39 protein-coding genes (2 of these 39 only partly in view) are annotated in these 57,671 nt (G+C 63.4%); 15 read left to right on the plus strand and 24 right to left on the minus strand.

Annotation, left to right across the window (positions count from 1 at the left end):
* The 5 genes in view from ACPQ6D_RS05965 to ACPQ6D_RS05985 are tightly spaced (at most 27 nt apart) and all read right to left on the minus strand, a layout consistent with a single transcriptional unit that may run on beyond the window.
* A protein-coding gene (locus ACPQ6D_RS05965) for a hypothetical protein (RefSeq protein ID WP_423223385.1) crosses the window boundary here: on the minus strand, positions 1-85 show its start. The gene continues 248 nt to the left of window position 1, outside the view; the window shows 85 of its 333 coding nt (coding positions 1-85); the start codon lies at positions 83-85; its stop codon lies off the left edge, out of view.
* 8 nt (positions 86-93) lie between these two features.
* Positions 94-3,573 carry a class I SAM-dependent DNA methyltransferase gene (locus tag ACPQ6D_RS05970; protein WP_423223386.1) on the minus strand — a complete coding sequence of 1,160 codons (3,480 nt, stop codon included), beginning with the start codon at positions 3,571-3,573 and terminating at the stop codon, positions 94-96.
* A 27-nt stretch (positions 3,574-3,600) separates the two neighbouring features.
* Entirely contained in the window at positions 3,601-3,960 is a 360-nt protein-coding gene (locus tag ACPQ6D_RS05975) for a hypothetical protein (protein ID WP_423223508.1), read from the minus strand.
* On the minus strand, positions 3,926-4,318 hold the full coding sequence (locus tag ACPQ6D_RS05980; protein WP_423223387.1) for a type II toxin-antitoxin system VapC family toxin: 393 nt from the start codon (positions 4,316-4,318) through the stop codon (positions 3,926-3,928). The genes ACPQ6D_RS05975 and ACPQ6D_RS05980 overlap by 35 nt, the downstream gene beginning before the upstream one ends.
* Positions 4,315-4,608, minus strand: coding sequence for a hypothetical protein (locus ACPQ6D_RS05985; protein ID WP_423223388.1), 294 nt, complete (start codon positions 4,606-4,608; stop codon positions 4,315-4,317). The genes ACPQ6D_RS05980 and ACPQ6D_RS05985 overlap by 4 nt, the downstream gene beginning before the upstream one ends.
* Positions 4,609-4,850: 242 nt before the next feature.
* On the opposite strand from ACPQ6D_RS05985, the gene ACPQ6D_RS05990 reads away from it, so the two are divergent.
* The 3 genes from ACPQ6D_RS05990 (at position 4,851) to fbaA (ending at position 9,596) form a co-directional block, all read left to right on the plus strand.
* Positions 4,851-5,846: a type I glyceraldehyde-3-phosphate dehydrogenase gene (locus ACPQ6D_RS05990; RefSeq protein WP_423223389.1), complete on the plus strand. Its 996-nt coding sequence runs from the start codon at positions 4,851-4,853 to the stop codon at positions 5,844-5,846.
* A 302-nt stretch (positions 5,847-6,148) separates the two neighbouring features.
* Positions 6,149-8,392 (plus strand): 6-phosphofructokinase, encoded by a 2,244-nt coding sequence (locus ACPQ6D_RS05995; protein ID WP_423223390.1) that lies wholly within the window; start codon positions 6,149-6,151, stop codon positions 8,390-8,392.
* Between the two features lie 133 nt (positions 8,393-8,525).
* Positions 8,526-9,596, plus strand: a complete 1,071-nt coding sequence (gene fbaA, locus ACPQ6D_RS06000; protein WP_423223391.1) for a class II fructose-bisphosphate aldolase — start codon at positions 8,526-8,528, stop codon at positions 9,594-9,596.
* Positions 9,597-9,712: 116 nt separating this feature from the next.
* Here fbaA and ACPQ6D_RS06005 read toward each other — a convergent pair whose 3' ends face one another.
* Both ACPQ6D_RS06005 and ACPQ6D_RS06010 read right to left on the minus strand, forming a co-directional pair.
* Positions 9,713-10,066: a DUF5615 family PIN-like protein gene (locus tag ACPQ6D_RS06005; RefSeq protein ID WP_423223392.1), complete on the minus strand. Its 354-nt coding sequence runs from the start codon at positions 10,064-10,066 to the stop codon at positions 9,713-9,715.
* Positions 10,059-10,460, minus strand: coding sequence for a DUF433 domain-containing protein (locus ACPQ6D_RS06010; RefSeq protein WP_423223393.1), 402 nt, complete (start codon positions 10,458-10,460; stop codon positions 10,059-10,061). The genes ACPQ6D_RS06005 and ACPQ6D_RS06010 overlap by 8 nt, the downstream gene beginning before the upstream one ends.
* A gap of 209 nt (positions 10,461-10,669) precedes the next feature.
* On the opposite strand from ACPQ6D_RS06010, the gene ACPQ6D_RS06015 reads away from it, so the two are divergent.
* The 5 genes from ACPQ6D_RS06015 to arfB all read left to right on the plus strand — a co-directional run bounded on the left by ACPQ6D_RS06015 (position 10,670) and on the right by arfB (position 14,887).
* Positions 10,670-11,443 (plus strand): hypothetical protein, encoded by a 774-nt coding sequence (locus ACPQ6D_RS06015; RefSeq protein ID WP_423223394.1) that lies wholly within the window; start codon positions 10,670-10,672, stop codon positions 11,441-11,443.
* A gap of 141 nt (positions 11,444-11,584) precedes the next feature.
* Positions 11,585-12,949 (plus strand): MATE family efflux transporter, encoded by a 1,365-nt coding sequence (locus ACPQ6D_RS06020; RefSeq protein ID WP_423223395.1) that lies wholly within the window; start codon positions 11,585-11,587, stop codon positions 12,947-12,949.
* Between the two features lie 3 nt (positions 12,950-12,952).
* The gene (locus ACPQ6D_RS06025) at positions 12,953-13,615 is read left to right on the plus strand and encodes a hypothetical protein (protein WP_423223396.1); all 663 of its coding nucleotides are present in this window, start codon (positions 12,953-12,955) and stop codon (positions 13,613-13,615) included.
* Between the two features lie 16 nt (positions 13,616-13,631).
* A complete protein-coding gene (locus tag ACPQ6D_RS06030; RefSeq protein WP_423223397.1) occupies positions 13,632-14,429 on the plus strand; it encodes an alpha/beta fold hydrolase in 798 nt (265 codons plus the stop codon).
* A gap of 2 nt (positions 14,430-14,431) precedes the next feature.
* Entirely contained in the window at positions 14,432-14,887 is a 456-nt protein-coding gene (gene arfB, locus ACPQ6D_RS06035) for an alternative ribosome rescue aminoacyl-tRNA hydrolase ArfB (RefSeq protein WP_423223398.1), read from the plus strand.
* 1,014 nt (positions 14,888-15,901) lie between these two features.
* Here arfB and ACPQ6D_RS06040 read toward each other — a convergent pair.
* Positions 15,902-18,175, minus strand: a complete 2,274-nt coding sequence (locus ACPQ6D_RS06040; RefSeq protein WP_423223399.1) for a transglutaminase-like domain-containing protein — start codon at positions 18,173-18,175, stop codon at positions 15,902-15,904.
* 2 nt (positions 18,176-18,177) lie between these two features.
* Complete coding sequence (locus ACPQ6D_RS06045; protein ID WP_423223400.1) at positions 18,178-19,482, minus strand: DUF58 domain-containing protein; 1,305 nt, start codon at positions 19,480-19,482, stop codon at positions 18,178-18,180.
* A 208-nt stretch (positions 19,483-19,690) separates the two neighbouring features.
* Between ACPQ6D_RS06045 and ACPQ6D_RS06050 the strand changes: the two genes are divergently transcribed.
* From ACPQ6D_RS06050 to ACPQ6D_RS06060, 3 genes are read left to right on the plus strand one after another with little or no spacing between them, the layout of a single operon-like run.
* On the plus strand, positions 19,691-20,629 hold the full coding sequence (locus ACPQ6D_RS06050; protein WP_423223401.1) for an AAA family ATPase: 939 nt from the start codon (positions 19,691-19,693) through the stop codon (positions 20,627-20,629).
* A gap of 23 nt (positions 20,630-20,652) precedes the next feature.
* Positions 20,653-20,907, plus strand: a complete 255-nt coding sequence (locus ACPQ6D_RS06055; protein ID WP_423223402.1) for a hypothetical protein — start codon at positions 20,653-20,655, stop codon at positions 20,905-20,907.
* Positions 20,904-21,722 (plus strand): HAD-IIA family hydrolase, encoded by an 819-nt coding sequence (locus ACPQ6D_RS06060; protein WP_423223403.1) that lies wholly within the window; start codon positions 20,904-20,906, stop codon positions 21,720-21,722. The genes ACPQ6D_RS06055 and ACPQ6D_RS06060 overlap by 4 nt, the downstream gene beginning before the upstream one ends.
* Before the next feature lie 103 nt (positions 21,723-21,825).
* Here ACPQ6D_RS06060 and ACPQ6D_RS06065 read toward each other — a convergent pair whose 3' ends face one another.
* A complete protein-coding gene (locus ACPQ6D_RS06065) occupies positions 21,826-24,840 on the minus strand; it encodes a hypothetical protein (RefSeq protein WP_423223404.1) in 3,015 nt (1,004 codons plus the stop codon).
* Here ACPQ6D_RS06065 and ACPQ6D_RS06070 point away from each other — a divergent pair.
* Positions 24,834-25,106, plus strand: coding sequence for a hypothetical protein (locus ACPQ6D_RS06070; protein WP_423223405.1), 273 nt, complete (start codon positions 24,834-24,836; stop codon positions 25,104-25,106). The two genes, ACPQ6D_RS06065 and ACPQ6D_RS06070, sit on opposite strands and share 7 nt — an antisense overlap.
* A 271-nt stretch (positions 25,107-25,377) precedes the next feature.
* Here ACPQ6D_RS06070 and ACPQ6D_RS06075 read toward each other — a convergent pair whose 3' ends face one another.
* Positions 25,378-25,851 (minus strand): DUF4760 domain-containing protein, encoded by a 474-nt coding sequence (locus ACPQ6D_RS06075; protein ID WP_423223406.1) that lies wholly within the window; start codon positions 25,849-25,851, stop codon positions 25,378-25,380.
* Positions 25,838-26,329 (minus strand): (2Fe-2S) ferredoxin domain-containing protein, encoded by a 492-nt coding sequence (locus ACPQ6D_RS06080; RefSeq protein ID WP_423223407.1) that lies wholly within the window; start codon positions 26,327-26,329, stop codon positions 25,838-25,840. The genes ACPQ6D_RS06075 and ACPQ6D_RS06080 overlap by 14 nt, the downstream gene beginning before the upstream one ends.
* A 512-nt stretch (positions 26,330-26,841) precedes the next feature.
* On the opposite strand from ACPQ6D_RS06080, the gene ACPQ6D_RS06085 reads away from it, so the two are divergent.
* On the plus strand, positions 26,842-38,928 hold the full coding sequence (locus ACPQ6D_RS06085; protein WP_423223408.1) for an SdrD B-like domain-containing protein: 12,087 nt from the start codon (positions 26,842-26,844) through the stop codon (positions 38,926-38,928).
* Positions 38,929-39,140: 212 nt separating this feature from the next.
* Here ACPQ6D_RS06085 and ACPQ6D_RS06090 read toward each other — a convergent pair whose 3' ends face one another.
* The 4 genes from ACPQ6D_RS06090 to ACPQ6D_RS06105 form a co-directional block, all read right to left on the minus strand.
* Positions 39,141-41,495, minus strand: coding sequence for a glycosyltransferase family 39 protein (locus ACPQ6D_RS06090; RefSeq protein WP_423223409.1), 2,355 nt, complete (start codon positions 41,493-41,495; stop codon positions 39,141-39,143).
* Positions 41,479-42,297 carry a glycosyltransferase family 2 protein gene (locus ACPQ6D_RS06095; RefSeq protein ID WP_423223410.1) on the minus strand — a complete coding sequence of 273 codons (819 nt, stop codon included), beginning with the start codon at positions 42,295-42,297 and terminating at the stop codon, positions 41,479-41,481. Before ACPQ6D_RS06095 ends, ACPQ6D_RS06090 begins: the two co-directional genes overlap by 17 nt.
* Positions 42,298-42,324: 27 nt before the next feature.
* Positions 42,325-43,230 carry an MBL fold metallo-hydrolase gene (locus tag ACPQ6D_RS06100; RefSeq protein ID WP_423223411.1) on the minus strand — a complete coding sequence of 302 codons (906 nt, stop codon included), beginning with the start codon at positions 43,228-43,230 and terminating at the stop codon, positions 42,325-42,327.
* Positions 43,231-43,459: 229 nt separating this feature from the next.
* Positions 43,460-44,812: an MFS transporter gene (locus tag ACPQ6D_RS06105; RefSeq protein ID WP_423223412.1), complete on the minus strand. Its 1,353-nt coding sequence runs from the start codon at positions 44,810-44,812 to the stop codon at positions 43,460-43,462.
* A gap of 147 nt (positions 44,813-44,959) precedes the next feature.
* Here ACPQ6D_RS06105 and ACPQ6D_RS06110 point away from each other — a divergent pair, with 147 nt between their 5' ends.
* Entirely contained in the window at positions 44,960-47,749 is a 2,790-nt protein-coding gene (locus ACPQ6D_RS06110; RefSeq protein ID WP_423223413.1) for a phospholipase D-like domain-containing protein, read from the plus strand.
* Positions 47,750-48,419: 670 nt separating this feature from the next.
* On the opposite strand, the gene ACPQ6D_RS06115 is transcribed toward ACPQ6D_RS06110, so the two are convergent.
* Together ACPQ6D_RS06115 and ilvD are read right to left on the minus strand one after the other, a co-directional pair.
* Positions 48,420-49,916: a M1 family metallopeptidase gene (locus ACPQ6D_RS06115; protein WP_423223414.1), complete on the minus strand. Its 1,497-nt coding sequence runs from the start codon at positions 49,914-49,916 to the stop codon at positions 48,420-48,422.
* Positions 49,917-49,991: 75 nt separating this feature from the next.
* Entirely contained in the window at positions 49,992-51,659 is a 1,668-nt protein-coding gene (ilvD, locus tag ACPQ6D_RS06120) for a dihydroxy-acid dehydratase (protein ID WP_423223504.1), read from the minus strand.
* A 391-nt stretch (positions 51,660-52,050) separates the two neighbouring features.
* Between ilvD and ACPQ6D_RS06125 the strand changes: the two genes are divergently transcribed.
* A complete protein-coding gene (locus tag ACPQ6D_RS06125; protein WP_423223415.1) occupies positions 52,051-52,242 on the plus strand; it encodes a transcription termination/antitermination protein NusG in 192 nt (63 codons plus the stop codon).
* Positions 52,243-52,433: 191 nt separating this feature from the next.
* Here the strand turns inward: ACPQ6D_RS06125 and cimA are convergent, their stop codons facing one another.
* The 6 genes from cimA to leuC all read right to left on the minus strand — a co-directional run.
* On the minus strand, positions 52,434-54,176 hold the full coding sequence (gene cimA, locus ACPQ6D_RS06130) for a citramalate synthase (RefSeq protein ID WP_423223416.1): 1,743 nt from the start codon (positions 54,174-54,176) through the stop codon (positions 52,434-52,436).
* Between the two features lie 225 nt (positions 54,177-54,401).
* Positions 54,402-55,172, minus strand: a complete 771-nt coding sequence (locus ACPQ6D_RS06135) for a TIGR01458 family HAD-type hydrolase (RefSeq protein ID WP_423223417.1) — start codon at positions 55,170-55,172, stop codon at positions 54,402-54,404.
* Between the two features lie 11 nt (positions 55,173-55,183).
* On the minus strand, positions 55,184-56,284 hold the full coding sequence (leuB, locus tag ACPQ6D_RS06140) for a 3-isopropylmalate dehydrogenase (protein ID WP_423223418.1): 1,101 nt from the start codon (positions 56,282-56,284) through the stop codon (positions 55,184-55,186).
* A gap of 131 nt (positions 56,285-56,415) precedes the next feature.
* Positions 56,416-56,586 carry a hypothetical protein gene (locus ACPQ6D_RS06145; RefSeq protein ID WP_423223419.1) on the minus strand — a complete coding sequence of 57 codons (171 nt, stop codon included), beginning with the start codon at positions 56,584-56,586 and terminating at the stop codon, positions 56,416-56,418.
* A 136-nt stretch (positions 56,587-56,722) separates the two neighbouring features.
* Positions 56,723-57,328 carry a 3-isopropylmalate dehydratase small subunit gene (leuD, locus tag ACPQ6D_RS06150; protein WP_423223420.1) on the minus strand — a complete coding sequence of 202 codons (606 nt, stop codon included), beginning with the start codon at positions 57,326-57,328 and terminating at the stop codon, positions 56,723-56,725.
* Between the two features lie 12 nt (positions 57,329-57,340).
* On the minus strand, positions 57,341-57,671 hold the 3' portion of the coding sequence (gene leuC, locus ACPQ6D_RS06155) for a 3-isopropylmalate dehydratase large subunit (RefSeq protein ID WP_423223421.1). Its footprint extends 1,070 nt past the window's final position; only the last 331 of its 1,401 coding nucleotides appear in the window; its start codon lies beyond the right edge, outside the window; the stop codon is at positions 57,341-57,343.

A 57,671-nucleotide genomic window follows, 5' to 3' on the forward strand; every position in this document is an offset into this window, starting at 1 on the left:
GTTCCCAAAGCATGTACGCCGCGTAGAGGATCAGCACTACGCCGATCACAACACGATCCCACGGCACGTTCAAATACCACACCATGCGCCACGCTACCCGGCGACGAACCGCCCATCGTCCAGCGCCTGCGCCTGGCCCAGGGCGACGAGCGTGGCGAGCCAGTCGGCGACGCGGGCCGGTGAAGCCCCGCTGAACGCGGCGGCTACTTCGGCCGCGCGGACCGGCCGGCCGGCGGACGCAGCCAGCGCACCGCGCACCGCGGCCGCCTGCGCGGCCATGCCCTCAGGCCAGGCGCGCAAGACTGCCGCAACCTCCCCGGCTTCTGCTTCTTCGATCTGCAGCGCGGCCTGCTGCGCCTGGGGCGCGGACCCGGCCGGCGCCTGGTAGTCCGGCCGCAGCCAGCGAATCAGGCCGGACGCCTCTTCCGCGGCCCGCGCCGCGTTGAGCGCGACCAGCCGCGCCAGAATCTCCTCATCGGGCAGACCTTGTCCTGCGCCTGTCGCAGGATCGGCCGGCCAGCCGTACGCTTCGGCGACGGCCGCGTCCAGGTCGTCGTGCAGCTGCTTGAGGATCGAGACCAGCCCTTGCGCGTGGATGATCTTGTCCTTGGCGGTCAACGCCTCGCCGCCGCGCAGCTTCGCCAGCACGTTGTACAGGTCGGTGAGGGTCAGCCTGGGGTGTTGAGCCTGCTGGCGCTTGCGGTGCGCATCCAACTCCTCAGCCAGGGCGCGGATGCGGGTCTTTTGCGCATCGGTGGCGGCGGGGAAGGGAAATTTCTCGAAGCAAGCGGTCTTGACGTAGACCGGCCTGTCCTCAAGCCTGCTGCCTGTCCGCATAGCCCAGGTGACGTGAATACTACTGGAAAGGACACCCAGAAAATAAGCGTCATCGAGAGCAATGTTGATCAACTTATTGTCGGGTAGAACCTCAGCATCTAGGAAGACAAAGATGCGATGCTTGGATGTCTCCACTGTAGCAATGTAACGGTGAAGACCTCGCAACGCTGATCTGAGCTCTGTGTTCTTTCGGCCAAACAGCCACCAGTTTTCTCGTCTATACCGCTCTTGGTTCTGATCTCTCTCGGGCTTAACTCGCTCCAAGACTCGTTGATAGACTGCTGGGAAGCGCTGTCTCACCTCTTCGGCAGTTAATCCGTCCAGATCAATAACCATGAGGCCACGAGAGGTTTGCGCAATATCTCGTCCGTTTCGATAGTGGCGAATATGCTTCTCTAACCCAGTGATTGATCCAAGACCGAGAGCTACAGCTTCGGAAGGTGTCACCAGGAATCCGGCGCCGTGTAACTTCACTCCCGTATTGCTGATCGCAGAGTTGGCGCGTAGGGCAGATGAACGACCGACCTCTACGCCGATATTCAAATCAGACAAAATCATACCTGATCTTGCCCGAAGTTGGACGGTTATCTCGCCATCTGTACCGCTGGACTCTCCTGTCACCTCGCACACAACTCCGGCTCGGTCTCCGAACTCCGCAACAGTCATGGCTACTCTAACAGCAGCACCATCAGCGCTATCAACCCACGGATGATCGGGAATGGCAAACACAAGCGAGAGTTGCGGGGTGCTGTTGATATAGTGCTCCAACACTTGTCGGTTTAGAGGCTGGCGCAGGCTGTTGGTGGTGATGAATCCAAACCGACGTATCTTGCCGGTGCGCACCAATTCCGCTGCTTTGTCCCACCAGAACATCACATAGTCGGCCGAACCTGGCACGTTGGAATATGCCCCACGGAGCGCTTCGACGTAACCATCGCCCAAGAACCCGCGCATCCGCCAGTTCCCGATGAACGGCGGATTGCCCACGACGAAATCGGCCGGCGGCCACGCGGCCGGCCGCGGGTTGAGGTAGCGCCAGGCGGGCATGCGGGCGGTTTCGTCGGGCACCGGTTCGCCGGTGACGGGGTGCAGCCTGGTCGTGCGGCCGTCCCAGCGCGTGACCGGCCGGCCTGCGGCGTCCAGCAGCGGCTCGACCGCGTCCCACGCCAGCATCGCGTCGCGGCACTCGATGTTGTGGAAGCTGCGGATGATCGGCTCGGCCAGGTGCGCCAGGTCGCCCTCGGTGCGCAGGCGCCACTGCAAATAGCCGATCCACAGCACCAGTTCGGCGATGGCCGCGGCGCGCGGGTTCACCTCGATGCCCAGGAATTGGCGTGGGGAGACGGTGACGCTCTCCACGTCGAGCAGCATCTGGCTGCCGCCCACCTGCCGGCGCACCTCCAGCACCTCGGCCTGCAGGCGCATCAGGTGCTCCAGGCTGACGTAGAGGAAGTTGCCCGATCCGCACGCGGGATCCAAGACCCGGATGCTCGCCAGGCGGCGCTGGAAGGCCTCGATCTCGGCCAGCGCCTTCTTGCTCTCGCCCTCATCGGTCAGGCGCGCGGCCGCGGCCTGCACCGCCTCCCACTCAGCGCGCAGCGGCTCGACCAGCGCGGGCAGCACCAGGCGCTCGACGTACGCGCGCGGGGTGAAGTGTGCGCCCAGCTTGTGGCGTTCGGCCGGATCGAGCGCGCGTTCCAACAGCGTGCCAAAAATGGCTGGCTCGACGTCGCGCCAATCGGCCTGCGCGGCTTCGATCAGCAGCTGCAGCTGATCTGCGGTCAGCGGCAGCGCGCTGGCGTCCGCGAACAGCCCGCCGTTGAAGTGCTTGATCGGCGCGCGCAGCGCCAGCGAGAAGCCGCCGGCCGCCATCGCCTGCCACAGCTCGCGCACAAAAACCGGAAAATGGGCTACGCTGTGGCGCGCATCGGCCAGCAGCTGCGTGAAGCTGCCGGTTGGCAGCAGCCCCACATCCTCGGCGAACATCGTGAAGAGGCAGCGCATCAGAAACTGGGCCACGGCCTGGGGATCGAACTTCCCCTCCAGCGCCCGCGCCAGCCGCGCCAGGCGGTCGGCGATGTCGCGCGTCACGCGCGCGCTGCGCCGGCTGGGGTCCAGGCTCATCGGATCGAGCCAGACCTGGCGCAGGAGTGCGCGCACGTCCGGGTCGGCCAGCTCGGCCAGCTTGAGGCGGTAGTGGGCTGGATCAGGAAAGGGGACGTAGTTGCCGCCGCTGCGCGTGAATTCGCTGTACAGCGCCAGGCTGTCGCCTACGTCGGCCACGATCAGGAAGGGCGGCCGGCCGCCGTCGGCGACCTCGGCCGGGGGCAGGTTGCGCGCGTACGACTGCGCCTGCTGCCGCGCCCGTTCCATCGCCGTGTCCCAGGACGCGGCCCCGCGCAGGGCCGCGCCGCGCTTGCGCGCCCGGCTGGCCGACTGTCCGGCCAGCGACAGCGCGGACGCGCCCGCCTCCGCGTCGCGGCCCTGCTTGGCCTCCAGCACGAAGCAGCCGCGACGATAGAGGTCTATGCGACCGGTCGCGCCGTGGGGCAGCGGCACCGCTTTTTCGAAGACGTAGGCGTTGGCGGCCTCATCGGGCGTGGTCGGCTGCGGACGCGCGACTTCCAGCACGTCGCACAGCTCGGAGAGGAAGAGCTGATAGTTGGCGCGCTCGGCCGCGCCGGAGGCAGCCCAGCGCGCGATGAAAGGGGCAACGAGGGTCGGTTGGTCGGTCATGATTATTCAGTATAGAAATTTCGTTGGCTACAATTTCACCCACACCAGCCGGTCGAAGCCGAGCGCCACGATGGCGAAGGTGTGCAGACGCAGCTTGGCGCCATAAACGGCATGGAGCGTGGCGCGGTAGCCCACGGCCTTGCGCGTCGCCTCGGCCAGCGCCGCCGCAACCAGGGGCAGGCCAGCCAGTTCCTCACGGGGCGTCGCTTTGACCGCCTCGCCGGTCAGGCCCAGGTCGCTCAGTGGGATGTACTTGAACTCCAGCAGCGCATCTTGCAGCGTGTACTTGCGCATATCCGGCCGCACGATCAGGGTGGCGACTTTCGGAGAAAGCGCCGTCATGTCCGCATAGCTACGCGCCAGGGCCGGCTCCGAATCGGTTGACAAAGGGGTTGAACAGCGACAGACCCGCAATCCACTTGAAATCGTCCGTATTTCGGGTGACAAGGGTGAGATTGCGTGCCAGAGCCGTGCCAGCCACCAGCGCGTCTCCGAGGCTCATCTTGCGTAGTCGCCGAAGCTTGACGGCTTGCTCCAGGACATCTTGAGACAAGGGCAAGACTGGCGCAGCAGCAAAGAACACCTCAAAGTGCTGCCGCTCTTCCTCGGTCAAACGATGATAGCCAAGCACTTCGACGTAACTCACTGCCGACACAGCGGGGGTGTTCTGCGCAATGAACTGGCGCAATGCCTCATGGGTTGGCTGCGCCGCATAGATAATGATGTTACTGTCAATGAGCATCATACTTCCCTGCCCGGCAGCATTCGATCAACGCGCACTGTCCGTTCCCAAGCGCCTGCGTCACCAATATCCCCGAGGGCGTTGATCTCGGCCAGTATTCGCAGGGCCGCAGCCATCCGTGCGCCCTGGCTTTCCACATCTTCACTGGCTGCAACCGGTAGCTCATCCAATACGGTTACGTATACCGCGACGGCTTGGTCGGTCGGAATTCGCTCACGCACATCCCCGCGCCATTCAAGATAGTTGCCCCGCAGGATCGCTCTGTACGTTGAAAGTACTGCTTGTGTTGCCATAGCGCCCTCCTTGATTCATGCATGATGAACCTCATCAGCATCGTAGCCTGTGTATTATACGCCAAACAGAGGCTGCGCGGCAATTGATGGGCAGGACGCAGATAAACGCAGGCTGATCTGCGTCCTACTCGGGAACCTCGTAAATGGTTACGCTGCCAGATGGCATTCTGGCTAGAGTCATGTTACAATATCCCAGGGCGATACGATTCGCTAACCAGACGCATTACGAAAGGAACATTCTCATGGCACGGATTGCAATCCACGGTTTTGGTCGCATTGGGCGTTCGCTGATGAAGGTGGCGCTCAAGAACAACCTGTTCACACCGGTCTCGATTTCGGACATCAAAGACATTCCGACGTTGGCCGCGTTGTTCGAGGTTGACTCCAACTACGGCCGCTGGGGCGAAGACGTTAAAGCAACGAACAATGGCTTCGTCATCGGCGGGCGCGAGATTCTCTACTTCGACTCGATGAAGGCCCTGCCCGACTGGCGGGCGCTGGACATTGATCTGGTCATTGACTGCACCGGCCGCGCCACCACGCGCGCGGGCGCGCAGGCTCATCTCGATGCAGGCGCCAAGCGGGTGCTGGTCAGCGCGCCGAGCAAGACGCAGGCAGACTGCGACGCCGTGCTGCTGCCGGGCATCAATCTTGACACCTTCGATCCGGCGAAGCACAAGATCGTCAGCATGGCGAGCTGCACCACCAACGCGCTCGCCCCGGTCGTCAAGGTGGTCATCGAAAACTTCGGCATCAAGTACGGGCTTTTCTCGACCATCCACGCCTACACCAACACGCAGTCGCTCACGGACCAGCCGATGAAGGATCGCCGCGATTCCTGGGCCGCGACCGAGAACATCATTCCGTCTTCGTCCGGCGCCGCGCGCGCCTTGTCGTTCATCTGGCAGGGCCTGAAGATCACCGGCAAGGCGTACCGTGTGCCTACCCGCACTGGCAGCATCGCCGAGCTGAACCTGCTTACCGAGCGACCGGTGACCGCACAAGAGGTCAACGACGCCTTCCGTCAGGCTGCCGCCGTGGCGCCGCTGAAGGGCATCATGGGCGTGTTGGAAGATGAATGGGCCTCGTCCCGCATTGTGGGCGACCCGCATTCGTCCATTGTGGACCTGCCGCTGACCGTGGTGCAGGGCGATTTGCTCTCCGTCGCCGCATGGTACGACAACGAGATGGGCTACTCGACGCGCCTGGCCGAAACCGCCGCGCTGCTCGCCCGCTAACCAGCGCCATCGCCCGACAGGGCGTCGCCAACGTGACCAGGACTTACGCACTCAAGCTCTCAGACGGTCCGCGACCCTCGTTTGGTCGCTCGAAGAGCAAGAAATTCTAACGCAAAGACGCATAGACTCAGAGCCGCAAAGCGTTTATTGGCGTCTTTGCACCGTGGCGCCTTTGCGTTGAAGCATTTGGTTCCGGCTTGTCCGCGTTAGGTCGCAGATCGGCTGGGAGCCTCTGTGGTGTAAGTCCTGGTAACGACTGACCTCCTGCCAGGATGAGGTAAACTGCCTGGGGAGAAACGAAGATGTCAAACACGCCCGTAACGGCGATTGGGGTCCTCACCAGCGGCGGCGACGCGCCCGGTATGAACGCGGCGCTGCGCGCGGTGGTTCGTACGGCGCTGAACCGCGGGGTCGCGGTCTACGCCATCTTAGAAGGCTACCAGGGGATGGTGGACGGCGGAGACCGCATCCGCCAGATGACCTGGGATGACGTCAGCGGCATCATGCAGCGCGGCGGCACCGTGATCGGCACCGCGCGCTGCGCTGCGTTCCGCACGCGAGAAGGCCGGCTGCTGGCGGCCAAGCACCTGCTGGAACGTGACATTGACCGCCTGGTAGTCATTGGCGGCGATGGCAGCCTGAGCGGGGCGAACGAGTTTCGCCAGGAATGGACCTCGCTGCTGGCGGATTTGGTGCAAAGCGGCGCGGCGACCGCCGAGCTGGCGGAACGTCACGCGTACCTCAACATCGTCGGCCTGGTCGGCTCCATTGACAACGATTTTTACGGCACCGACATGACGATCGGCGCGGACACGGCACTGCACCGCATTACCACGGCGCTCGATCAAATCAGCAGCACCGCGGCCAGCCATCAGCGCAGCTTCGTCGTGGAGGTGATGGGGCGCAATTGCGGCTACCTGGCCCTGATGAGCGCGCTGGCCAGCGGCGCTGAATACTGCCTGATCCCGGAAAACCCGCCCGATACAGACGATTGGGAAACCCACATGTGCGACGTGCTCAAGGCCGGCCGCGCCGCAGGCCGTCGCGACCTGACCGTGGTCATCGCCGAAGGCGCGCGCGACCGCAACGGCAATCCCATCACCAGCGAGCATGTGCGCCAGGTGTTGGCCGAGCGCTTGCATGAAGACGTGCGCGTCTCCATCTTGGGGCACATTCAGCGCGGCGGCGCGCCCAGCGCGTTCGACCGCTGGATGAGCACCCTGGTCGGCTCCGCGGCCGTGGATGAGCTGCTGGCGGCCGGGCCGGAGAGCGAACCGCAAATGATCGGCATGCGCTATAACCGCATCCGGCGCCATCCCCTGATGGAGTGCGTCGCGCAGACGCGCGAAGTGCCCAAGGCCATCGCCGCGCACGACTACGAACGCGCGATGAATCTGCGGGGCAACAGCTTCAATGAGGCGCACCGCACGTTTCGCACGCTGCTGCGGGCCTTACCGCACGCGCCGCAGCCCGGTCAGCGACGCCTGCGCCTGGCTATTTTGACGGCCGGCGCCGCGGCGCCCGGCATGAACACCGCCGTGCATGCGGCGGTGCGACTGGCCATTGACCAGGGACATATCGCCCTGGGGGTTATGAACGGTTTTCAGGGCTTGCTTGACGGCCAGATCAAAGAACTCGATTGGATGAGCGTGCACGGTTGGGGCGCCGTGGGCGGCACGCTGCTTGGCTCCAGCCGAACGTCGCCCGAAGGCCCCGACCTGGCGATCGTAGCGCGCACCCTGGAGGAACATCAGGTTGACGGTCTCTTGGTGATTGGCGGCTGGCTGGCGCATCGCGCGGCGTACAATCTGCATGCCGCACGCGCGGACTACCCCGGCCTCAACATCCCCATCATCTCCCTGCCCGCGTCCATTGATAACAACCTGCCCGGCAGTGAAATCAGCATTGGCGCGGACACCACCCTCAACAGCATCGTCGAGGTGGTGGACAAGATCAAACAATCGGCCGTGACCACGCGCCGCTGTTTTGTCATCGAAGTGATGGGGCGGCGCTGCGGCTACCTGGCCATGATGAGCGGCCTTGCCACCGGCGCGGAGCGCGTCTATTTGCCTGAGGAAGGCATCACGCTGCGCGATCTGGAAGCCGACCTGGGCGAGATGACCCAAGCCTTCCGGCGCGGTAAGCGGCTGAGTCTGGTGATCCGCAACGAAAACGCCAATCCGTTGTACACCGCAGGTTTCATTTGTTCCTTATTCGAGCAAGAGGGCGGCGGCCTCTTCGATGTGCGTCAGGCCATCTTGGGTCATATGCAGCAGGGCGGCGACCCTTCGCCGTTCGACCGCATTCAGGCCACGCGGCTGGCCGCGCGCTGCCTGGCCTTCCTGGTCGAAGAGGCCGGAAAGGGCGCGGCGACGGGCGCGGTCATTGGCTTGCAGAACGGCCATGTCACGATCCACGACATGGAAGAGATGCCCGCGCTGGCTGACCGCGCGAACATGCGGCCAAAAGAGCAGTGGTGGTTGGATCTGCAGCCGATTGCGCGACTGATGACTCAACTCAGCGACGCCGCTGAGGCAGGGGCGTGAAGCCTGAGCGCAGAGAATTCTCACACGAAGCCGCAAAGACACAAAGAAATCGGTTTGGGTCTCAGGGTCTTAGTGTCTTGGTGTGGGTCATTTATTCGGTTCTGAGTTTTATGGGTTAGGGAGGGTTATTCTCATGTCAACGTTGAAAGATCTCATGCCGGCTGGCGTCGTCGTGGGCGACGATGTGCAGAAGGTATTTGCTTACGCCAAAGCGCATCACTTCGCGCTGCCCGCGGCCAACTGCACGGGCACCAACACGGTGAATGCCGCACTGGAGACCGCCGCGGAGTTGGACACGCCGATGGTCATCCAGTTTTCTAACGGCGGCGCAGCCTTCTATGCGGGCAAAGGGTTGAGCAACAGCGGCCAGCGCGCCGCGATTGCCGGCGCCATCGCGGGAGCGATGCACGTCCATCAGCTCGCCGAAGCGTACGGCGCACGAGTGCTGGTGCACACGGATCACTGCGCCAAGAAGCTGCTGCCCTGGGTAGACGGTCTCTTGGACGCGGGTGAGGCGTACTACAAGACGCACGGCAAGCCCCTCTTCAGTTCGCACATGCTGGACCTGTCAGAAGAGCCGCTGCCCGAGCTCGTGGAGATATGCAAACGCTACCTGGAGCGCATGAGCAAGATGGACATGACGCTTGAGTTCGAGTTGGGCATCACCGGCGGCGAAGAAGATGGCGTGGACAACACGGGCGTCAGCAGTTCCCGGCTTTATACGCAGCCGTCCGAGGTGGCGTACGCGTATGAGGAGCTGATGAAGGTCAGCCCTCGCTTCACCATCGCCGCGGCCTTCGGCAACGTACACGGCGTTTACAAGCCGGGCAACGTGAAGCTGCGCCCGGTGATCCTGCACAACTGCCAGGTCTACATCCAGGAGAAGTACGGCACGCCGGAAAACCCGCTCAACCTGGTCTTCCACGGCGGCTCTGGCTCCACCTTGGCGGAGATCCGGGAAGCCGTTTCGTACGGTGTGGTCAAGATGAACATTGACACCGACCTGCAATGGGCTTTGTGGGAAGGCATCAAGAATTACTACGTCAAGAACGAAGGCTACCTGCAAGGTCAGATCGGCAACCCGAAAGGCCCGGACGAGCCGAACAAGAAGTACTATGACCCACGCATCTGGCTGCGCGCGGGCGAGGAAGGCTTCAAAGCGCGGCTGCGGCAGGCCTTCGAAGAACTGAACGCCGGCGCCTGAGAGTTGCCGCCCCCCGATCAGTTCCAAACCTGACCAGTTTTTGACCACAGAGATCACAGAGAACGCAGAGAAGCTGCCAATTTGTGATCTCTGTAGTTTTTGTGGTTGAACGCGTCTCAACGCCACTGGTTGAGCCAGCGCACCTGGCCCGGCCAGTCGGCGGCGCTGGTTTGCGAAAGCATTGAATCGAGACTAGCAATCAAATCCGAAAGCGTCCAATCCTGCTGGTTAGCAAGCACAATGCCGCCATGCCCCGGATACTTGCGGGCCAGGCGCATGAAGTCAGCGATGTTGAACGTGAGGATGCAGCGTCCCTGCGCCGTCGCGACCAGCAGCTGCTGCTCGTCGCTGGCATCCAGCGGCATCCATGCACACGGTGTGCGTGTGACATCGTGCCCTCGTTCTGATAACACTTTCAGTAAGGTACGATAGGAAGCATCGGCGTCGAGATGCAGTCGGGGTCTAGCCATGCGGTTCCTTGCTCAGGCGCGCTTCCATCAGGATCTGGGATTCGATCTCTTGGCGATGGGCGCGTGCAAAAGCCAACGCCTCTTCGATCTGTTTCACCGGCACGCCGTATTCGTCGGCAATTTGAGCTGGCGTCATCTCCCACTGTTCGTTGGCGGTCACCGCGGCTTGCACGCGAATGCCGGTCCCACGTAGGACCGGCGTCGGAACACCGCTGGCGCCGCGCCGATAGGTCACCTGCGGGAAGCCAGGATCGTCCATCTGCTGATTGAGCGCGCCGACTTTCTCGGCCGTAGCCCAGAGAATGAACTGATTGAGGGAGACGCCTTGTTTCTGCGCCCAGGCTTCCGCTTCCTGTTTCAGTTGTTGGGGCAAGTTCAACGGATACCGTGACATGAGAATCCTCGCATTTGATGTTTCTGAAGATATCATATAACATATCACTGCATGCGTCAAGTCTCTGCTGTCACGCGAATTGTCGGAACATCCTTCAATAACACCTCGTTCGGCAAGATTCATCACATCCCTGGCAGTCAGGTGCGCGATAATCCCATCGGTTGACGGAGTCAAGAGTCAACGCAAACACAGACAGGAGATATGAAGAGATGAAACGCTTTGTCCTTCCCCTTTTGCTGCTGACCAGCCTGCTGCTGGCCGCATGCGGCGGCAGTTCTACGGCGGCGCCCACGAGTACACCGGAGCAGACCGCCCCCACCAGCGCGCCCGAAGTCAAGCCAACCACGGCCGCCGCGACAGCCGCGCCGGCGCCCACAGCCACCAGCGCGCCTGCGGCCACGGCCGCGCCGGTCGCGACCCAGCCGGCCGCGCCTGTTCTGCCCGTCGGCGATCCAAAGACCGTGGTAATCAAGGCGATCAAGTCGCAGCTCACAGCCGGGCCGAGTCGCACGCTGACACTGGTCGAAACCAGCGACAGCAAAATGCAGTTGACGTCAGAGATGGTGCCGCCTGACCGCCTGCACATCGTGATGGACAGCGACGGCAAGCGCGCGTCCGAGACGATCATCATCAGCGACACGATGTGGACACGCACGAGCGACGGCGCGTGGAACAGCGGCCCAGGCGGCGCGGCCTTGCTCTCGATGATGAGCGAGAAAGAGATTGACGCGACTACGAATTCCATCACCGATGTCAAGCTCGTCGGTCCTGAGCTGCTGAACGGCACGCCTACCTGGGTCTATACCTTCACCTCGGATCGCGCCGATCTGGGCGTCACGAGCCAGGTCAAGATCTGGATCGGCGCCCTCACGGGCCTGGTCCTACAGCAGCAGGCCGAAGGCGAAGTCGGGGGCGCCAAGAGCAAAACCACGCAGACTGTCACCTACGACCCCAGCATCAAGATTGAGGCGCCGACGAAGTAGGATTTCAGCCTGTCCGAGCAACCATGCTGTGAAATGAGGCTTCCGTAGTCCACCTGACTACGGAAGCCTCGTAGTTTGACAAGGCCGTCAGCTACGGTAAACTGGCGCAGACGCAACGCCATTAGCCAGCAAGAGAGACGCATGACGCAGACCGCACTGTTCGATGACCGTGATTTCTACCCGACGCTGCTTCAATTGGCGGTGCCTATCGCCATGCAGCAATTGGTGATGAGCGCGCTCGGCGCGGTGGATGTCCTCATCGTCGGTCAACTGGGCGCCACGTCGGTCGCGGCGGTCGGCCTGGCCAGCCAGATTCTCTTTCTGCTCCTGCTCTTTCATTTCGGCGTCGGCAGCGGCGCGGCCATCTTCTCTGCCCAATTTTGGGGACGCGGCGATCTGCTCAATGTGCGCCGCGTCCTGGGCCTGGCCTTGCTGATTGCGACCGGCGGCAGCATCCTCTTCACCCTGGCTGCGCTGCTGGCGCCCACCTTCTTGCTGCAGCTCTACACCAACGACCCGGCCGTGATCGAGCTGGGCAGCGGTTATCTGCGCCTGGCCGCGCTCAGCTACATTCCCACCGGCATCACCGGTATGTTTGGCATCATCCTGCGCACCACCGGTCATGTGCGCACGCCGATGGCCGTCAGCATCGGGGCGTTGGGGCTGAAGACCGCGCTGGCGTATGTTCTGATTTTTGGGCTGGCGGGGCTGCCGGCCCTGGGTGTCAACGGCGCCGCCATCTCCCTGGTGTTGGCGCGTACGTTAGAGTGCGCCATCCTGCTTTTCCTGGCCTATCGCTATCACTTGCCGGCCGCGGCCCGTGTGCGTGAACTGCTCGACATCAACCGCAGCCTGCTGGCGCAGTTCATGCGTACGTCCCTGCCGGTCATCGTCGGCGAAATCATCTGGTCGCTTGGCATCACGGTCTACTCGGCCATCTACGCCCACATTGGCACCGACTCCATTGCGGCCTACAACATTGCCGGCACGATCGAGGGTGTGGCGTTTGTGCCGTTCATCGGCCTGGGCAACGCGGCCGCGGTGCTGATCGGACAGCGCATCGGCGCGCAGGACACCGGCGCGGCCCGCCGTTTCGCCGTGCGTTTTCTACGACTGTCATTCGGCGGCGCGCTGATCGTTGGCCTGGTCATGTTCCTGGTGACGCGACCTGTACTCGGCTGGTACCGCATTTCCGCGCAGGCGCAAGCCGATGCCTGGGGGATTCTGATTGTCATGTCCGTCGTGCTGGCCATCAAGGCCGGCAACATGATGATGGTCGTCGGCATCTTGCGCAGCGGCGGCGATACGCGCTTTGCCCTGCTGGCCGACACAGGCCCCATGTGGGTCATCGGCGTGCCGCTGGCGCTGATCGGCTCCTTCGTTCTGCGCCTGCCAATCTACTGGGTGGTGCTGATGGTGATGAGCGAGGAGGCGACCAAGTTTGCCCTCAGCCTGTGGCGAGTCAGGTCCGGGCGGTGGGTCAATGATGTGGTGAGGACGCTGTAGAAAATGCGGAATGAGGAACAAGGAACGCTGAATGAGGAACAGGGAACGCTAAACGAGGAACAGGGAACGCTAAACAGCGTAGCCGGCATTCAGCATTTCTCGTTCAGCATTCAGCGTTCCTTAAGCGCCTGGTGGCCGCTGCTGCGCATCCTGGGCCTGGCGCTGCCGCCCTACCTGGCGCTGCAGAGCGGGCTGGTCAGCGCGCGCGCAATGGGCCTGGCCGAACTCGATTGGATTCAGCGCTTTGGTCAGGGGTTGGCTGTCAGCGGCGCGCTGGTGCTGCTGCTGCTGGCGGCGAGCTGGCAGTTTCGCCATGTCAACGCGGCCGATCCTGCGCCATCACCCTGGCGCTTGCTGCTGCCGTTGGAAGCGGCCGCCGCGCAGCTCATGTGGGCGCTGCTGCGCGTCGCCGGCGCCTGGTTTCTGCGCGACCGGGGAATGGGCGTCCTGGAGGCAGCGTACGCGGGCGCGTGGTTGGGCCTGATCTTGCTCTACGTTGCATGGGCGGTTGACCCGGTCTGGCGTGCGCGCCTTCGTCACCCGGCCAGCCAACGCCGTGAGCTTGTCGCCATCGCGCTGGCCCTGGCAACGACCGTGGTTTTTCTCGTGAGCGGGAATCTCTGGCTGTGCTGGGTGCTGCACATGATCGTCTTGGCGATTGTGTAGTCAATGGAGAGATCACATGCCGTACCTGACTGTGAACAACATTCGCCTGCGCTACGAGAGCTGGGGCGACGGGCCGCCGCTCATCATGCTGCATGGCCTCGGCTCGTGCGCGGATGACTGGGTATACCAGCTTCCGGAGCTTGGACGCTGCTTTCGCTGTCTCCCGCTCGACTTGCGCGGCCACGGTCTGTCAGACAAACCCGTGGGGCGTTACACTATGGCGCAGTTTGCCGCCGACGTGATCGGCCTGATGCAGGCCCTGGGCCTCGGCCCGGCGCACGTTATGGGACTGAGCCTGGGCGGCATGGTTGCTCAGCAGGTGGCCCTGGCGCGTCCGGACCTGGCGCGCAGCCTCGTCTTGATCAACACCATGCCTGGCCCCTGGCCGCCCACGCGTGACATGCTGCGTTCGGCGGCGCGCCGCCTGGCCGCGCTGCGCAGCCCGACGCACGACATGACCGACACCGCGACGCTCATTGCACGCACGCTGTTTCCTGAACCGGATCAGCGCCTGTTGTACAACTACACGGTTGAGCGCATGGCTGCCAACGATCCTCGTGCGTATCGCCAGAGTCTGCAGGCGATCACTCGTTTCTGGCCGGGCCGCTCCCTGCGCCGAATCACCTGCCCCACCTTGATCCTCGCGGGCGAACTTGACGCTGTGGTGCCGATGATTTACAAAGAGCGCATGCAGCGGGCCTTGCCCCATGCCACCCTGATGCGCATTCCGAACTCGCGCCATGCCAGCAACCTTGATCAGCCAGAAGTGGTCAATCAGGCCATCTTGGACTTCCTTTGCGCTGTGAATAGCTAGTTATGTCATTATTAAACCTGGAACCATCCGACGATCAACTCAGCATCACGCCCGAATTGGCGATTCCACTCAGCGAGCTGCGCTTTCGCTTCAGCCGCAGCGGGGGGCCTGGCGGCCAGCATGTCAACCGCACCGAAACGCGCGTGGAATTGCTGTTCGATGTGGCTCAATCGCCGAGTCTGACCGAGGAGCAGCGCCAGCATCTGCTGTCACGCCTGGGCAGCCAGGTTGACAGCGAAGGCGTCCTGCATATTGTTTCTTCCCTGACGCGCAGCCAGTACGACAACCGCGCAGACACCATCACCCGTTTTCAGGCCCTGCTGCGCCACGCGCTGCACCGCCCCCGCCGCCGTATCGCGACGCGTCCCGGCCGCGCCGCGGCCGAGCGGCGTTTACAAGCGAAACGTCAGCACAGCCAGCACAAACAAACCCGCCGCCGCGTCGATGTGGATGAATAGGTCCGGCATGGCCTGTATGTGGGTTGGCGGCCGGGCCATCTGCTCAACCTTGCGCAGGCCGGCCGGGTAAGGGGCCTGCGTCGTCGAGAGCGATGGCGGCTTGCCCAGTGATTCGTGCGGCAGCCAGCCTGCGCAAGGGCAGTCCCCTCGCAGGGCTGTGGCGGGAGATCTCAGAGGCACGCGGCGCGCTCGCACGTCAACGCTGCGATGTCCACGTTCCCCTGCGAGGGTTGGCGGCCGGGCCATCTGCCCAACCTTGCGCAGGCCCGCCGGGTAAGGGGCCTGCGCCGTCGAGAGCGATGGCGGCTTGCCCAGTGATTCGTGCGGCAGCCAGCCTGCGCAAGGGCAATCCCCTCGCAGGGCTGTGGCGGGATGATGATCTCAGAGGCACGCGGCGCGCTCGCACGTCAACGCTGCGATGTCCACGTTCCCCTGCGAGGGTTGGCGGCCGGGCCATCTGCCCAACCTTGCGCAGGCCCGCCGGGTAAGGGGCCTGCGCCGTCGAGAGCGATGGCGGCTTGCCCAGTGATTCGTGCGGCAGCCAGCCTGCGCAAGGGCAATCCCCTCGCAGGGCTGTGGCGGGATGATGATCTCAGAGGCACGCGGCGCGCTCGCACGTCAACGCTGCGATGTCCACGTTCCCCTGCGAGGGTTGGCGGCCGGGCCATCTGCCCAACCTTGCGCAGGCCCGCCGGGTAAGGGGCCTGCGCCGTCGAGAGCGATGGCGGCTTGCCCAGTGATTCGTGCGGCAGCCAGCCTGCGCAAGGGCAATCCCCTCGCAGGGCTGTGGCGGGATGATGATCTCAGAGGCACGCGGCGCGCTCGCACGTCAACGCTGCGATGTCCACGTTCCCCTGCGAGGGTTGGCGGCCGGGCCATCTGCCCAACCTTGCGCAGGCCCGCCGGGTAAGGGGCCTGCGCCGTCGAGAGCGATGGCGGCTTGCCCAGTGATTCGTGCGGCAGCCAGCCTGCGCAAGGGCAGTCCCCTCGCAGGGCTGTGGCGGGATGACGATCCTAAAATTTCCGCCTGGATCGCGTCAGACGCCAGCGAAACCACCAGGTGCGCTGCCAACGTTTCCACAGATCACTTGCCTGGGCGGCCGTCAACGCGGCCGCTGGGCCGCCATAGAGCGACGCTTCGCAGGCCTGGCTGATGCCGTGCAAAACCTGACGCACTTCGGCGGTCGCAACGATGGTGCGCGGCGTTTCGATCCGCTGCAGATGCGCGCTCAAGCCCTGGTCGAACTCACGCAGGGTTGCGCCGATCGCTGGCCGGTAGCCGAGCTGGCTGCCCCATTGCGCCAGGCGTTCGCATATCTCCGCGGCTGAGAGCGGCGCCCGCTGGCCGCGCGCCAGCAGCCACACGCCCATGGCCCCTAACGTGGCCGCAGCGGTCCATCCTGCCAGCGGCAGGGGCAAGGCAGATCGCGGCGCGAGCACGGCCGGGTTGTTGCTGGGCAGTTGATGCAAAGGGACGAGGAGAGGCCGTGCGGGTGTTGGCTCGAACGCCACCCACCCAACTCCCTCGAAGTAGACCTCCGGCCAGGAATGGGCATCAGCTGCGCTGACGAGCCAGACGCCTGGGGCTTCCTGGCGGCCGCTGGCATAACCAACCGCCAGGCGCGCCGGTAGCCCCACACCGCGCGCCATCATCACAAACGCGCTCGCGAAATAGTCGCAGTAGCCCCGGCGTAAGTCAAACAGAAACGCGTCCACCAAATCAGCCGATGGGGAAACCATTGGTACATCCAAATCGTACGTCAGGGTGCGCAAATACGCCTCGATCTGCAGCGCCTGATCGTAGGGGTTCGCGGCGTCGGCTGTGATGCTGCGCGCAAGGGTCGCAACCCGCGCCGGTAGGCTCGATGGTATTTGGAGATAATTTGATTGTTGATTTTTCGTAGATTTATTGACTATGCGAAGTAGATCAGTGTTCACCGGCGTCGCGCGACTGTCCACCGCCACGCGGCGCTGCGGCCGCTCGAATTCCAAACCAACCAGGTCGCCCCCCGGCCGCAAGATGGCGCGATAGGGCGCGCTGACCGCCTGCGCTTCGCCGACTGCTACCGCGACCTGCCAATCCCCCTCGCCTACCCAATCCACTGTTTGACGAATGTTCACGCCGGGCAGGCCTGCGTCCGGCCGAATGCCAGGGTCATGCCAGGATCGCCCCGCAGGCATATCCAACACCGTCAGGCGTTCCGCCTCCTCCAGCGCCCACCCTCGCCCCGTGTAGACCGCAAAGGTCGTTTCTTTCCAGTATGGCGTCCATGCGTTCACTGGTTGATAATCAATGGCTATGCGAAATAACACGCGCTTCGCCAAATCAGGCCCGCTGCCCATAAGCTCCTCCCGCGGCAGCCCGCTGCTTGGCGCAGCGCCTGCCAGGGGCGAACGCGCGGGCCGAATGACGCCCGGAAACGCAGCCCGCGCGGCCTCCTCAACAGGCTGCCACACCGGCCGCGCCAGGTTCCAGAAGGCATTCTCCACCGGTCGGAGCGCAATCGGCGGAGCCAATGCGGCCGCGGTCAAGGCTGCTGCCAACAGCACGGCGGCCGCGACCGTCTGATCGAACGCCACATCATCGGGATAGTCGCTGCCATGCTGCAGCCAGGTGCGTAACTGCGCCCGCCAGTGAACGACGGTGAGCAGGACCAACAGCAGCGCCAGGAACCCACCCACGTAGGCCGCCTGCCGGCCGGCAAAGAAGGCGCTCGCAGCGATCACCAGGCCTGTCGGGAAAACCGCGACCCACAGCCGGCTGCCGGCTGGTCGAAACAGCCAGAAGCCCAACCATGCGCTGGTTGTCCACACGAGCGCGGCCAGCAGCAGACGGAAGATGGTGGTGCTGGCGTCCGTCGCGCCCAGGCCTATCGCAAAGCTTTGCGCACGCCACACCGTCTGGCTGATGAGCGGGAGCCAAAGGTCGTGCGGAAATGGCGCGCCCGTAAACACACGCTGCCCACTCCACACGAGCGAGCGCACGATTTCCCACAGCGCCTGCCACACGGGCGGCAGCAACTGGCCGATGGCGTTGGCAACCAGCATGGCGCCGAGTAGGCCGCCGACCAAGAGCGTGGAAACGCCGCGCCAGGCGCGACGACTCAGCCAAAGACCGATCAGCGTCGCCCATAGCGCCAGGCCCCACAGAGAATCCGGCCGGCGCGTCCACGCCGCGGTCTCGATGGCGATAGGCAAGACGCAGGCCATTGCCAACGCCAGGAGCAGGAGCGCCCATCCCTCACGAGGGCGCAGGCGACGAATAAGCCACAGCAGCAGCCTGTCCACGTCTACACCTCTTCCTCGATGTCCACGTCAATCACGCGGCCGGTCGCCAGCGTGCGCAGCCCCATGCGCTTGCGCCGATAGGTCACGGCCGGGCGCAGGCTCATCAGGCGGCGATCAACTACGTGCGTGGTGACGCCGTGTTGCGCCAGGGCGCTGCGCAAGTCCAGGCTGGCAGGCGAGGGGGTGGTCGCAGCCGGTTGCGTGAAAGAGCCTGTGTCCAGGAGCAGGGCCGCCGTCGCCACGCCGCGGCCCTGCAAGTGCAGAAGGGGCGAGAGCCAATCGGCCCCGGTGCTCGGGGTGACCACGGCCAACGTGATGCCGCGCCCCAGGCTGCTGCGCACAGCCTCCAACGTGCGCGCCAGCGGCCAATCGGGCGCGGCCTGGACGCGCGCAAGTTCGTGCAGGATGCGCCAGAGTTGGGCCTCGCCGCGCTGCGGCGGGACCAGCACAGCCTCCTGCCCGAAGGCCGCCACCCCAACCGCGCGGTTGCGGCGCAGCCACTCCGCGGCCAGCGATGCAACCAGGACGATGGCGAACTCCTCGGTGCCATCCATGCCGTGGCCGACCTGCACCGCGGCGTCGAGGTCGAGCACGATCCAGAGGTCGCCGGCCGGTTCCTGGTCGAATTCGCGCACCATCAATGCGTCACGGTGCGCGGAAACACCCCAGGCAATATGACGCAAGCTGTCGCCCGGCGCATAATGCCGCACACTCGCAACGCTTAGCTCGCTTTCAAGGGCCTTGCGCATGGCACGCGCGCGACCGCTGGCCCCGCCGCGGGGCAGCTGCAGCGGAGGCAGAATAGCGACGCGGGGGTAGACCAGGATGGACTGCTCAACGGCGTAGGTCTGCTCTAGCCGGAAAAAGCCAAAGGGATCGGCCATGGCGACAGTCCAGGGGCCAATGATGAAAAGCCCGCGCTGGCGGCAGATGCCGTGGGTGCGCCAGGTGACCGCCGCATTGCCTCCCACAGCCACCACGCGGTTGACCGCATAATCGGGCAGCGTAGAATGATCAACAATCTCCGCGACCAAAACGGGCAGGGCGCCGGCATTGGACAGCGCCCATTCCTCCTCCAGCACGTCTCCGGCCACGACCAGGGCGCCGCGCTGCCGGCGCGTCGAACTGACGTTCACGGCCAGGCGTCGCAGCCAGAAGAAGCTCAGGCCAAGCGCAGTCGCCAAGCCGGCCAGCAGAATCGTCCACACCGCAGACGGCGTCACGAGCTGCAAGGCGAGTAGAAAGACCAGCAGCGCCAGCGGTGTGCGAGAGGTCATCACCAGGCGAGAAGTCGTCTCTTGCTTCATAGGCCTACCCGCATTGCCAGCGTCTCCTCCCAGGTGCGGATTTTATACACTCATTCTATCTATCCCCCTGCGGAAGAGCAAGTTGACTTTGGTTCTCAGATGGACTACAATTTCGGCCCAGACAGTCTCTTTCTTTGCGCCTTTGTGTCTCAGTGTGAGATGCGTGTCTCAGCGTGAAAACAGTTTCTCAACCAAGTCGGGAGGCAGCGTGGATTTTGCACAGTTCAGCCAGGCGGTGCAGCGCAGTGTGGGGCAGGTGGTGATCGGCAAAGCCAGGGTCGTCGAACTGCTGCTGGTGGCGCTGCTGAGCGATGGTCATGTATTGATCGAGGATGTGCCAGGCATCGGCAAGACTACGTTGGCGAAAGCTCTTGCGGCCAGCATCACCGGCAGTTTTGCTCGCATTCAGTTTACGCCTGACCTGCTGCCGAGCGATGTAACCGGCATTAGTTTCTTCAACCAAAAGGCGCAGTCGTTCGAGTTTCGGCCCGGGCCGGTGTTCAGTCAACTTCTGCTGGCGGATGAGATCAACCGCGCCACGCCGCGCACTCAATCGGCGCTGCTGGAGGCGATGCAGGAGCGTCAAGTCACCGTGGACACGGAGACCTATCGGTTGCCGCGGCCGTTCCTGGTGTTAGCCACGCAGAATCCAATCGAACTGGAGGGCACTTTTCCTTTGCCCGAAGCCCAGGTGGATCGGTTTTTGCTGCAGATCCGGCTGGGTTATCCCGATGAAGCGGAAGAAGAACAGATGCTGATCCAGTACCAGCGCGAAGAGCCGCTGGCGCACCTGCAGCCGGCGGCGACGATTGACGATGTGATCGCGCTGCAGTCCCAGGTGCGCGAGATTCATGTCAGTCAGGATGTGCGCCGTTACCTGGTGCGAATCGTGCGCGCGACGCGCGACCATCCTTCCGTCGAATTGGGCGTCTCGCCGCGCGGGACGCTGGCCCTGGCCCGCGCCAGCCAGGCCCTGGCCGCGCTACAAGGCCGCGATTTCGTCATTCCAAGCGATGTGCAGCACCTGGCCAACGCGGTGCTGACCCATCGAATTCATGTCAGCCCTCAGACTCGCTTGCGCGGGCGCACACCGGACCAGGTTGTAGCCGAGATTGCAGGCACGGTGCCTGTGCCTGTAGCAAGCTGAGCGCCAACAAGAAGGAGATAACGTTGGTCCAAGCACCATACCCATCCTGGTGGCAGCGGCGCAGCCTGCCCGTCCGCATTGGCCTTGGTTTTGCGGCCGCGGGCACGCTATTGGCCATCATCGGCATCGTGCGCGGCCAGGTGCCGCTGAACCCGCTCTCGATCATCATGGCGCTGGCTATTTCGGCCGGCGGCTGGTTCCTGGTCAGTTGGGCCATTGCCACGGCTGCGGTGGATGTAGAGCACGATCTTCAAGAAACGGAGCAGTCCGACTCGTGAACCACGATCTATCGTCCGCCGGCATCGGCGCGTTATTCTTTGATATGGACGGCGTCATCTATCGCGGCCATGCGGCCATCCCTGGCGCGGCCGCACTCATCGCCAACTTGCAGGCGCGCCGCATCCCCTTTCTCTTTTTGACCAACAACGCCACGCTGACGGCCGCCCAATTTCAGGCCAAGCTGGCGGCGATGGACATCCTGGTGGATGAAGACGCCATCTTCACCAGCAGCCTGGCGACCGCGCATTGGCTGGCCGGTCAAGCCGGCGCCCGCGCCAGCGTCTATGTCGTGGGCGAGTCAGGCCTGCGCGAAGCGATCGCACAGGCCGGCCTGGAGGTGGTCACGGACTGGCGGCGCGCGGCCTGGGTGGCGGCCGGGCTCGATCGCGAGGCCACCTGGCATTCGCTGAAAGATGCCGCACTGGCGATCCGGGCCGGCGCGCGCTTTGTCGCCACCAACAACGATGCCACCCTGCCGACTGAAGAGGGAGAGCTGCCGGGCGCGGGCGCCATTGTGGCCTTCTTGCGCACGGCCAGCGGCGTGGAGCCAACGATCATAGGCAAGCCGCAGGTCGCCATGTTCGAGCAGGCCCTGGCGCGCTGCCGTGTCAGCGCCGCGGCAACGGTCATGGTAGGCGATCGTGTGGAAACCGACATCATCGGGGCGCAAGCAGCCGGCCTGCGCACCATCGGCGTGCTGAGCGGCGTCAGTCGCGCAGACGCGTTTGCGCAATTGACCCCGCCTGCGACCTGGATCTTTGACAGCGTCGCGGACATCAATGCCGCGCTTTTTGGGGCGGAAGCCAGCCGTTGAGACGACACGCACGCTGACGCTTAGCGCAAACCTGCCCGACCGTCAAGTCGGGCAGGTTGCTTTCAGTCACGCATACTGGGACACGCGGGAGCAAGCAGGACGGTTAGGGCGTGCAGGCGGCGCCAAACTGAGCCGCCACGAGCATGATGTCCTGCACCGTGACGGCACCGCTGTCGTCCAGGTCGTAGAGCGGGTCAAAGGTGGGGTTGCCCAGGGCGGTGTTCCAATGCGCAGCCACCTCGGTGACATCCAGCACGTCCACCGCACAAGAATTGTTCAGATCGCCAATCGGGGTGAGCCGGTGTTGGGCCAGGTTGCGCACGAGCGGGCCGCCAGCGACGCGCGTCCCGCTGCGCAGTAGAATGTAAGCGCCGGCATTGCCGTTCACGAGGAAATCCAAATGGCTGCCCGGCGGCAGCGTCACAGCCGGCGGCGCAACCGTAGTCCACGTCAGTCCCAGGCTGTTGATGTAATCCCACGTCATGTCCGCTAACGGAATCGCCGCCGGCGCCACCGCCCACTCTAGCGTCGCCACTTCCAGCGAAGAACTGGTCATGTCATTCACGAACTGCATCTGCGCATAAGCCAGGGCCGGATTGGCGCGCGCCATGAGCGTTTGGCCCCGGTAGGTGATGCTGCCCATGCCGATGGGTGGGCCGACAGGCTGGCCATCACGCGTCCACCAGCCGCGCACCAGGCGCACGCGATCGCTGCCTGTGTGCATGCCCATGTGCAGCGTGGTGCTGACCGGCACGGTGACGGTGGAGTCAATCGGCAGGAAGTCCACCGTCGTAACGCCCGTCACAGGGTTGTAGGTTTGCTGGGCAGATGGGCCAAAGAAGGGCGAAGGGAAGAAGGCAAAAATGCCGGCTGGCCCAATGCCGGTCAGTTCCAGGTGGAGGTCGGTAATGGGGCCGGCCTCTGGCGGCACATGAATATCGTAGTTCTCCCACCAGCGCAGCCAGGGCGGCGTGGTCGCTTGCGCCGCCACCCAGATGACAGCATTGGGATCGCTCAGGTTGACAGCGCGGAAGCGAACCACCAACGACTGCCCTGGGCGAATGGGCATTCCAGGCGGAGGCGAGAAGCGGATGCGCGCACCCGGCTGCAGCACATTGCCCGTCTGCGGCAGCATAGGCGCCCAATCGCTGGGCGGCACCAGGGATCCCAGGTTCGCATACGTGAGATTGTTCAAGGCCACGGATGAGGCGATCGGCGCCATCTCGATAGACTCGATCACCAAGGCCGGCTGGCCGGGCGCCAGGGCAAGGCCAAAGGCCAGGCTCCCATTAGGCGCCCAGTCCCAGGCAAAACCAGGCACGGGGATGGGCGCGGGGCCGCCGATGGGCACGCCGTCCCATGTCCAATAATGCGGCGGCAGGCCGCCCACCGTTGGGAAGTCCACCAGCGGCCGATCGGTGCAGAAGCCGACATGCACCACTCCGCCGGGCGAAACAACGGCGCCGCTCCACCAGAGATGATAGGCGCCGGTGGTCGAGTCGTAGCCGCTGCGGGGATCGGGAGGACCAAAGGGATTGAGCGGGCCGAGATAGACATCGCTCAGCCGCGTCGGGCCGCTCAATATCAAATGCAGATCATTAGCAGGCTGACCCGTTCCGTTGACGAAATCCCAGTTGTAGCAGTAGAGCGACGGCGGCGGCAAGACAACCTGGCCCTGCGCCATGAACTGCACGAGCTGCCCGCCAGCGCCCGTCACCTGCACGTTGCCCACCACGATGGCATTTGCCGGCAGGGTGGCTGGGACGGCAATGACCTGGTTGCCGCCGGGCGGCAGCGTGAGGCCGGGGAGCGTCGCGAAACTTAGAGCTTGCACCAACGGATCATTCCAGGTCAAGTGGTCGAGGGAGATAGCCTGGGGCGCAACCGCCCAGCGTACGGCCGTCACGTTCATCGCCGTCGTGTTCGAATTGGATAGGCCGATCCGCAAATCGCCGGTCGCTTGCCACAGCCACTGCCATCCAGGCACCGGCACCGGCGAGCCTATCGGCACGCCGTTGTACGTCCAATAGTGCGTCACCAAGACAAAGGGGTTGTCAGAACAGAACCCGGTATGCACCGTACTACCGGGCGCCACCGTGGCCCCGCTGTACCATACGGTGAACAAGCCGGTTGCGGGGTCGTACCCTGTGCGGGGATCCGGAGCGCCGAAGGGATTGAGCGCTCCCATGTAGACGTCGGAAAGGACTCGTGGCCCGCGCAGAATGATGTGCAAATCATTGGCTACCTGGCCGGTGTCGTTGACGAAGTCCCAGTTGAAGCAGTAAGTAGGCGGCGGCGGCATGACAAAGAGGGTCTGCGCCAGCAGGTTGATCGTGTTCAACAGCGGAGGCGCCGCGGGGTTGCTGATCACCGCCACCGCAATCAGCGGCGTGCGCTCGGTCGGCGGCGCGCCATCCAGAGTCAACTCCAGGAAGATGTCGAAGAAGCTGGAGAGGGTGGGGTTGATGTTCACCGGGCCGCTGCTGCTCCAGAGGGGCGTCTGTCCCTGCACGGCGGCCATGTTCAGGCCGCTCAGCGGCAGGAGTCCACTGGGCTGGAAAATGCGCAGCGACTGCACCGTGATCGGAACGCTGTTGGCGTTGGAGAAACCGATCTGGAAATGGCCGCGCTGGTCGCCCTGCCACGTCCAATTCCAGCCAGGCATGGGGAGCACAGGCACACTGCCGCTCGTCAGCGGCTGGCCGTTCAGCGTCCAGTAGAAGGGGCGAAGTCCACCGGAACTTTGCGACTGAAAGACCGCGGCGTTGGCGCAGAAACCGATGTGCGCGGCGGCGCCAGGGTTGACAAGGCTGTAGAAAGTCAAGTTGAGCGAGAGCGTGCCATTGGGGCCGGGCGATGTGGTTGCCTGGGCTGGCGGGTCGCTGAAGGTCTCTGAGAGGGCGGTTGGACCAAACAGCGTCACGTGAAGGTCATTGGCTGGGACGCCCGTGTTGTTGAAGAAGTCCCAGTTGTAGCAGTAGGGGGACGTTGGGGGGGACTGAGGCGAGCGTAGAACAGAATGCGGCGCGGCGCCTGCGCCATCTACCGCGGCTGGAATCGCCAAGATGGACGCTAACAAGACAAGAACAGAAAGCACCGAGACAGCACGAGATGGCATACAACCCTCCCGAAGGACATGAAGAGCAGCATGATCACACCGAGCAACGGGTCGAATCCAATAGTGATGGGGCACAGGGCTACGTCGCCATTGCGAATTCCTTCACAATGGCAATTGGGATGTTAAGCGATTCCAGCGAGTTTGTCAAGTTGGTTTTTGATGGCTTGGTGGCAGGAAGTGGCCCTTACGCGGCGGGCCTGCGCAAGGTAGGCGTCGCGCGCCTAACCCTCGCAGGGGCCAGTGGACATCAGATCGTCGGCCTCTGACGACGCTGCGTGACTCTGAGTAGGTTGTCTCGCCGCAGCCCTGCGAGGGGCGCGCCCATCCCCTTGCGCAGGCTGGCTGCACGACACATCGTCGGGCAAGCTGAGGTCATCCTCCACGACACGAGCTCCTTACGCGGCGGGCCTGCGCAAGGTTGGCGTCGCGCGCTCAACCCTCGCAGGGGCCAGTGGACATCAGATCGTCGGCCTGTGACGACGCTGCGTGGCTCTGAGTAGGTTATCTCCGTCGCAGCCCTGCGCGGGGATGGGAGAATTAGCCCTCGCGCTGCCAATCGAAGAAGCGGCCAGCCAGCGATTCCAGGTTGGCGTAGAGTGCGGGATTCGCCAATTCGCGGCGCGCATCGGCCACCCAGGGCAAGACCATTTCCCAGGTGTTGAGGCCGATCTCGTCAATGAGCTTGAAAACCGGCGTTTCGGGCAGTTGGCCTCGACGCAGCAAATCGCCCAGGGTATCCACGAACAAGACGACCCGCTGCAGGTAGCGCAGCTCGCGGCTGCCGCGCGGGCACTTGCGTTTGACATCCTCCCAGGTGTTGACCCCAAACTCAACCCGCAGCCAGTGGTAGGCCGCGTCGAAGTCATCGCTGGTGATGATCTGGCAGATATGCAGAAGGGCAGCCGCCTCCCCGCCCCCCGTACTGCCGGCGGATGCCGCCACAGCTGGCGCCACGGCCGCGTCCGCGCGCACAGCAGTTGATGCGGGTTGATTGCGTCTAAAGATCGGCATGAACCTGCTCCGAATCATCAGCATCGTCGTGCGTTTTCGCCGCTGTGACTGCGGCGGCCGCCGCGGCCTCGGCCCGCAGGTGCGCGTAGAGGGCCGCGCGGCGCTTGTCGTTGGCCTTTTCCTGTTTTTCCAGCTCACGCACCGCGGGCGGATACTGGCTGGTCTCCTTGTTGTTGCCAGGCGGCGCGACGTACAGCAAGCGCTGCACCGGCTCGCCAGCCAGCAGGTGCGACTCGAACAGCTCATCGGCGTCGCTGGGCTGCACGTGCGCATACCACACGGCGTCGGGATAAACCACCACGTTGGGGCCGTGCCCGCACTGATTCAGGCAGCCGGAGCGATTGACCCGAATTTCATTCTGCAAGCCGCTGGCGGCGACACGCTCCTTGAGACGTTTGAGTAGCTGCTCGGTGTCCCCATCGAAGGGACAATACGGGCCGTATGTGCAAACAAAAAGATGCTGGCGATACTGTCCCATCGTGATGTCCGCCTTCCTGGATTGAAGTGAATCGAATTGAAGCGCATGACGCAAAGAGTCGAGCGCCGAGTGAGCGCCGAAGACAGATAGTAGAATCCCACAAACGCGAGTATAATAATGGAGAGGTGAGCAATTGTCAATGCAGGAATCTGCCAAGCGAAGTAATAGGAGCTGCAACATTCTGCCTGAATAATATGTTAAACTGCCGTGCCGTCGTGTCTCGGCGGCGCTGTGTGCGTCTTCATGTCGGAGCGCATCGAGGCAATTTTCAGGCAAGTGTAAGCACCGATTGCACGAAGGTGTGGTATCCTGAGCACGTTTGGATTGCGCACGACGAGATGATTCGAGATAGAGGAGATAAGGTTGATTGTTGTTCACGACCATTCAATTCGATTAACGTATGCCGTACGATGTTCGCGGCCAGGTCGTTCTACCGGCCTGAGATACTGTGTGCGCCCCGTTGCTTCCCCGGTGTGTGAGATAAGATCGTTGTTTGTCGTTGGAGGAGTTTCATGATGACTTTTCGTTCGTCCCATCAACGTGCATGGCGGTTCAAGCTGCTTTACATTACCGTCATTGCAACCATGCTGGTCAGCCTGTTCCCGCAGGTCGTGGGCGTGCCAACCCCTACGGCCAGCGCTCACAACTTAAATGCCAGTGTGGTTTATGTCTACTTTGACCCGGATACACAAGCGTATCTGGATAATCTGATTGCCACCAATCAGCGGCCGGCCGGGCAGCCCTTGCTGCGCGCCGGCGATGAATTGGGCATCATCATCAAGGCAATGCCCGACCTGGGCACGACTACCGGCGTTGGAGGTTATAGCACCTTCTATGTCCCCAACGGATTGCAGGTCACCGACGCGGCCTACATCATGCCCGGCGATCTCAACGCCGACGGCATCACCGGCTTCGACAAGGTGCCGATGAAGGGCCAGGCCCAAATGCCGATCGTGGGCGCAGGCGGCGATCCGACGGTCAGCCTGGTGGGCATCACCCGCGGCCCGAACATCCTCGGCGTGACCAGCCCAATCGTGACGGCGGCCAACACCAACCTGGGCACAGTGGTCGGCGTCTACGGCGACACCGGCATCTTCTACTCCACCGCGCCGGAGACGGCCTTCGGCACCTACTCCGGCGGCAGTCTGACGAACAACAGCGGCGACACGATTGGCGCGCGCACCGTGTTGGGCACAACGCTCAATAAGTGGGATGCCTGGCAGGAAGCCGGGTATGGCATCAAAGGGACGACCAATCCCGCCTATCCCGCCGCCGCCCTGATTGATTCCAACCAGCGCGGCTACGCACCGTGGGGCCTGGCCAATGTGGTGGCCGGTCCGCAAAGCGGCTATGCCTGGGAGTTCGATTTCGCCAAATACACGGCCTGCGACCCCACCCCGACCACGACGCCGCTTGCCAATTGTATTGATCAAGCCACCCAGGACATCGGTCCCTGGCAGCGCATCAAGTACCCTGGCAGCCAGTTCTCTGATGATCCCCCTGGCGGATCGCCAAATCCGCCTTACCCACAGCCTTATACACGCGGCGCTGACGCCAGCAATTCGGGCTTCGACCTGACCGCCGGCGACCTGCCCCAAACCACCGGCCAGGCCAACGGCACCCCCAACGCCGTGCGCTGGGCCTACGGCCAGCAGACCCTGTACCAACCTGAGTACATGTGGATCAAGGTCAAGGTTCACGACGCCAGCGCCATCCTCGATGCGACCGGCTGTCCCAAGTGGACCGTGGACACCTTCGGCGGCGACGCCGGCGGCGACAGCGGCGGCAAGGACCACATCTGGCGCTACTACGACCCCAACAGCGTCACCTTCAACGGCTGTCTAGCCATCGGCAAGCCGGCCACGCGTGAGCTGGTCAAGGTGGGCGACTACTACCAGTACAAGGTCAAGCTCTACAACGGCGGCGCCAACAATTTCAGCACCGTGCAGATTCAGGACACGCTGCCCAGCGGCGTCACCTACATCAGCGCCGTGCCGGCGCCCAGCAATGTCAGTCTGCCGAACCTGACCTGGACGGTCGCTCCTTTCTTGCAGAGCCAGATGTTCGAGGCGACCGTCACGGTGAAGGCCAGCGGCAGCGGGCTGATAAACAACAAGGTCTGCGCCTCTGGCGTCACGACGCCGGGCGGCCAGACGATCAACAGCTGCGGCAATGATGTCACTGTCGCCGGCAATCAGCCGCTCCTCCGCCAAACCAAGACCGTCACGCCCACGTCAGCCGCGCCGGGCGACACGGTGCAATACACGATCACGATGCTCAACGTCGGCAGCGGCCCGACCAGCAGTCCGGTGGCGATCACCGAGTACCTGCCCACCGGCTTCACCTACACGGGCGCCATCCCCGGCACTGTTACAGCAACGGTCAACGGCGCCAGCGTGACTGCGTCCGTCTCCGGCACCGCGGCGCAGCCGGTCTTTACCGTGCCATCGGTCATCAACGCCGGGCAAAGCCTGGTGCTGACGTTCAACGCGCTGGTGTCGGCCTCCACCATGGCCGGCAATTATACAAACTCGTATCGCAGCAGCCAGGGCGGCGTCAATCAGCTCACCGGCGCGATTGCGGGCGTGGCGGTCAGCCGCGCCTCCATCGGCGACACGGTCTACCGGGACTGGAACGGCAACGGCGTGCAAGACCCCGGCGAGGAAGGCATCCCTGGCATCCAGGTGTGCGCCAACCCCGGCAGCCGCTGCGCCACCACCGACGCTAACGGCAAGTACTTGATCGCCGGCTTGCAGGCTGGCACGTACAGTGTGGATGTGACCAATCCGCCGGCCGGTTATACAGCCACGCAGGGCGCGCATCCGACCTCTGTCACGCTGCTGCAAACCGACAACATCACCACGGTTGATTTCGGCTATCGGCCTGGCGGCGCCGGCTCCATCGGCGATAAGGTCTTCGAAGACATTGCCAACAACGGCGTCTTCGACGGCGCGGATGTCGGCATCAATGGCGTTACCGTCAACCTGTATGAAGACACCAACGGCAACGGCGTGATTGATGCGGGTTCCGACCTGCTGATCGCCACGACGACCACGGCAGGCGGCGGCAACTACAGCTTTGCCAACCTGGATCCCACACGCGCCTACATTGTCGTGCCCGTTGACGGCCCTGGCAGCGCGGTGGATGCCTATTTTGCGAATGCCTACGTGCGCAGCACGACCAACCCCAGGCCAGTCAGCCCCGCGAACTTCGCCGCCCAGGGCAACGCGGTGACCGATGCGGACTTTGGCTACTTCGGTCAGACCCCTGGCTCGATTGGCGACACGGTCTGCGTTGACGTCAACGGCGACAAGCTCTGCACAGGCGCTGACCAGGGCATCGCCGGCGTTACCGTCAGGCTCTACCTAGATGCCGATGGCGACGGCGAAGGTGATCCCAGCGAGCTGGTGACCACAACCAGCACCGACCCCAGCGGGCAGTACACCTTCACGGGCCTCGGCCCCGGTAACTATATCGTGGTCGTGGATACCACCGACCCACAGATTCCGGCTGGCTACCTGCCCAGCGTCTCCAGCCAAACGGCGGTGACGCTGGCTGTCGCCCAAAACCGCACCGATGTGGATTTCCCCTTCGGCAAGGTGCTAACCAAATCGGTTGACAAGATAAACGCCAACCCCGGTGACACCTTGAACTATTCGATCACTGCCAACTACCCGAGCGGCGTCCTGCTGCAAAACGTGGCTGTGACCGATACCATCCCGGCCGGTACGACTTTTGCCAGCGCCGGGCAGGGTGGCGTGTACAGCGGCGGTGCGATTGTCTGGAACCTGGGCAGCAACAGCCCAGCCATTCCCGCCACCACTTCGGCGCCGGGCACGGCCTTGTGCTATGGCTCCACCACGCTGACGGCGGTGGAGGATACGTACATTGACCTCAACAACGCGACGAGTAACTTCGGCAGCAACAATACCATGCTTACGCGTCCGGCTAACGCAGCCAACATCAAACACAGCCTACTGCGTTTTGACACCAGCACCATCCCGGCTAACGCCCAGATCCAGACCGCCGATCTAAGGTTGGTAGTGACTTCGAACCGGAGCAACCATGTGGACGAAGTGCACCGCATGATCACCGCCTGGACCGAGGCCGGCGCGACCTGGAATGACGCCGATGGCGGGGGCGCTGGCGATTGGGCGACCGGAACCTTCAGCGCCAACGATTACGCCGCGGCGCTCCTGGGCAAGATTACGCCCAGCAGCAACGGGGCCAAGACACTGAGCGTGATCGGTACCGTCACCGATTGGGTCAAGAACGGTGTGCCCAACCGCGGTTTCGTGCTCGTGGCCACCGGCACCGACACCGGCAACGCCGCCTATGCCACAAGAGATAACGGCACCGTCGCCAACCGCCCCACTCTGGCTGTAGGCTACTACTACGAATCACCTACGGCGTGCAGCGGCACCACCGACCTGGTCTCGGTGGCGGACACGTTCATCCGAGAAGACAGCACGGGGACGGCGAATGGGACGGCTACGACCATGATCACCAATCCGTCCACCAATGGCGCCGACGGCAGGCTCAAGCCCAGCCTGGTGCAGTTCAATGTGGTCCCAATCCCGTCGGGAGCCACCATAACCAGTGCAACCTTGAAGCTTTACGTGACCACGAACAAAAACAACCACGTGGATTCGGTACGGCGGATGATAACCAGTTGGACCGAGAGCGCCACGTGGAACGACGCCGACGGCGCGGGCGCGGGCGACTGGGCAACCGGGACCTTCGGCAGCAGTGACTACAGTGGTGTGTCGCTGGGGAACATCACGCCCAATTCAAACGGCCAGAAGAGCCTGGTCATGACGACCCAGGTGAATGACTGGGTCAACAACGGCTCTCCTAATCGCGGTCTCATCCTCTACCCCACAGGGACCGATAACGGCGACGCCAAGTACGCGACACGCGAGGATAGCACAGCCTCGCGACGTCCGGTTCTGACGGTGGTCTGGAGCCAGGCGGTCAGCACCCTGCCGCAAACGACCCTGGCGCTGCACGCCGAGCCGCTTTTCCTGGGCGGTGTCGGCCAGATTAAGGTGACGATGACGGCTTCCACGGCCGGCACGGTCACCGGCGTCACTCCGCCCGCGGGCCTGACCATCAACGCCACGGGTGGCGCCAGCGCCGTGCTCAACAGCGGCCCCACCCCGGCCGGCCCCGTTACCATCTCGGCGGGCAGCCCCGCCAGCTTCGTCTACATCTACAACATCACTCCCGGTTCACTGCCAGGCACCATCAGCTTCACCGGCAAGCCGGTCCCGGCCAACAACTTCGGCACGGCCACTTCCGAAGGCGTCATCATCAGCCCGGCGCTCACCTTCCAGGTGACGGTGAACAACCCAGCTACGGTTGGTGTGGTCAAGAACGTCGCCAACATTTCAGCGCACGAGGCCGACACCAAGCTCAGCCCCGACCTGTGCTACGTGGTCGCCGACAACGCGCCCGACACCACCACCGCTGACCGGCTGCTGAGCATTGACCCCCTCACCGGCGACTTCGTAGACATCGGCGCTACCGGCACCATGAACATGGAGGCGCTGGCCTCGAACCTGACCGGCACGGCCCTCTACGGCGTCGAGGCGGGCCAACTGGTAACCGTTGACAAGGACACCGGCGCCCGTACCGTCGTCGGCACCATCGGCGCGATCAACGGCACGTTTGGCAGCATCGCCACGCCCGATGTGGACGGCCTGGCATTCGACCCGGCCGACGGCAAGCTCTACGCCGTCGCCCGCCGCGAGGATAACCCGATCACCGCCGGCAACACGTTGCTAGATGTGCTCTTCCAGATCAACCCGACCACCGGCGCGCGGGTGGCCAATGCCTATGGCGCCGGCGTGGACTACATCCCCATCGCCACCAACACGCTGACCCCCGCGCTCTACGATGTGGATGACATCGTCTTCGACAGATCCGGCGTGCTCTACGCCATCGCCAACGACTCCACCGCCAATATCGGCCTCTCCGACCGCCTGGTGACGCTCAACAAGGCGACCGGCGCGATCACCGACATTGCCGGCTTCATCGACGCGGCCGACGGCACGACCGCGGTTACAGACGTGGAAGACCTCGCCTTTCTGGTAGGGTTCGGCCTGCTCGCCAGCACCGGCGATGCCTCCACGACCTCCGCCCAACGCAACACCGTCTGGACGGTGGACGCGGACACTGCCGCAATGACGCAGATCGTGGCCGTCCCAGCCTACAGCTCTACCGACTACGAAGGTTTGGCTTGTATGGTGGGGCCATCGGAGCCGGGCGACCTCATCCTCCCACCCACGCCCAGCAACCAAACCGATACAGCCCTCGGCGCCAGCATTGGCGACCTGGTGTGGGCCGACCTGGATGGCGACGGCGTCAAGGATGCCAATGAGCCAGGCCTGGCGGGCGTACAAGTGTGCGCCACGCCAACCGTCGGCCCGGCAGTCTGCGCCGTCACCGACAGCCAGGGCGCCTATGTGATCGGCGGTCTGACTGCCGGGACGTACACCGTGGCCTACACAACCGGCGTCCCTGCGGGTTACACGCCCAGCACGCCGCCCAGCCTCAGCGTGCCGCTGACCTCCGGCCAGCAGTACAAACTCGCCGACTTCGGCTTGCGCCCGCCCGGCACCGCCAGCATTGGCGACACGGTGTGGCTGGACGCCAACAACAACGGCAGCCTGGACGGCGCGGAGCAAGGACTGCCCAACATCACGGTCAAGCTCTACATTGACCAGAACAACAACGGCGTGGTGGATGTGGGCGACAATCTGATCCAGACGCAGACCACCGACGCTCTCGGCAACTACCTGTTCAGCGGCTTGCAGCCCGACGACTACCTGGTGGTCGTGGATACTACCAGCCCGGTCACGTCGCCCTACGATGGGACAACGACCATCGCCGCGGCCATGGCTCCGACCACCGGCACAACGAACCCGCGCGATGTGACCATCACCACCCCCGGCCAGACCATTACGAACGCAGACTTCGGCTACAACTGGAGCAGTTCGATTGGCGACACGGTGTGGTGGGATGACAATCTGAACCAGGTGGTGGATGCCGGTGAAGGACGCATCGCCAATGCGACGGTGCTGCTGTACTTCGACGCCAACAACAACGGCGTGATTGATCCGTCTGAGTACGCGCCTATTGCCTTCATGAATACGGACGGCAACGGCAACTACCTTTTCAACCACCTGCCGCCGGGTCATTACCTGGTGGAGGTCTATGACGACAGCATCACGACCAACGGCATTCGCAACATCGTCTCGACAACGCCGGAAGTTCGCTCCGTTGACCTCAGCCCGAACCAGGCCGTGCTGACGGCCGACTTCGGCTACTACGTCGGCGCGCGGGTCAAGGGCAACGTCTTCTGGGACGAGAATGGCAACGGCGTGCTCGATCCCGGCGAACAGAATACGCCGTACCTGCTGCCGAATGTCACCGTTAGCATCACCTGCCTCGGCCCCGATGGCGCGCCCGGCGGCGGCGATGACTATGTCGGCAACCAGGACACCAATGCCGCGGGTCACTTCTCGTTCCTGGTGCCGCCAGGTCCGTGTACGCTGACCTACGATCAGAATGATATTCCCGCAGCCTTGTCCGAACGCACAACGCCGACGACCTTTACCTTCGTTGCCCAAGCCGGGGACGACTGGCACCCGTCGTTCGACTTCGGCGTGGATAACCGGGCCGCGATCGGCGACACCATCTACGTGGATGCCAACGGCAACGGCGTGCAAGACGCTGGCGAGCCAGGCGTGGCCGGTGTGACCGTCTACCTGTATCAAGACGTGGGCGTCATCGGCGTGTATCAACCAGGCATTGACATCTTCATGGCCGCGGTGGTCACCGATGCCCAGGGCAAGTACAGCTTCCCAGGACTGGCGAACGGCCCCTACTTCGTGCGCGTAAACACTGCCACGCTGCCCGCCTTCTACGCCCAAACGGGCGATCCGGACCAGCCGGGCATTCACTGCACCACCTGCGATAACGTTGCCGCCGCCGTGATTGCATCTGGCAACGACGTCCTCACGATGGACTTTGGCTATCAGTATCAGCCCGGCGGCAATCCGAGCGCCACCCGCACGGTCTCTGGCGTCGTCTGGAACGACCTGAATGGCAACGGCATCTTCGACGGCGGCGAGCCTGTGTTGACCGGCGTCAATGTGACGGTCAACTGCGGCGCCAACGGCACCTTCGTGACGACCACCGGCGCGCTGGGACTGGGCCGCAACTGGTCCGTGGCCGGCATCCCCGTGGGCAGCAACTGCACGATCACCCCTGATCCGGCCACGCTGCCGCCAGGCTACTCGCCCACCACGGTGATCAGCCGTACGGTGACGAACATCCAGAACGACGTGACGGCGCAAAACTTCGGCTACCAACTGCTGCCCGGCAGCATCAGCGGTACGGTCGTCGTGGGCAACGGCAACGGTCAGGCCGATCCAGGCGAACCGCCGCTTGCCAATGTGCTCATCACCCTGCGCTACGCGGGCGCGGACGGGCTGCTCGGCACGCCTGACGATGTCGTTACCACAACCAATACAAATGCCAATGGCGGGTACAGCTTCACCAACCTGCTCCCGGGGCTCTATCAGGTGACGGAGACGAACCCGGTTGGCTATGTCAGCGTGGCTGACCGCGACGGCGGCAATCCTGACAATATCACGGTCAATCTCGGCATCAACCAGGCTGTCACAGGCCGCGACTTCGAAGACGCCCCGATCAGCGGCAGCGTCTCTGGGGTCGTCTTCACCGATCTCAACGGCGATGGCGTGCAAGGCGTCGGCGAAGCCCCCATCAGCGGCGTGACCGTGACCCTCTACGGACCTGGGCCGGATGGCATCCTGGGGACGCCTGACGACGTGGTGATCGCCACGACGACCACCAATGCGTCTGGAGCCTACGTCTTCTCCAATCTGCCGACTGGACCTTACATGGTGCGAGAAACCGACCCCGCGGGTTATGTCTCGACCACCCCGAACAACGTCCCAGTCAACGTGCCGCCCAGCGGCACGGCCACGGCCAACTTCGGCGATCAGCCGACAGGCACGATCTCGGGCATTGTCTTCGACGACAACAATGGCAACGGCGTGCAGAATCCGACCGAACCGGGCCTGGGCGGTGTGACGGTGCAGTTGATCAATCCCGTCACCGGCGCGGTCGTGGCGACAACGACAACCGACCCCAACGGCGCTTACGTCTTCACGGGCGTGGCGCCAGGCGCGTACATCGTGCGTGAGACCGATCCCGCGGGCTACACCAGCACCACCCCCAACAACGTACCGGTCAGCGTCGCGCCCGGCGGCGCAGCCAACGCCAACTTCGGCGATCAGCAGCCGGCCACCGTCGTCGGCACGGTCTTCAATGACATCAACGGCAACGGCGTCCAGAATCCGGGCGAAACCGGCATCAGCGGCGTCACGGTTGGCCTGTACAACAGTGGCGGCGCGCTTGTCAGCACGACCACCACGGCCGCGGACGGCTCGTACATCTTCAGCAGTGTGGCCCCCGGCAGCTACACGGTGCGCGAGACCGATCCGGCCGGCTACTCCAGCACCACCAGTAACATCGTGCCGGTCAGTGTGCCTGCGGGCGGCGTGGGCGTGGCCGACTTCGGCGACCAGCAGCAGGGAACCATCTCCGGCGTGGTCTTCAATGACGCCAACGGCAACGGCGTGCAAGACCCCGGCGAAGGCGGCCTGGGCGGCGTGACGGTGCAACTGGTTGACCCCATCACCGGCGCGGTCGTGGCCACGACCACCACCAATCCCAATGGCTCCTATACCTTCAGCGGCGTGGCGCCTGGCTCGTACATCGTACGTGAAACCGACCCCAGCGGCTTCACATCCACGACGCCCAACAACGTCCCGGTCAACGTAACCCCAGGCGGCGCAGCCAACGCCAACTTTGGCGATCAACTGCCCGGCACAGTTGCGGGCGTGGTCTTCAATGACCTCAACGGCAACGGCTTGCAAGATCCGGGTGAACCAGGCATCGGCGGCGTTACCGTCGGCCTGTACAACAGCTCCGGTAATCTGGTTGGCACCACGACCACGGTTGGCAACGGCGCCTACCTCTTCACGAACGTGGCGCCCGGCGCATACACCGTGCGTGAGACCGATCCGGCTGGCTACACGAGCACCACCAGCAACATCGTGCCGGTCAGCGTGCCTGCGGGCGGAAGCGCGAATGCCGACTTCGGCGATCGCCTGCCGGGCACCGTTTCCGGCGTGGTCTTCAACGACCTCAACGGCAATGGCGTGCAGGATCCCAGCGAAGGCGGCCTGGGCGGCGTTACCGTGCAGCTGATCAATCCGACCACGGGCGCGGTTGTGGCTACCACGACCACGGCTGCGGATGGCTCCTACACCTTCACCGGCGTCACCCCGGGCAGCTACATCGTGCGCGAGACCGACCCGACTGGCTTCGCCTCCACGACGCCCAACAACGTACCGGTCAGCGTGCCCTCCGGCGGCAGCGCCAGCGCCAACTTTGGCGATCAGCAGTCCGCCACGGTGGTGGGCACCGTCTTCAACGACATCAACGGCGACGGCACGCAGGATCCGGGTGAAAACGGACTGGGCGGCGTCACGGTTGGCCTCTACAGCAGCGGTGGCGCGTTGGTTGCCACCACCACGACGTTTGGCAACGGCACCTATCTCTTCTCGAACGTAACGCCGGGCGCCTACACCGTGCGCGAGACAGACCCGACTGGCTACACCAGCACGACCAGCAACATCGTGCCGGTCAGTGTGCCCGCGGGCGGCGTGGGCGTGGCCGACTTCGGCGACCGCCTGCCCGGTTCGGTCTCCGGCGTCGTCTACAGCGATGCGAACAGCAACGGCATGCAGGACCCCGGCGAGAATGGCCTGGGCGGGGTGACGGTGCAGCTGATCAACTCGACCACGGGGCTGGTTGTGGCGACCACTACCACGGCCCCCAACGGCTCCTACCTGTTCACGAACGTTCCGCCAGGCTCTTACATCGTGCGCGAAACCGACCCGACTGGTTTCACCTCCACCACGCCCAACGACGTGGGCGTGAGCGTACCGTCGGGCGGCGGCGCCAGCGCCAACTTCGGCGATCAACTGCCCGGCTCCGTGGCCGGTACGGTCTTCAACGACCTCAACGGCAATGGCGTCCAGGATCCAGGTGAGAATGGCCTGGGCGGCGTCACCGTGGGCCTCTACAGTACGGGCGGCGTCCTGCTTGCCAGCACCACGACGGCCGGCGACGGCACCTATATCTTCCCCGCTGTGGGGCCAGGCTCCTTCTCGGTGCGCGAGACCGACCCCAGCGGCTGGTCAAGCACGACGCCCAACAACGTCCCCGTGACCGTGCCTAGCGGCGGGATCGGCCATGCCGACTTCGGCGATCAACTGATCGGCTCGGTGTCCGGTGTGGTCTTCAACGACATCAACGGCAACGGCGTGCAGGATCCGAGTGAAAACGGCATTGGCGGCGTCACCGTCGGGCTGTACACCTCCGGCGGCGCCCTCGTATCTACCACGACGACGGCCGCGGACGGCTCCTACCTCTTCACCGGCGTTACCGCGGGCGCGTACTCTGTGCGCGAAACCGACCCCAGCGGCTTCACAAGCACGACGCCGAACGACGTACCGGTATCGGTGCCGGCGGGCGGCGCGGCCGTGGCCAACTTCGGCGACCGCCAGGTGGGCACGGTCAGCGGTGTGGTCTTCAATGATGTCAACAGCAACGGCACGCAGCAGCCAAGCGAAAACGGCTTGGGCGGCGTGACGGTGGGGCTGTACGACAGCGGCAATAACCTGGTGGCAACCACGACGACGGCTGGGGATGGCAGTTACATCTTCACGAACGTGACCCCGGGCAGCTACACCGTGCGCGAAACTGACCCGCCAGGCTTCCTGAGCACCACGCCCAACAACGTGGCGGTCACAGTGCCCGCGGGCGGATCAGCCAGCGCCAACTTCGGCGACCAGATCATCGCCCTGGGCGCGGCGCAGCTCAGCGGCATGGCCTACCTCGATGCTAACGGCAACGGCGTGCATGATCCAGGCGAAACCGTAGGCATCCCCGGAGTGCCGGTGACGATCTACGGCCCGAATGGGGTCATCATCACGCGCACGACGACCATCACGGGCTTCTACAGTGTCACGAACCTCCCCCCTGGCAACTACATTGTCAGAATGCCCAATTCGCTCAACTCACCCACGGCGGTGCTTAGTTCGCCCGGTCAGATCAACGTGACGTTGACCTCTGGGCAGAACCGCACCGGGCTGGATTTCGGCTACGTGTTGCCCACCGGTTTCACGATCGTCTATTTCCTGGCACGGTGGGACGGCGCCGTGGTGACCGTGCGTTGGGTGGCTATCAACGAAGGCAGCGTGGCCGGGTATCACATCTATCGCTCCAGCGACCCGAACGGCTCCGATCTGGTGCGTATCACGCAGCAGCTCGTGCCCGTGGGCGGTGGAACGTATCAGATCAGCGACACCAGCGCGGTGCGCGGCCAGACCTACTGGTACTGGGTGCAAACGCAGCCGGAAGGGCTGTTCGTCGGCCCCTACCCGCTGAGCAACGACAGCAAGATGTACTTCCCTGCCGTGCGCAAGCAGCGGTAGGCGCAGGTCGGAACGCTGAACGTGAGGCAGAATGAAACCTGCGCTCGATGTTCAGCGTTCCGCACACCTACCTGTTTCCCCCACCGGTTATGTCTCTAAAAAGAATTCGAGGATGGCCTCCCCTGCCATCCTCGAATTCTTGCTCCCCCACAGATCACACGCCCATCACCACAATCTCTGACCTCCGGTCTCCAATCTCCGCTCCGTAATCTTCAATCTTCAATCCTTATTCCCCCCACCAACAAGCGATCAGCCCCTTCCGCGCCAGGGGCGGTCTGCAGGCGCAAACGGTCGAAATCGGGCTGCGTGTAGAGTCCAATCTCCAGTTGGTAAACGCCTGGTCGCGCGGCTGACGACACCTGGAAGGTGTGGGTGTCGGTGATGGTTTGGCCCACCGCCCAATTCAGCGTGCCCGGCTGCGGCGCGGCGTCATGGCCGCCGTTGGTCTGAAAATCACTGTCGAGCAGATGGACAAACGCGGTGTAATCCGCCCGCACTGCGCCCCGCGCCTGCCAATAGAGCGTCACGGTCATTGGGTCGCCCGGCCGCAGCAGCCGGCCGCTCAGGCTGTAGCCGGCCAGCGTGACTTGATCCAAGAAATCCACAGCGACCGGATTGGGCAGGCGTCCTGGCGGCGGGGAGAGCACGACTTGACCGAACACCAGGCTGTCTGACGTGACCACCATATCGGCTGTCGGCGTTAGCAGCGTGATCGGCAGGCGTTGGCCAGTGGTGTGGTCGTACAGGCCGACCGCCCAGCGGCCGCGGTCAGGGGTGTAGGCCGTGCCAGGCGCGGTCACGCGGTAGACCTCTGTGTAAGTCTGCCCCGGCGCCCATTGACTGGTTGGCAGCAGCCCGCCCCCAGGCATGGCGTCGGTCTGCGCCACGATCAAGCCTTCCGCGCTGAGCAGGTGAACGAACACCGAATAGTCGTGCGTGTCTGGGGTCAGCGCCCGCCAGCGCACCGTCACCGCGGCTGAGTCGCCCGGTTGGATTTCGCCCGGCGCGGCGGCAACTCCTTCGATGGCAAACACAGCGCCCAGGTTGGCTTGCACCGGCGTCAGATTCGCCGCAGAAGCCGATACGGGAGGCCGATAGGCCGGCGCGATAACCGCAAACGGCGTTGCGGCGCTAAGCAAGAACAAGCCGCCGACAATGAGCCAGCCCATGTACTGGTTGGCCGCGCGCGCCCACGGGAAACGCCAATTGAACGGCCGAGGATTGGGCGGCCAAGCCAAGACCATCAACAGGGCCAGGGTTGGCGCGGCCGGAAAGAAGTAGCGTCCCTGCGCAGCGGGCGCGATGACCATGAAGCGCAGCCAGGAGAAAATCAGCAGCGCGAGCCAGAGGAGGAGAAGGAAGAATGCTGAATGCTGAATGCTGAATGCTGAATGGCGGGCGTGTTCCGCATTCAGCGTTCCGTGTTCCGCATTCAGCGTTCCATCTGCCCTGCTTCTCCCGTGGCGGCGCGTGCGCCACGAGTCCACGATCGCCAGCAGTAGGCCGAGGCCGATCGCAATCTCCAGGGCGCGCAGCATGAGGTAAATCCAGGTCGGGTAGGGAAGGTTGAGCCAACCAAAGAGGCCCCAGAATGAGCGCTCCAGGCTCTCCATCTCGCCGAGAATCGTGCGCCAATCGGCCGGCGCAACGCGCAGGAGGATGTTGGCTTGCCAGACGTTCCAGGCCAGCAGGTCATGGTAGAGCAGCCAGTTGCGTCCAAACCACCAGCCGCTGATCGCCAGGGCCGGCGCGCCGATGATCAGCGCGCCGCGGATGAACAACCGCGTCCGCGCCCGCGCATCAGGTTGACGCCAGGCGACGACCACCAGCGCGACGCCCGTCACGGCCACCAGCCCCAGCGCGCTGAGCTTGGTCAGCAGGGCCAAGCCGAGCAGCACGCCGAGGATGACGAAGGACCGGCCATAGGCAGCCCCGGCGAGCGGCTCCCGGCTTGTCAGCAGAACGACCACGCGCCACAGAACCAGCGCGGCCAGGGCGTTGATCGCATTGTCGTTGCTGACGGCCGCGCTGATGAAGACAAACTGCGGAATGAAGGCCACGAATGCGGCGCCGAGGAGAGCCGCGGGCGCGCCAGCAATCAACGCCAGCGTCCGATAGACAGCCCACAGGGTGAGCGCGCCCAGCAAGACGGAGAAAAACCGGGCGATGTGCAAGGCCAGGAGCGCGCCATGCCAGGGCCAGGCTTCGTCCTGCTTGTGCACCAGGTAATTCCGGTTGACACTGGCGTCCGGACGGCCAATCGCGGCATGGGGATTGGCGCGGGCGTAGATGGCTGGGAAGTCGCTTTGGTCAATCCAAGCGGTCAGCGCCGCTGCGGCCAGATAGTAGAGCGGCGACTGCACCCCTTGCTGACGCCAGAGCGCGGGCGTGTTCGGCGCGGAAACCGGCAGCCCCTGACCGCTGGCGACATGCTGAACGAAGGCCATGTGCCAGATTTCATCTGGCGTCTCGAACGGCGGCACGACGATGCTGTAGATTCCAGCGAGCAGTATGAAGAGGGCGAGAAGAACGGCCAGCCAGCGCTCTTGGTCAGCGATACGCGCCATGCGTTCCACCGCGCTTCTCTGCTCCCCGCGCCTTGCGCCGCGGCGGCCGCCACAGGAGCAGGTAGTACAGCCAACTGCGCACGTAGCGCAACGCCACATCTTTCACGCGAAAGTTGGACTCGCCATTGGTGCGCACATACTCATGCGTGGGCACTTCGGCCAGCCGATAGCCGCTGCGCACCGTCTTGATGACCATCTCCTGCTCAATCGTGGTAATGTTTTCACGCAAGTCAAGCGCCACGGCCACATCGCGACGGATGGCGCGAAAACCGTTTTGGCAATCGGTCAGGCGCACGTTCTGCGTGTAGTTGATGCTCAGCGTGATCATCTGGCTGCCGAACAGGCGCACAAATTGATGCAGCGTGGCGTGCAGCTCGTCGCTGCCGCCCAACATGCGTGAGCCAGAGACATGGTCTGCCAGCCCGCGGCAGATCGGGTTGACCAATGCGGGGATGTCATGGGGATCGTGGGAGCCGTCGGCGTCAATGAAAACCAGGACGTCGCCGCTGGCCTCCTGGATGCCCTGGCGAATGGCCGCCCCCTTTCCGAGGCCGTTGTCCAGGATGACGCGCGCGCCCATGGCAGTTGCGATGCTACGTGTGTCGTCGCGGCTGTGACCGTCAATCACCAGCAGCTCATCAGCGTAGGGCAATGCCACTTCAAGCACAGGGCGGATGTTGGCGGCCTCGTTGCGCGCCGGAACGATGATGCTGATCCGGTGAGCAATTCCATCCGGGCCAAGGCGCTGAATGGTCGTCGCACGTGGTAGGATGGGGTACCAGGCTGGCACGTCGTGACTCACATAGGCTCCTTGTTCCGCATTCTGTGTTCAGCGTTCCGCATTGGCTTTGCGCCAGAAGCGAAGCAGGCCATCCACGGACATGAACGAGGGGATGACCAGTTCGTATAGACTTTCGCCCTCCGGGGATGGGCTGTCGCCGATGGCGACCTGCGCCGCCAGCCAGGCGCTGAAATTCGCGATGATCGTGTCCCGATCTTGACCGGCCTGCTGGCTTGCCAACACATAGGCCGCAGCCGCGTCCAGGTTGGCATCCACGCCGGCAAGATGATCGAGGACATCATCAATCGGCCCGAAGTGCGTGAGGTAGAGGCGGCGCAGCGAGAGGCGGCGCAGACGCTCCACGCTCTGATGCCAGACAGGCACGTCAATCTCCGGCGGAGGCGTTGGCAGGCGCACATGGCGATACCCAGGCATGCGCGCCGCGGCCACATCGCCGGTAAAACAAATATCTTCGACCTGGTAGGCCATGTGGTGCCAGGCGTGACCGGGCGTATCGAGCGCCACAATCTGCACGCCGCCGCCTAGATCAATCACATCCCCCTCATGCAGCGCATGGACTTGGGCGGCGGGAATGGGCCACACCTGTCCCCACAGCGGCGTCATCTGCGCGCCGTAGATGCGGCTGGCGCTGGCCCAAAGCCGCGACGGGTCAACCATATGCGGCGCCCCCACGTGATGCACATAGATGGGCGCGCCGTGCTGCGCCATCCAGCCAGCCGCGCCGGCATGATCGAGATGGACGTGCGTCACCAGGACGTGGGTCACATCCGACGGGCGCAGACCCAGGCCGTCTAGTCCGGCCGCCAGGCCAGCCACCGTCGAGCCAGGGCCGGTTTCAATCATGACAACCGCGTTTCCATGCCGAAGGACATAGCTGGCAATCGCATGGGGAATGCCCTGAAACTGAACATCCACTGTATCAAGCTGCCACATTGTAGGCCTCCGTATCAAGCGGCCACATCGTAGGCCTCCGTATCAAGCCGCCGCATCGTGCACCTCTGTATCTACAACTTGCGCAACCAAGTTCTCAGGGCGCCTGCCACTGCCGTCCGGTCACTCGTCACAGTGCAGTCGCCCGGTTCGCACCGGCTAAGATTGTAACACGGCTGCGGGCGTTGGGCTATTTTTGCGCTGACGCCCATTCGCAGCGGTCTGCGCAGGCTCATGGATTGGCGTTGGTCACGTACGCGTGGCTCACAGTCGCTGGCAGGCGCAGCAGCCACCACGCCCCCAAGAGGCCGCCGCCCAGCGCAGCCACGACCAACGTGGGCCGCAGCCCGATGGCGCCGCCCAGCGCGCCGCCGACCAGTGCGCCCAGCGGGCCGACGCCGCCCGCCATCAACTGCATGCCGGCGGTGACGCGGCCCAGAAGGCGGTCAGGGGTGATGGTCTGGCGCAGGCTGATTTCGTTGATGGCGAAGACAGAGCGGAGGCCATCGCTGAGCACCTGTGATGCCATGAGCATGGCGATAGCCAGGACGAGCGGGCCTTGGGCCAACGGAACGAGCAGAGAGATTAGCCCGCTGAGCAAGGTCGTGCTGATGAGCGTGCGTCGCAAGCCAAAGCGGCGGACGGCCATCGGCGCCAGCAGCGCGCCGAACAGATCGCCAACGCCCCCCATGGCGATGGTCAACCCCAGGGCAGCCGCGCCAAAACCCAACACGCGAATGGCGTAGATGGCATAAAGAACGCCAATGAAGTTGCCAAAAAAGCTGCGTGTGCCGCCGCTCAGCGCCAGCGAGCGCAGGATTGGATCATGCCAAATCGTGCGCACGCCTTCGACCATCTCGTGGCCGATCGGCTGGCGTTCGTGCTGGATCGCGGGCGGCGCTTCTGTGTGGCGGATGATGGTCAGCGAAACGGCCGAGACCACGAATGAGAGGCTGTCTACCAGGATGGCAATGGGCGCGGTCAATGCCTGCACCAGAAAGCCGGCCAGACCAGGCCCCAGGACTTCAGCCAGAGAGCCGCTCAAGGCCAGCTTGCTGTTGCCTTCGACGAGGTGCGCACGCGTCACCAGCGATGGTAGATACGCCTGGTAGGCGCTCTCGAAGAACACGGTGAAAATGCTGGTCAGAATCACCGCGGCGTAGAGCAGCCCGATGCTCAGGAAGCCAAAGATGGCTCCCAGAGGAATCAGCAGCAGAATGAGCGCGCGCGCCAGGTCGGCCGCGATCATCAACGGCCTGCGGCGCAGACGGTCCACCCAGGCGCCGGCGACAAGTCCCATCAGCAGCACGGGAACGGCTCCCGACGCCGCCAGGACGCCCATCTGGGCTGGCGTCGCGCCCAGCACGAGCACCGCGGCCAGCGGCAGCCCATCACGCGTGATGCGTGAACAGAGCTCCGAGACAGTCTGTCCAGCCCACAATTTCAAGAAATCGGGGTGGCGCCACAAGGTGTTCGCTGGCTCGCCTGGCCCCTGGGTATTCTGCGCAACCGCATCGAGCACATTGGGTGGTTCATCGGCGGAGACAAGAGCCTCCTCGGGAAGAGGCTGCTCAGAAAGTGGCATCTTTCAACTCCTATTAGGTTTGTCACAATTGTTATGACCACTAATTTCAAAATAGTTGTACAAATAGTTGAAATCGTGTAAAATTGACATATGGCAACGGTGCAGTTGTCGTCCCCCTGCATTGACCTTCCAGGGAGGACAGGAAAAATGATGCACTTCGTGGTGAGCGTTTGGCTCAGCTTTTTCTTTGTTACCGCTGCGGCGGACTCGCCGCTCCCCGTTGCCACCCCACCTGCTGTTCAGCAGCCGCAAGGCGCTGGCTATTACGGCGATGAAGAAGGCTATTGGCGCACGCCTGACGCCCCTATTCCGCCCGCCATCCGGGGGCGTCTATTCTACGATGAAGACGCCGACGCCAGCACGGGCAGCCCCAGCTGTGATCGGGGCCAACGCGAGGTGGCGGTCAACCTCTACCGCGACGTAGATCACAGCGGTACGTATTCCAGTACCATTGACACGCTGGTGGGCAGCATCACCACCGATATCATCGGCGACTATGTCTTCGAATCGTTGGCGGCGCCGGATGATTACCTGGTGATCTTCGATCCAGCCGATCCACATTTGCCCGCGAACAGCCTCGCCACAACGCCCAACCCGCTGGCGGTCAGCCTGGCGATCAGCCAAACACGCACCGCCAACCTGGGCGTGCGCATCCACACCCCGCTGCCGCCGTTGAGCGTGGTCATGAGCGAGATTGCATGGATGGGCACCACGGCTTCGGCCGCACTAGAGCAAGCATTTCCTGATATGGATCCAGAGACAGCCAACGATGAATGGATCGAGCTGCTAAACACCACGGCGCAGACGATTGATCTGCGCGGTTGGACGTTGCGGGCGCAAGATGGCACGCCCAACATTCTCCTCAAGGGTTTCATCCCGCCCTTCGGGCATTATCTCTTGGAGCGCACGTCTGACAACAGCGCGCCGGCCGCCACTGCCGATCAGATCTACACCGGCGCACTGGGCAACACAGGCGAAGACCTGCGCCTGAGCGATGGGGCGACGCTGATTGACCGGGTGGACGCGTGGTACGCAGGCAATAACACCACCAAACAAACGATGGTGCGCGCCAATCCAAACCTGCCAGGCGTCAATCCGGCGGCGTGGCAAAACGGGCCGGTGGACGGCAGTGCGCAGAACAGCCTGGCCGACAACGACGCCGACACCTATCTCTATTCGCCCAATCCGATTCAGGCCGGTCAGTCCAGCGATTGTAACGATCAGAATGCGGCCATTCATCCTGGCGCCAGCGAGCTGCTCGACTTCATTGATAACGACTGTAACCGTGCGATTGACGACGGCCTACAGCTCGAAGCCTTGAACGTAACCGCGTATGCCAACCAGATCATCACCGCCACCGTGCCGATCAGCTGCGCGCTGCCCATGGACAACGCCTTGGTGACGCTGCTCGACAGCGCGCAGACGTCGGTGGACGTGTCTATCTACGGCTTCGACCGCGTCGAGCTGCGCGATGCCCTCATCCGCGCGCATCAGCGCGGGGTGCAGGTGCGGGTGATGGGCGACGATGAGGCGTACTTCGACTCCAACTATCAGCCCCACTACCAGGCCCTGGAAAGCGCCGGCATTCCCGTGCTGTATGACATGCGCGGCGCCAATTCGATCGAACACAACAAGTTCGCCGTGATTGACAGCAGCATGGTCTGGACCGGCAGCATGAATTGGACCAATAACGACACGACCTACAATGCCAACAACTCGCTGGTGATTCGGTCGCCGCATATCGCGCAGGCTTATGAGACAGAGTTCCAAGAGATGTTCGATCCGCTTACCGGCGATAACGGGGTGTGTAAGCGTGACAATACCACGCATCTGTTCAACCTGGGCGGAACCACAGTGCGCTCCTACTTTTCACCGAGCGACCAGGTTGAGGATGCCATTCTGGCTGAACTGCAGGCCGCGACCGAATCCATCCACTTTGCGATGTTCTTCATCACGAGCAACCCGATTGGCGATGTCTTGGTCAGCAAGGCGGTGACGGAAGGGTTGTCCGTCAGCGGCGTGCTCGATGCGGTGGGCGCAGCCAGTCCCTATTCCCTCAGATCACGCCTGTGTTCGGCCAGCATTCCGATCAAGATCGAGAACTTTGGCGGCAAGGTGCATCATAAGTTCGCCGTGATTGACGTCAATGGGCCAGATCCACGGGTCATCACCGGTTCGTACAACTGGACAGCCAGCGGCGCTGAATCCAACGACGAGAACACGCTGATCATTCACGACGCCGCGCTCGCCCAGGTGTACTATCAGGCCTATCGTGAGATGTATGACGCCTTGTCGCCAGGCACGATCTGCGGGAGCTGCTCGGCCGAAAGTGGGCCAAGCGCATGCTACGACGGACTGGACAACGACTTCGATGGGCGCACCGATCAGGATGACAGCGACTGCCTCTCCACCCGCTGCAATGTCCTGCAGCCCCTCAGCGGCGCCGTGTTCAGTGATGAAAACAGCGACGCCGTTTTTGCTCCGCCCGATTTTGGGCTGGCCAACATTGACGTCCTGATCTCGCGCCGGATTGACCGCGCCTGTGAAGGTCAAACCTGGACGCCGGTGCGCACCGTCGCCAGTGCGCTCAGCGGCTACACATGGCCGCTGCAGCCTGGCGTTTACCTGGCCCGCGCCGATTTATCTGATCCGCAGGCGCCGCCGCGGGGCGCCGTCGCCACCACGGCCTGGGATGTTCCAATCACCATAGCCGCCGGCATTCCCAGTCAACGCGACATCGGCCTCATGGCCTGCCCTTGGGATCTGAATCGCGATCATACGATCACCGTCGAAGACATTCAGTCCGTCGCTGCGCGCTGGAACACATCGGCCGGCGACGCGGGCTACCTGCTGCTGGCCGATGTCAACAAGAACGGCGTGGTTGACATTTTGGACGTGACCGTGGCCGCTCAGGCCTGGGCGACCGCCTGTCCATAGCCGGCGCAACGGGGATTGGGCGGCGCACGGCCGTCCCGCGGTAGGTCATCGCCTCCGGCGTGACATGGATTGGGTCACGCACGACGGTCACACCGGAGCTGTGACCTACTCGTCCTGCGCGTAGGTCATCGCCTCCGGCGTGACATGGATTGGGTCACGCACGACGGTCACACCAGAGATGTGACCTACTGTCATCGGTCATTGCCTCCGACGTGACATGGATTGGGTCACGCACGACGGTCACACCAGAGATGTGACCTACTCGTCATCCACAACTCATGGCTGCGCGTAGGTCATCGCCTCCGGCGTGACATGGACTGGGTGACGCACGACGGTCACACCAGAGATGTGACCTACTCGTCCTGCGCGTAGGCGTGACATGGACTGGATGACGCACGACGGTCACACCGGAGATGTGACCTACTCGTCGTCCACGACACAACTCCCGGCTGCGCGTAGGTCATCGCCTCCGGCGTGACGTGGACTGGGTGACGCACGACGGTCACACCGGAGATGTGACCTACTGTCATCGGTCATTGCCCGGGACGCAACATGGATTGGGTCACGCACGACGGTCACACCGGAGATGTGACCTACTGTCATCGGTCATCGCCTCCGACGTGACATGGATTGGGTCACGCACGACGGTCAGACCGGAGATGTGACCTACTCACAGAGCAATCACTGGGGTCTGCGCCGAGGGCGCCGGCGGCGCGGGCAGCTTGGGATTCGTCAGCCAGTCACGCAGCAGCGTCTCGACGGCCGGTTGGCCGCTGACCTCGACGGCCGTGGCGATGAAATCGGCCGTGCTGGCATGACTGCCAGCGAAGCGTTGGTAGTAGGCGCGCAGGATTTTGAAGAAGACCACATCGCCTACCGTCAGGCGCAGGGCGTGCAGGGTCCATGCCCCGCGCTGGTAAGTGGCGTCGGTGAATAGGTCCGGCGGCTGCTGCGGCAGCGGCGATCCGACATCTTGCGCCAGCATGGACGCATAGACTTCCTGCACAGTCGCGTTGAAAGCCGCCGATCCTTCATTCTGCTCCTGCCACAGCCACTGGAAATAGGTGGCAAAGCCTTCATTCAGCCAGACATCTTGCCATGTCGCCGGGCTGACGCTGTTGCCAAACCACTCATGCGCCAATTCATGCATGACCTCGCCTTCGTCCCATGCTGCACCTCCAGCGCCTGCGCCAAAAGTGGAAAGGGTCTGGGTTTCCAGCGCCCAGCCGGTTGGGACAGGCAGCAAGGCCACACCATAGGCGGCAAAGGGATAAGGGCCGATGCGCTGGCGCATGAACTGCATCATCTGGGGGATGGGCGCAAAACTCGCCTTAACCGAGGCAGGCGTCCCCAGGGGAAAGTAGTCGCGGCGCACCACGCCGTCAGGGCCGGCTGCCGTGATCACCTCGTAGCGGCCGATGTGCACCGTCGCCAGGTAGGTTGCCATCGGGTCGGTCATCTGCCAGACGTAAGTCGTTGAGCTGCCGTTGTCTTGCGTGTCGCTCAAGACGCCGTTGGCCGCTGCCTGGTAAGGCTTGGGCACGGTCAGCCGCATCGTGAAGGTGGCCTTGTCCAGCGGATGGTTGTTGCTGGGGAACCAGGTCATCGCGCCCGAAGGCTCGCTGACCACGGCGATGTCATCGCCAAAGCGCTGCCAGCCCAGGGGCAAAAAGGGCACGCCGGGGTCGCGCATGGGCTGCGGCTGCCCCTGGTAGGCGACGGTCACAGTCAGTAGAGAATCGGCTTGCACGGGCTGCACAGGGGTAATGGTCAGTTCGCTGGCCTGGCGCCGATAGCGCGCAGGCGCGCCGTTCACCGTCACCTGACCGATCGTCAATCCGCTGAAGTCCAGGTTGAACGCGCTGAGCGCCTGGGTGGCGCGCGCACTGATCGTCGTTGCGCCATTGAGCGTATTGCCGGCCACATCCACCGTCAGATCAATGTCATAGTGCAACACGTCATAGCCGCCATTGCCTAGCGTCGGGTAGAGGGGATCGTCCAGCCCGGCCGCGCCGGCAACCGGCCCAGGGGCCAGGGCAGGCGCGGTCCCGGGAACGGCAGCCGTGGGCATGGGGATGGTGAGCGGCCGGCATGCGGTCAGCCAGAGCGCCATGCCCATGAGCGCCAGCCAGCAGCCCAGCCTCGATCGCAGCGTAGAGTGCGCCATCAGATTCACAGATCTAGACTTCCGAAGGTTCAAGACTTCCGAAGTCTCGGAGACTTCGGAAGTCTGTCCGACCGCTTACCACGCGTAGACTGCACCCTGGCTGCCCGATGTCACCATGCGGGCATAGCGCCGCAGGTAGTTGGGCAGATTGGGCCGCGTCACCGGCTGCCAGGCCGCGCGGCGCGCGGCAAATTCTTCTTCTGTCAACTCAACATCCACGCGACGGCCGAGAATGTCCACCGTCACCATATCGCCATCGCGCAGCAGGCCGATGGGGCCGCCGGCGGCCGCCTCCGGGCTGATGTGACCCACGCACGCGCCGCGGGTGCCGCCGCTAAAACGGCCATCGGTGATGAGCGCCACGCTGCTGCCCAGGCCCATGCCGGCGATTTGGCTGGTCGGCGCCAGCATCTCCTGCATACCCGGTCCGCCCTTTGGGCCTTCATAACGGATGACCACCACATGCCCTGGCTTGACCTTGCCGCCCAAGATGCCACTGACCGCATCTTCCTGCGAATCGAAGCAAATGGCCGGCCCGCGGTGCCGCATCTGCTCCGGTGCGACGCCGGCGGTCTTGATTACCGAACCTTCCGGGGCCAGGTTGCCGAAGAGAATCGCCAGGCCGCCGGTCTCGCTGTAGGGATTCTGCAGGGTGCGGATACAGTCACGATCCTGACTGGCATGGTCCGCAATGTTCTCACCCAGGGTGCGGCCGGTGACGGTCTTGGCGTCCAGGTGCAGGGCGCCCGGCTTCTGGCTCAATTCATACAAAATGGCGCTGACGCCGCCGGCGCGTTCCACATCCTCGATGTGATAATGACTGCTTGGGCTGACTTTGCACAGCGTAGGCACCCGCGCCGACACCTCGTTGAAGCGAGAAATGGGGTAATCCACGTCAGCCTCGTGCGCCAGGGCGAGCACGTGCAGCACGGTGTTGGTCGAGCCGCCCATGGCCACATCCAGGGCCATGGCGTTGTCAATCGCCTCCGCAGTGACAATATCACGCGGCTTGAGGTCCAGGTCAATCAACTGCAGCAGCTGGCGGGCGGCCTGGCGAGCCAACTCCTCGCGCCGCGGATCCACAGCCAGGATCGTGCCGTTGCCCGGCAAAGCCAGACCCAGCGCTTCGCACAGGCAGTTCATCGAGTTGGCGGTGAACATACCAGCGCACGAGCCGCAGGTCGGGCAGCCAACATCCTCCAGCTCCTTCAGCTCCGCCGCGTTGATCCTGCCAGCCTGATACGCGCCGACGCCCTCGAAGACACTGATGAGGTCCACCACCTTGCCGGCGCTGGTAACGCCCGCGCGCATGGGGCCGCCGCTGACGAAGATGGTCGGGATATTGAGGCGCATCGCGGCCATCATCATGCCAGGCGTGATCTTGTCGCAGTTGGGGATGCAAATCAGCCCATCGAACCAGTGCGCGGCCACCATGGTCTCCACGCTGTCTGCGATGATCTCACGGCTAGGCAAGCTATACTTCATGCCTGCGTGTCCCATGGCAATGCCATCGTCCACGCCAATGGTATTGAACATGAACGGCACGCCGCCGGCCTCGCGAATGGCGCGACGCACCACTTCTCCAAATGCCTGCAGATGGACATGCCCCGGCACAATGTCCACGTATGAATTGGCAATCGCAATGAACGGCTTGCTCATGTCGGCGTCGGTGACGCCCGTCGCCTTGAGCAGTGCGCGATGCGGCGCACGTTCAAAGCCGAACTTGATCATGTCCGAACGCATGGCGCGGCGTTGACTGCGGCTGGAAGCCGCTCCACGAGCGGTTTCCTCGCTGGCACGCTGTGAGTCTTGACGTCCGTTTGTTGTCATAAATAATGAACCCCCGCCCTGTCTGAAGAAATGCAGCGCATGGCGACCTATTTGACAATTCTAGTCGTTGCGCTATAATTGACCATGACGCAGTGCGTCATATTGATTTCTTGTTAGCATGTGCGCCAGCGTTTGCGCAAGAACGTATTCCCCTGTGGTTATGCCGCCGGCGCTGGTTGATGCTTGGTCAAGCGTCGTTGCGAGGCAAATCCCACATGCCCACCGACTGTCAGGACCGAGCGACGCCTGACCTCGTGGTCAGGACACGGCCACGCGCGAGTGCTCAGTGAGCAAGGAGATGACTATGGAGTCACAGAACTTCACACCAGGAATGACCGTTCGCGTGCGCGCCGGGCATCCCTTGGCTGGGATGTCAGGCACAATCGTTCGGGTCAAACCAACGCATGTATGGGTTTTACTCTCCAACGGACACCAGACGCCGCTTCTCATCAGTGAGATCGAAGTCGTCGAAGAGCTGCTACCCAGCGGCTCGTAAGCCACACGGAGGCTGAATCAGAGACACTGAATCGGGAATCTTACATGTTGCATTCCTCAGTCAGCCTCCCTCTTTCAGCTTTCTTGATGTGCTCTGGCAGGGCCTGCGACCCCGATCCTTGCGGGGAAGACGGCGGTCGCAGGCTCTGCCAGCAAGAATGACCATTCAGCCTTCTTTGTTCCTCTTACGAATTAGGCGACCACCGCTCGATCATGGACGTTGGCGGCCGCAGCGCCATAACCCGCCAGCAAAGCATACTCTACGGAATCAGCCAGCGCCTGCCAACTGGCCTCGATGATGTTCGCGTTGGCGCCCACGGTGCTCCAGGTATGCACGTTGGTTTCGGCGCCGTGCGGGCGAAAAGCCGAGTCAATCTGCACGCGCACCTGCGCGGCTGTGGCTGACTGGCTGTCCAGGATGCGCACCTTGTAGTCGCTCAGGTGAACGTCTGCCAGGTGCGGATAAATGGGCAGCAGCGCCTTGCGCAGCGCCTTGTCGAGCGCGTTGACAGGGCCATTGCCTTCGGCGGCGGTGTGAAACACCTCATGTCCCACACGCACCTTGAGCGTGGCTTCAGCCACCAGGTCGCCCACGCGGCGCGGATTGTGATCCGTGGCAGATCCATTGCCCGATGCCACGACGCCCGCAGCCGAGCGCTCCAGCGCCCAGACCTCGGATGGGCCGGCGGCGTGCCGATGCTCCACCACGACCTTGTAGCGCTCCAGTACAAATGGCGGCAAGTACCCCGGCTGGATGCGGCGCAGCATCAAGTCAACCGAGCCTTCCGCGCCTTCGAAGCTGTAGCCCTGGTTCTCCAATTCCTTGATGCGCGCCAGCACCTGGCGTTCCTGCTCGCGGTCTAGCCCGTCAAGGCCAAACTCCACGCGCTTCACGGCAATGTTGTCCTTGCCGCTCAACTCGCTGACCAGGATGCGCTTCTGGTTGCCCACCAGCGTCGGGTCAATGTGCTGATAGCTGCGCTCCACCTTCACCACAGCATTGACATGCGTGCCGCCCTTGTGGGCAAAGGCGCTCATGCCAACGAACGGCTGGCGCTGATCAGGCACCAGGTTCGCCAGTTCGGCCACGAAGTTGCTTACTTCTGTCAACTTTCTGAGCTGACCGGGGGGGAGGCAGGTCAAACCCATCTTCAATTCGAGGTCAGGCAGGATGCTGACCAGATTGGCGTTGCCGCAGCGCTCGCCGTAGCCGTTGATGGTGCCTTGCACATGCGTACAGCCGGCGCGGATGGCTGCCAGCGAGTTGGCGACGCCCACGCCGCTGTCGTTGTGTGCATGAATGCCCAACACGACGCCGTGACCCAACTGCGGGAAGCGCGCGCGGACGATCTGGACAGCCTCTTCGATTTCCCACGGCATGCGGCCGCCGTTGGTGTCGCACAAGACAAGGGCGGCGGCGCCAGCATCCAGGGCCGCCTGCAGTGTTGCCAGTGCATAGTCCCGATTGGCCTCGAAGCCATCGAAAAAATGCTCGGCATCGTAGACGACCTCGCGGCCGTGGCGGTGCAAGTGCGCGACGCTGTCGGCAATCATGCGCCGATTTTCAGGCAGCGTTGTGCGCAGCACCTCCAACACATGCAAGTCCCACGTTTTACCGAAAATCGTTACCACGGGCGTCTCGGCATCGAGCAAGAGCTGGATTTGGCTATCCTCGGCCGCCGGGATATCGGCTTTGCACGTGCTGCCAAACGCGGCCAGGCGTGCATGGTGCAGCCGCAGTTCTTGGCGCGCCCGCTGGAAAAACTCGATATCCTTGGGGTTCGAGCCAGGCCAGCCGCCTTCGATGAAGTGGACGCCAAACTCATCCAACTTGCGCGCTACGCGCAGTTTGTCACTCGAAGTGAAATTGACCGCTTCCCCTTGCGTCCCATCACGTAGGGTCGTGTCGTATACGAAAACTTGCGTAGACATCATGTTCTCCCCATCATTGAATCAGTGCAGATTTCAGATTACAGATTCAAGATTACGGATCTGCAACGAGTGAGCTTGAATCTTCCATCGTTTTTTGCACTCATCCGATAGAGGGGGCGCACGCCGCGGCGGCCTTGCCTGGCTGTGCACCCGAAACCACCATCCCGTATCGCATAGAAACTCCCCATTGGCGCGGCGAGCTGACCGCGGCATGCATCATCGGCCGTTTCAGTCACGCAAATCAGCCAACGAATGGTACACATAGTTGGGCCAGATACCCTTGGCCAAGTCCTCCGGTCGGAACTTGCCGGTCTTGACCAAGGCGCCAAGCAGGCCCGCGCGCTGCGCGCCGGCCACGTCCACATCAATATCGTCGCCGATCATGGCGACCCGCTCCGGCGGCAAACCAAGCATATTGATAGCCTGCTGAAAAAAGGCGCGTTCGGGTTTGCCCATGACCAGCGCGAAGCGGCCGGTCGCGAACTCAAGGGCAGTGACGAACGGGCCAGAGTCGAGCCGGAGGCCGTCAGCCGCACGCCAGTAACGGCTTTTACCCAGGGCAATGAAACCTGCGTTTTTCTCCAAGAGCAAGCGAAAGGCCTGGTTGAGCCTGTCGAACGTCCAGGCATCTCCCAAATCGCCAATGACGACGAAATCGGGATGGTCAGTGTCCTGCGGCACACCCTCAAATTCGGTCAACGCGTCGTCGAGCACAAGCAGGCACGCGCTGGCATGATGCTCACGCAGGTAATGAGCGGCCACCGACACCGGGTTCAGGATGTCATCCTCGTCTGCCTGCACCCCCATCCCCCGCAGCCGCGCGGCCAGGCTGGAACGGCTGCGCATCGTGCTGTTCGTCACGAAACGCAGCGGCACGCCGCGGTTGCGCAGCCAGGCCAGGGTGTCGCCTGCGCCGGGCAGCAGTTGATCGAACTGATAAACCGTGCCATCGAGGTCAATCAGCAGGGCGTCCACATGATTGAGAATACTCGCCGTCATAGTCTGTCCTTTCACCTGATCGCGCGCACAACGTGCGCGCCGAGGGCTTCGGTCCCCACGCTGGTGCGGCCTGGTTCGGCAATATCGCCGGTGCGATAGCCAGCGGTAAGCACGGAGGCCACAGCCATTTCAACGGCCTGCGCGGCTTCTTCAAGCCCCAGGGAATGGCGCAGGAGCATGGCTGCGCTCAAGATGGCGCCTAGTGGATTGGCCAGACCTTTGCCAGCAATGTCGGGCGCAGAGCCATGAATGGGCTCATAGAGGCCGTGGGGAAAGCCAGCCTGGTTCAGGCTGGCGCCGATGGAAGCCGAAGGCAGCATGCCCATCGAGCCAGAAATCATGGAGGCTTCATCCGTCAGGATATCGCCAAACAGGTTTTCGGTCACGATCACATCGAAGCTGGCCGGCCGGCGAATCAAGTGCATCGCCGCCGCATCCACCAACAGGTGCTCGAAAATCAAATCCGGAAACTCACGCGCCATCACCTCCGTAGCCACGCGACGCCAGAGGCGTGAACTCGCCAGCACGTTGGCCTTATCCACCGATGTGAGCTTGCCGCGCCGCGCGTGCGCTGCCCGCGCGGCCAGGCGCACGACGCGCTCGATCTCAGGCCGCGTGTAGATCATCGTGTCAAAGGCCGTCTCGACCTCTCCCTCCGCGGCGGGCTGCGCCTCTTGCCGCGCCCCAAAATAGACGCCGCCGGTTAGTTCTCGCACCACGAGCAGGTCTACACCCCGCAGAATATCGGGCTTCAGGGTGCTGGCATTCATAAGTTCGGGCGCCACGGTGACTGGTCGCAGATTCGCAAACAACCCCAATGCTTTGCGAATACCCAACAGGCCCTGCTCTGGTCGCACCGATGCCGTTGGATTGTCCCACTTTGGTCCGCCGACCGCGCCGAGCAGCACGGCGTCAGACGCCCGCGCCAGGCGTTCAGTCGCTTCGGGCAGCGGCGCGCCAACGGCATCTATGGCGCAGCCTCCGATGAGCGCCGGTTCGAACTCGAACGTGTGTCCGAACCGGGCGGCCGCCGTCTGCAGAACGCGCACCGCCTGCTCGACTACTTCGGGGCCAATCCCATCACCGGCCAGAACCGCTATTTTTGCGTGCAATACCCTTACCCCCCCAGCGCCAATGCTGAATTGGGAATGCTGAATGATGAATGCAGAGCGCGTTCGTCGTTCAGCTTTCTGTGTTCTTTGTTCAGCATTCTTTGTTCAGCGTTCCTTGTTCAGCATTCCGTTCACGCGTTGTAGCAGCGGACCAAATCATCGAGCACGTCGTGCGATGGCGTCTCGACGGCCGTCTGCTGCCGCGCGGCTTCCGTTTCCAACCGGGCCAACAGGCCATCGTCGAGCATGGCCGGAAAATGGCCGTTGGTGGCGCTCAACTCATACATCCAATGCGGCTGCATCACAGTCGCCCTTTGACATTTCAAAGCCAACAGAAACATGATTGTCTCCCTACGAGCTGCTGGGTGCGGTATGCCGGCGTTTGTCCGCGCAAACGCCGCCCGTGCTGAAGGCTGCACAGCGCGCCCTGCTCAAGATTCATTCTTCATCATCCAGCAGCGCCGATCCTTGCTGCTCGTACGTCGCAATGTTCGTCTCCTGGTGCAAAAGGTAGCTCAAATCATCAAGACCTTCTACCAGGCAGAGCTTGCGGTACGGGTCAATCTCGAATACGTACACATGGTTGCCGACAGTCACGGTTTGAGCCGGCAGGTCTATGCGGATCAAGGTGGAGGGCCTTTCCTCAACCCGGTCGAACAATTCGCTTAGCGCGGCTGGCGTCAGCACCGCCAGCAGCAAGCCATTCTTGAGGCTGTTGTTGTAAAAAATGTCGGCAAAGTACGACGAGATGACCACCGCAAAGCCAGCATCCATGATGGCCCACGGGGCATGCTCGCGTGAACTGCCGCAGCCGAAGTTGCGCCCGGCCAGGAGAATGGCCGCGCCGGCGTACTGCGGCTGATTGAGGGGAAAGTCGGGTCGCGGCTGACCGTTGGCGTCTACGCGCCAATCGGCGAAGAGTCCTTTGCCCAACCCGGTGCGGGTGACGGTGGTCAAATACCGCGCCGGGATGATCTGATCGGTGTCCACATTTTCGGCCCGCAGAGGGCAGGCCGTCGCAGTCAAAGTCGTAAATTTATTCACGGATATCGTCCTTCAGATCATGCTCCGCACGTCCACCACGCGGCCGTGCAACGCGGCGGCTGCGGCCATTATGGGGCTCATGAGGAAAGTGCGCGCGCCCTTGCCCTGGCGGCCCTCGAAGTTGCGATTGCTGGTGCTGGCGCAGTACTTACCGGCCGGCACCTTGTCTTCGTTCATGGCCAGGCACATGCTGCAGCCTGCGCCGCGCCATTCAAAGCCTGCTTCCTGGAAAATGCGGTCCAGCCCCTGGGCTTCAGCCGCCTGTTTGATCCATTTCGAACCAGGGACTACCAGCGCGCGCACGCCGTCGGCCACGCGGCGTCCCTTCACCACGGCCGCCGCC

The sequence above is a fragment of the Candidatus Amarolinea aalborgensis genome (assembly GCF_900491745.1).
In the GTDB taxonomy this organism is placed as follows: Bacteria; Chloroflexota; Anaerolineae; order SSC4; family Amarolineaceae; genus Amarolinea; species Amarolinea aalborgensis.

Excerpts from the sequence above, each read along its gene's own strand:
- ACPQ6D_RS05970 (WP_423223386.1), bottom strand. The coding sequence starts at position 3,573 with ATGACCGACCAACCGACCCTCGTTGCCCCTTTCATCGCGCGCTGGGCT.
- ACPQ6D_RS05990 (WP_423223389.1), top strand. The coding sequence starts at position 4,851 with ATGGCACGGATTGCAATCCACGGTTTTGGTCGCATTGGGCGTTCGCTG.
- ACPQ6D_RS06105 (WP_423223412.1), bottom strand. The coding sequence starts at position 44,812 with ATGCCACTTTCTGAGCAGCCTCTTCCCGAGGAGGCTCTTGTCTCCGCC.
- arfB (WP_423223398.1), top strand. The coding sequence starts at position 14,432 with ATGTCATTATTAAACCTGGAACCATCCGACGATCAACTCAGCATCACG.
- ACPQ6D_RS05980 (WP_423223387.1), bottom strand. The coding sequence starts at position 4,318 with ATGATGCTCATTGACAGTAACATCATTATCTATGCGGCGCAGCCAACC.
- ACPQ6D_RS06045 (WP_423223400.1), bottom strand. The coding sequence starts at position 19,482 with ATGAAGCAAGAGACGACTTCTCGCCTGGTGATGACCTCTCGCACACCG.
- ACPQ6D_RS06085 (WP_423223408.1), top strand. The coding sequence starts at position 26,842 with ATGATGACTTTTCGTTCGTCCCATCAACGTGCATGGCGGTTCAAGCTG.
- ACPQ6D_RS06065 (WP_423223404.1), bottom strand. The coding sequence starts at position 24,840 with ATGCCATCTCGTGCTGTCTCGGTGCTTTCTGTTCTTGTCTTGTTAGCG.
- ACPQ6D_RS05995 (WP_423223390.1), top strand. The coding sequence starts at position 6,149 with ATGTCAAACACGCCCGTAACGGCGATTGGGGTCCTCACCAGCGGCGGC.
- ACPQ6D_RS06110 (WP_423223413.1), top strand. The coding sequence starts at position 44,960 with ATGATGCACTTCGTGGTGAGCGTTTGGCTCAGCTTTTTCTTTGTTACC.
- ACPQ6D_RS06005 (WP_423223392.1), bottom strand. The coding sequence starts at position 10,066 with ATGGCTAGACCCCGACTGCATCTCGACGCCGATGCTTCCTATCGTACC.
- ACPQ6D_RS06070 (WP_423223405.1), top strand. The coding sequence starts at position 24,834 with ATGGCATACAACCCTCCCGAAGGACATGAAGAGCAGCATGATCACACC.
- ACPQ6D_RS06145 (WP_423223419.1), bottom strand. The coding sequence starts at position 56,586 with ATGCAGCCGCATTGGATGTATGAGTTGAGCGCCACCAACGGCCATTTT.
- ACPQ6D_RS06125 (WP_423223415.1), top strand. The coding sequence starts at position 52,051 with ATGGAGTCACAGAACTTCACACCAGGAATGACCGTTCGCGTGCGCGCC.
- ACPQ6D_RS06135 (WP_423223417.1), bottom strand. The coding sequence starts at position 55,172 with ATGACGGCGAGTATTCTCAATCATGTGGACGCCCTGCTGATTGACCTC.
- ACPQ6D_RS06025 (WP_423223396.1), top strand. The coding sequence starts at position 12,953 with ATGCGGAATGAGGAACAAGGAACGCTGAATGAGGAACAGGGAACGCTA.
- ACPQ6D_RS06010 (WP_423223393.1), bottom strand. The coding sequence starts at position 10,460 with ATGTCACGGTATCCGTTGAACTTGCCCCAACAACTGAAACAGGAAGCG.
- ACPQ6D_RS06090 (WP_423223409.1), bottom strand. The coding sequence starts at position 41,495 with ATGGCGCGTATCGCTGACCAAGAGCGCTGGCTGGCCGTTCTTCTCGCC.
- ACPQ6D_RS06100 (WP_423223411.1), bottom strand. The coding sequence starts at position 43,230 with ATGTGGCAGCTTGATACAGTGGATGTTCAGTTTCAGGGCATTCCCCAT.
- cimA (WP_423223416.1), bottom strand. The coding sequence starts at position 54,176 with ATGATGTCTACGCAAGTTTTCGTATACGACACGACCCTACGTGATGGG.
- ACPQ6D_RS05985 (WP_423223388.1), bottom strand. The coding sequence starts at position 4,608 with ATGGCAACACAAGCAGTACTTTCAACGTACAGAGCGATCCTGCGGGGC.
- ilvD (WP_423223504.1), bottom strand. The coding sequence starts at position 51,659 with ATGCGTTCGGACATGATCAAGTTCGGCTTTGAACGTGCGCCGCATCGC.
- ACPQ6D_RS06115 (WP_423223414.1), bottom strand. The coding sequence starts at position 49,916 with ATGGCGCACTCTACGCTGCGATCGAGGCTGGGCTGCTGGCTGGCGCTC.
- ACPQ6D_RS06015 (WP_423223394.1), top strand. The coding sequence starts at position 10,670 with ATGAAACGCTTTGTCCTTCCCCTTTTGCTGCTGACCAGCCTGCTGCTG.
- ACPQ6D_RS06075 (WP_423223406.1), bottom strand. The coding sequence starts at position 25,851 with ATGCCGATCTTTAGACGCAATCAACCCGCATCAACTGCTGTGCGCGCG.
- ACPQ6D_RS06080 (WP_423223407.1), bottom strand. The coding sequence starts at position 26,329 with ATGGGACAGTATCGCCAGCATCTTTTTGTTTGCACATACGGCCCGTAT.
- ACPQ6D_RS06020 (WP_423223395.1), top strand. The coding sequence starts at position 11,585 with ATGACGCAGACCGCACTGTTCGATGACCGTGATTTCTACCCGACGCTG.
- ACPQ6D_RS06030 (WP_423223397.1), top strand. The coding sequence starts at position 13,632 with ATGCCGTACCTGACTGTGAACAACATTCGCCTGCGCTACGAGAGCTGG.
- fbaA (WP_423223391.1), top strand. The coding sequence starts at position 8,526 with ATGTCAACGTTGAAAGATCTCATGCCGGCTGGCGTCGTCGTGGGCGAC.